Source organism: Streptomyces sp. NPDC054813, from assembly GCF_053611365.1.
Map to the genome: position 1 here is coordinate 166465 of NZ_JBSHAF010000014.1, position 45407 is coordinate 211871.

Below are 45407 nucleotides of genomic sequence, written 5' to 3' on the forward strand. Positions count from 1 at the left end.
CGGGCGCTCGGTGGCGGGGGCCCGCGGACGCGCCCCCGCGCGCGGCCCCGCCCCCCCGCCCCCGGCGACGGAGGGTACGAGGAGAGGGGCAGCGGGGACTTGGCCCTTCTCCTCGAGTCGGGGGCCTCGTGGCGAGGCTCAGCCCATCTCCTCCAGGGACTTGCCCTTCGTCTCCTTGACGTACTTGAGGACGAACGGGATGGAGAGGGCCGCGAAGACCGTGTAGATCACGTAGGTCGCGGAGAGGTTCCAGTCGGCCAGCGACGGGAAGCTCGCGGTGATGGCCCAGTTGGCGATCCACTGGGCGGAGGCGGCCACGCCCAGCGCGGCGGCGCGGATCTTGTTCGGGAACATCTCGCCGAGGAAGACCCAGACGACCACACCCCAGGACAGGGCGAAGAAGAGGACGAAGATGTGCGCGGCGATCAGCGCGGTCCAGCCCTGCGCGGCGGGGAGCTTGCCGTCGACCAGGTGGTAGGAGAAGGCCCAGGCCTCCAGGGCGAGGCCGACGACCATGCCGACCGAGCCGATGAGGGCCAGCGGCTTGCGGCCGATCCGGTCCACGAAGATCATCGCGATCACGGTGCCGATGATGTTGATGATCGACGTCGTGAAGGAGTAGAGGAACGAGTCCGTCGGGTCGACGCCGACCGACTGCCACAGCGTCGAGGAGTAGTAGAACGCGACGTTGATGCCGACGAACTGCTGGAAGACCGAGAGGCCGATACCGACCCAGACGATCGGCTTGAAGAAGAAGGAGCCACCGAGGAGGTCCTTGAACGTGGACTTGTGCTCGCTCTGCATCGCGTGCTCGATCTCGGCGACGCGGGCGTCCAGGTCGATCTTGTCCCCCTCGACCTCTTCGAGGATCTCGCGGGCGCGGTCGTGATTGCCGACCGAGATCAGGAAGCGCGGGGACTCGGGGATGGCGAAGGAGAGCAGGCCGTACAGGACGGCCGGGATCACCATGACGCCCAGCATGACCTGCCAGGCCTCCAGGCCCATCAGCTTGCCGCGCTGGTCGCCGCCGGCGGCGTTGAGCAGACCCCAGTTGACCAGCTGCGAGATGGCGATACCGACGACGATCGCGGCCTGCTGGAAGGAGCCGAGGCGGCCTCGGTAGGCGGGCGGGGCGACCTCGGCGATGTAGGCGGGGCCGATCACGGAGGCCATACCGATGGCGAAGCCGCCGATGATCCGCCAGAAGGCGAGGTCCCACAGGGCGAACGGCAGCGCCGAACCGACGGCACTGATGGTGAACAGCACGGCGGCGATCTGCATGCAGCGGATACGGCCGATCCGGTCGGCTATCCGCCCGGCGGTCGCGGCACCGATGGCACAGCCGATCAGGGCGATGGCGATGACCTGGGCCAGGGCGGCGGACCCGATGTCATAGCGGCTTCGGATGGCCTCGACGGCACCGTTGATGACGGAGCTGTCGTAGCCGAAGAGGAAGCCGCCCATCGCGGCGGCCGCCGCGATGAAGATGACATGCCCGAGATGCTCGGGGGGAGCCGTCCCGGCTCCTGAATTGGGTGCCTGCGCAGTGCTGGTCACAGAAAACTCCTCGGGCCACCCGGCAGCGCTGCCGGGGGTGGGGGTGAGCCCTCTCAGGTTCAAGTGGCGCACAACTCCACACCGCTCACACCTGAAGGTAAAAGCAACGTTGCAGAGACTATGCCTTCAAGTTTCGAAGTCAATAGGCGGGCTGGTGTGAAGTTGCAGATACCACGCAATGAAGATGCGTTCACTTCTTGAAGAAGAGGGGGAGATGATCTACCTAGGGGCGCGGGGCTGTGTCGATTGGCGGCTCCGCCGCGGGGCGCGACCAGCCACGACGCACCCGCAGCCCAAGCCGGCCACGACCCGGCGTCAGCGCAGCCGCTGGCTGATGACCTTCGACACACCGTCACCCTGCATGGAGACGCCGTAGAGCGCGTCGGCGACCTCCATCGTGCGCTTCTGGTGCGTGATCACGATCAGCTGCGACGACTCCTGGAGCTCCTGCATGATCCGGATCAGCCGCTGGAGGTTGGTGTCGTCCAGGGCCGCCTCGACCTCGTCCATGACGTAGAACGGGCTGGGCCGCGCCTTGAAGATCGACACCAGCATCGCCACGGCGGTCAGCGAGCGCTCGCCACCCGACAGCAGGGAGAGCCGCTTGACCTTCTTGCCCGGCGGCCGGGCCTCGACGTCCACGCCCGTGGTGAGCATGTTGTCGGGATCGGTCAGGATCAGCCTTCCCTCACCGCCCGGGAAGAGACGGCTGAAGACGCCCTCGAACTCGCGGGCCGTGTCCCGGAACGCCTCCGTGAAGACCTGCTCGACGCGTTCGTCGACCTCCTTCACCACTTGAAGCAGGTCGGCGCGGGTCTTCTTCAGGTCCTCCAGCTGCTCGCTGAGGAACTTGTGCCGTTCCTCAAGAGCCGCGAACTCCTCCAGGGCGAGCGGGTTGACCTTGCCGAGCTGCTGGTAGGCCCGCTCGGCCGCCTTGAGGCGCCGTTCCTGTTCAGCCCGGTGGAAGGACTTGGGCTGGTTGCGCGGGTGCTCCGGGTCGTCCGGCAGCACCTCACCCTCGGCGGGGGGCGAGGGCGGCACCGGCAGGTGCGGTCCGTACTCCTCGACGAGTCCGGCCGGTTCGACACCGAGCTCCTCCAGCGCCTTGGTCTCCAGCTGCTCGATCCGCAGCCGCTTCTCGGCGCCGAGTACCTCGCCCCGGTGAACTGAATCCGTGAGTTTGTCGAGTTCCGCCTTGAGGTCGCGGCCGGTGCCGCGGGCGGCGGTCAGCTCCTGCTCGCGCCGGGCCTTCGCGGCCTCGGCGGCGGCCCGCTCCCGGTCGGCCCGGCCCACCGAGACCTCGACATGCGCGAGCAGTTGGCGGGCGCCGACGGCGACGGCCTCCGCGACCGCGGCCTCGTGGCGCAGCCGGGCCCGGCGCTGTTCCGCACGCGCGCGTGCCTCGCGTTCCGCGCGGGCGGCGCGGTCGAGGGAGTCGGCGCGGCCGGCGAGGCCCTTGACCCGCTCCTCGTGGGTACGGACCTGGAGGCGGGCCTCCATCTCGGTCTGGCGGGCGTTGGCGCCGTCGGCGGCGAGACGATCGCGCACCGAGGTGTCCGGCTCCTCCTCGACCGGCATCTCCTCGGCCACGGCGAGCCGCTCGGCCAGTACCTCGACCTCTTCCAGGGCCTTGTCGAGGGACTCCTGGGCGCGGGCGGCCGCCGCCGTGGAACGTTCCGCCTCACCGGCCGCGCCGCGCGCCTGTCCGGCGAGCCGGCCGAGCTGCTGGGCGACGGCCGACTTCTCCCGGTCGGCGGCGCGGCGGCGTTCGGCCAGCTCCTCGACCTGTGCGGTGCACGCCTTGCGGTGTTCCTGGGCCGTCTGCTGGGCCTCGGCCAGCGCCTCGCAGCGGACCGCCAGCTCCTCCAGCTCGGCGGCGGCCTCGTCGACGGAGGCCTGCACTTCGAGGAGGCTGGGGGCGCCCGCGGAGCCGCCGTGCGCGAAGTGCGCGCCGAGGAGGTCGCCTTCGGCGGTGACGGCGGTGAGGTGGGGCCGGCGGTAGACGAGTTCCTCGGCGGCTTCGAGGGTGTCGACCACGACGATGCCGTGCAGGAGGCGGCGGACGGCGGGCATCAGGTCGGCGGGGCCACGGACGAGATCGGCGGCAGGTGTCCCGGAGGGGGGCGCCGGGAGGGGTCGCCCGTCGGCCGCGGGTGCGTCGTGGCTGGCCGCGCCGTTCCCCGCGCCCCCATGGGGTGCCGTCAAGTCGCCGGCTTCTTCCAGTGCCGTGGTGGGTCGTCGGCCGTCTGCCGCACCGTCGTGGCTGGTCGCGCCGTTCCCCGCGCCCCTGTAGGGCGTTTCCGACTGGGGCGGTTCGGGGGCGCCCGAGAGGAGCAGGGCTGCTCGGCCGCCGTCCTGTTTGCGGAGGAGGCGGATCGCGTCGGCCGCCGAGGTCGGGGTCGTGACCGCGACGGCGTCGGCCGCCGTACCGAAGGCCGCGGCCAGGGCGACCTCGTGGCCCGGCGTCACCGTCAGCAGTTCCGCCGCCGGGCCCAGGACTCCGGTGAGGCGGTCCCGGGCGCCGAGCAGTATGCCGGTGCCGTCCTTGCGGCGCAGGCCCAGCGCCAGCGCCTCGCGGCGGGCCTGGGTGGCGGCGCGACTGCGCTCCGCCGCGGTGGTCGCCTCGCGGGCCGCCGTCAGGGCCGCCTCCGCCTCGGCGAGCCGCAGCCTGGCCTGCTCGTGCCGGCCGGCCAGTTCCTCGTCACCGGCGTCGAGGCCGTCGACCTCCGCCTTGAGCGCCTCGTACTCCTCCTGCGCCGAGACCGCCCGCTCCTGGGCCTCGTCACGGGCGGCGGCCAGCCGGTCGATCTCTGCCTGGGCCGAGCCGGCACGCGAACGGGCCGCGTTGACCTGGCCGTTCAGCCGGGCCAGGCTCTCCCGGCGGTCGGCGATGGAGCGGGCCACGTCCTTCAGGCGCCGTTCCTCCTGGGCCAGTTCGCGCTCCAGTTCGGCACGGTGCGCGACGGTGTCGTCGAGGGCGTGCTGGGCCGCTTCCAGGGCCGCCTCCAGCTCGGCCTCCTGCTCACGGATGCGGTGGGCCTCGCGCTCCATGTCCTCGGGGTCGCGGCCGCGCCGCTCCTCGGGGGGCGTGGAGGTGGCGCTCTTCACCCGGGCGTCGGCCAGCGAGATGGTGCCGCGGACACGTTCGGCCAGCTGGGACAGCTCGTACCAGGTCTGCTGGGCGCGCTGCAGGCGCGGCGTGAGCCGGCGTACCTCGTCCTCCAGGAGCGCCTCGCGCTGGAGGGCCTTCTTCAGCTCCTGCTCGGCGGCTTCCTTGCGTTCCTTGAGGGCGGCCTCGTCGGCGATCTCGCTCTGCAGCGCCTGGCGCAGTCGTACGAGGTCGTCGGCGAGCAGGCGCAGGCGCGCGTCGCGCAGGTCCGCCTGGATGACGGCGGCCCGGCGCGCCACCGCCGCCTGGCGGCCCAGCGGCTTCAGCTGGCGCCGCAACTCGTCGGTCAGGTCCTGCACGCGCGCGAGGTTGGCCTGCATCGCGTCCAGCTTGCGGAGGGCCTTTTCCTTGCGCTTGCGGTGTTTCAGTACACCGGCCGCCTCTTCGATGAAGGCCCGGCGGCCCATCGGGTCGGCGTGCAGGACGGAGTCCAGCTGGCCCTGGCCGACGATGACGTGCATCTCGCGGCCGATGCCGGAGTCGGAGAGCAGTTCCTGGATGTCGAGGAGGCGACACGTGTCGCCGTTGATCTGGTACTCGCTGCCGCCGTTGCGGAACATGATCCGCGTGATGGTGACCTCGGCGTACTCGATGGGCAGCGCGCCGTCGGAGTTGTCGATGGTCAGGGACACCTCGGCGCGGCCCAGCGGCGGGCGGCCGGTGGTGCCGGCGAAGATGACGTCCTCCATCTTGCCGCCGCGCAGCGACTTGGCGCTGTGCTCACCCATGACCCAGGTGAGCGCGTCCACGACGTTGGACTTGCCCGAGCCGTTCGGACCGACGACACACGTGATCCCCGGCTCGAACCGGAGCGTGGTCGCCGAGGCGAACGACTTGAACCCTCGAAGGGTCAGGGCCTTGAGATGCACGCCGTCGGACTTTACCCGGCGCCGCTAGCGCACTCCACGACCCCTCGCAACCTCGCGGTTTCGCGCATGAACATGCAGGGCACACCAGACGTTAAAGAGGGTGAAAGGATGCGCGGGGCTGGAAGGTGCCGGGCGCGGGGGCGCGGGGGCAGGCCAGAGGGACGGGAAAGAAAAGAAGGGACGCCGGGGCGTCCCTTGCAGATCTTGACAACTTAGCGGTTGAAAGGGCTGCCCAACCGTCGCATGTGCTGTTGTGGAGCGATGCAACGATCAGGTGAGCGCAGGCTCCGCCTGGTTTGCGTCGATGCTCTCCATGATCCTGTCGGGAGAAGCGGCAGCCGTCAGCGCGTCGTTCTCGGCCTGAATCCGAACCAGCTCGGATTCGAGGTCCTGGACACGCTGCTGGAGCCGTCGCATCTCGGCGAGGAGTCGCGGGTCAGAGCCGCCGACGTAACCGAGAAGCGCCTTTGCCATGATGGATGGTCCTCCACACTGAGTGACCGACCGTAGCGGTGTGGGTCGTGAGGGATTCGCACCCGCGGTGCTTGACACATCCGAGTGTTACTCGCCTGTTGCTCCATGCCAAACAGCTAAGGTGCGCGGGGCTTTCAGCGTCTCACCAAAAAGTTTGACGGTCAACACGATCACGCCCTGTATTGGCGGGCGAACCCGGGCGCACGCGGCTCAGGACCGACGGCGCTGCGATTCCAGCGGGGCCCTCAGGACGTGGCGATCATCCTTATCCGCGGAGCCTGCCACGACAAGCGATTCTTGGCAACCACCAGGCCATTCCTGCTTTGGGCACATGCCGGTGGCAGTTCGCTCCGCTTCTGCCTGCGGGTCTTCGCACGACGGGTCAGCGGATGGCGAAGCCGTCATAACCACCGCGGGGTGTGTCCCAGATCTCGGTGACACCCTCCACCCGCCCGGGCGTGTCATCGCCCTGGAGCCAGTCGAGCAGGCCTTCGCAGCCCGTCCGGGAGCCCTCCGCGACCACCTGCACTCGACCGTCGCCCAAATTGAGAGCAAAACCACTCAGGCCGCCGATCTCCAGGGCCTTGGCCCGCGTGAACCAGCGGAATCCCACACCCTGCACGCGTCCACGGACCCAGGCGACCAGTCGCACATCCTCGCTCATGAGTGCAACCTAACCGGCCAATGTCACTCGGAACGCTTCCGCCCCCACCGCCATGCGGTACCGTCCCCACCCAATGAATCTCATCTGAAACTCACTCGATCGAGTGAGTCTGGTTGACCAGAAGGAGTCATTGGCCACACCGGCCCCCTGGTCGACCCCGACCGCGAGGACGAGGGAAGAAGGCAAGGACATGGGACGCCACCGACGCTCCGCCGCCGGCCGCGCCGCCACGGGCCACGCCACGGGGGGCACGGAGAACGACGGCCCCTACACAGGTGGCCACGACTCGCAGGACTCGTACGCGGGCCTCCGCTTCGGGACGGGCACCGCGGCCTACCTGCACCAGGAGGCCTACGCCGACGCCAACGCGCGCAGCTCCGCCTACCTGTACGCGAGCGAAGAGGACTACGCCCGGGCCGACGACACGGCCGTCTTCTCCACCGAGGAGTTCGCCCCGGTGATCGGCGGCTCCTCCGCCGGTGGCAGCGGGCACCGGCGCACGAAGAAGGCCGCACGGCCCATGCGCACGGGTCTGCTCGGCGTCTCGGCCGCCGTCGCCATCGGCACCGTCGCGGTGGCCACCGGCATGGTGCCGGGCCTGGCGAACTACAAGCTCGGCGGCAACACCAGCACCACCGGCGGCGACCGCGTGCAGGCCGACGGGGCTCCCAGCAACACGGCCGCCGAGCAGGGCGGCACCTCCGGCAGCGCCGAGAGCCCGGACACCGGCTCCTCGACCAGCCGGGACACCCAGCGCTCCGGCTCGCCCACGGAAACGGCCTCCGCCTCCGCCCCGGCCTCCGCCTCCTCGTCGCCCACGCCGACGAAGACGGCGTCCGAGAAGCCGACGCCCAGCGCCACGCCGTCCAACAAAGCGACGCCCACGCCCAGCAGGACGGCCACCAAGGCGCCGGTGAAGACCGCCGCGCCGATCACCGTGTCCGAGGCGGCCGCCGCCGAGGCCGAGGTGCTCAAGCTGGTGAACGAGGAGCGGGCCAAGGTCGGCTGCAGCGCGCTGTCCGCGAACTCGTCTCTGGCCAAGCTGGCCGAGGCGTTCAGCGAGGACATGGCCGCGCGGGACTTCTTCGACCACACCGACCCGGACGGCAAGACGCCGTGGGACCGGGCCGCGGCCGCCGGCATAGCCAACCTGGGCGGCGAGAACATAGCCCGGGGCCAGGCCACCGCCCAGGCCGTCATGGACGCCTGGATGAACAGCGAAGGCCACCGCGCCAACATACTGAACTGCGACTTCAAGACCCTCGGGGTCGGGGTGCACTTCGGTTCGGGCGGCCCCTGGTGGACGCAGGACTTCGGCTACTGACCCGTCCCGACCGCCCCAGGGTGCGCTAACCGACAGTTAGCGCACCCTGTTGGTTAGCGCCGTGCTCGCTTAGGCTTGGCGCATGACCATCAGCACCCAGGACCGTCCCGAGGAGACGCATCCTCCGTACGACGCCTTCGCCCGGGCCTGTCCCTCGCGCACCACGCTCGAACACGTCATGGGCCGCTGGGGCGGGCTGACGCTGAGCGCGCTGCACGAGGGGTCGTTCCGGTTCAACGAGCTGCGCCGGCGCGTGGACGGCGTCAGCGAGAAGATGCTCTCCCAGACCCTCCAGGCGCTGGAGCGCGACGGCCTGGTGCACCGCGAGGCCCAGCCGACCAACCCGCCGCGGGTCGACTACGAACTCACCCCGCTCGGCCGCGAGGTCGCCGACCGCCTGCTGTCCGTCGTCCACTTCGTGGAGAGCCGGATGGACGAGGTGCTGGCCGCCCGCGAACGCTACGACGCGACGCGCGGCGCCCGCTGACACTTCGGGCAGAAGTAGCTGGACCGGTTCATCCAGGGCCGCCTGCGCATCGGCGTGCCGCACCGCCGGCAGGGCAGCCCCTCCCTGCCGTACGCGTCCAGTGAGCGGTCGAAGTACCCCGACTCGCCGTTGACGTTGACATAGAGGCTGTCGAAGCTGGTGCCGCCGACGGCCAGGGCCGCGTTCATCACATCCCGTACATGGCCGAGGAGTTCGGCGGTGCGCGGGCGGGTGAAACCGGCGGTGGGCCGCTCGTAGTGGAGACGGGCCCGCCAAAGGGCCTCGTCCGCATAGATGTTGCCGACCCCGCTGATCAACGACTGGTCGAGCAGTGCCCTCTTGATGGTGGATCGCTTCCGGCGCAGCGCCTGGTGGAAGGCTTCGTCGTCGAACAGCGGGTCGAGGGGGTCGCGGGCGATGTGCGCGATGACGTCCGGCAGCCCGTCGAGGGTGTTGTCGTGCAACGACAGGCCACCGAAGGTGCGTTGGTCGACGAACCGGAGTTCGGTGCCAAGGCCGTCGGCGAACCTCACGCGGATTCTGAGGTGCTTCTCGTCCGGTGTCTCGTGCGGCTGCACCAGCAACTGACCGCTCATGCCGAGATGGGCGAGGATCGACTGGTCGGTGTCCTCCAGCGGCAGCCACAGGTACTTGCCGCGCCGGCTCGGGGTGCCGACGCGGTGGCCCTTGAGCCGGTGCGCGAAGTCGTCGGCGCCGGCGAGATGCCGTCGTACGGCACGCGGGTGCAGCACTTCGGTCTCGGCCACGACACGATGGGCGACCCATCGCTCCAGGCCACGCCGTACGACCTCGACCTCGGGCAATTCGGGCATCGCGTCTCCCGTGCAGGACCCTGGACGATGCGAGCGCCCGGCCCTGGGAAGGGGCCGGGCGCTCGGATCGTCGCGCTGTTCTTCAGGCGGAGGCGGCGGACGACGAGCCGTCGTCCTCTTCGGCCGCGGCGGCGGCCTGCTCGGCTGCCGCTGCCGCTGCCGCCTTGGCTGCCTTGGCTCGCTCGTCCGCCGCGGCGCGGATGCCGCGCCAGGCGGACTCGGCGGCCTGCTGCTCCGCCTCCTTCTTGCTGCGGCCGGTGCCGGTGCCGTACGAGACGCCTCCGACGCGGGCGGCAGCAGTGAAGGTCTTCTCGTGATCGGGACCGGTCTCCGTGACCAGGTACTCGGGCACGCCGAGGCCCTCCGTCGCGGTGAGCTCCTGGAGACTGGTCTTCCAGTCCAGGCCGGCTCCGAGGTTCGAGGACCTGTCGATCAGCGGGTCGAAGAGCCGGTGCACCAGCTCGGACGCCGAGTCGAGGCCCTGGTCGAGATAGACCGCGCCGATCACCGCTTCCAGGGTGTCGGCGAGGATGGACGCCTTGTCCCGGCCGCCCGTGCCCTCTTCACCGCGGCCGAGCCGGATGAAGGAGCCCAGGTCGAGACCGCGACCCACTTCCGCGAGCGCACGAGAGTTCACCACCGCTGCCCGGAGCTTGGCCAGCTGGCCCTCGGGCAGGTCCGGGTGGGTCTTGTACAGCGTGTCCGTGACGACGAGGCCGAGGACGGAGTCACCGAGGAACTCCAGCCGCTCGTTCGTCGGCAGACCGCCGTTCTCGTACGCGTAGGAACGATGGGTCAGAGCACGCACCAGAAGGGCGGACTCGAGCTGGTAGCCGAGCCGCCCTTCCAGAAGCGTGTGGGACGAGGCCGTGTTGTCCGTTTTCTTCTTGGCGGTTGAATCCGCCGTAGCGTCTTCCGCCTTCTTGGGACTGGACACAGTGCCTCTCACCTGGCCGCTCAGACTTCGAGGACCTGGCGCTTGTTGTAGGTGCCGCAAGACGGGCACGCGATGTGCTGCTGCTTGGGCTCGTGGCAGCGCTCGCACGCAACCAGGGTGGGGACCGCAGCCTTCCACTGCGACCGGCGGTGGCGCGTGTTGCTGCGCGACATCTTCCGCTTCGGAACAGCCACGGCTACTTCTCCTGCTTCTCGTCGACGCCCGCTTGCGCGTCAGCGCCGCTCATCTCGTCCTTCTCGCCGTCCTTCGTGGAACCGGCGAGTCCCTGCAAAGCCGCCCAACGGATGTCGACGGCGTCGTGGTGGTGGTCCGGGTCGTCCGCGAGGCGGGCTCCGCACTCGGAGCACAGCCCTGCGCAGTCGTCCTGGCACACCGGCTGCATCGGCAGTGCGAGCACCACCGCATCACGCAGCACGGGTTCGAGGTCGAACAAGCCGTCCTCGATGAAGTACCTGTCCTCGTCGTCCTCGGCGTCGTCGCCCGGTTCCGCGATCACACGGCCCCGGTCGTCGGCGTCAGGGTACGAGAACAGTTCCTGGAAGTCCGCTTCGAGCTCCTGCTCGACCGGCTCCAGACACCTTACGCACTCCCCCTCGGCCTGTGCACGGGCGGTGCCTGTGACGAGCACCCCTTCCATGACCGACTCGAGCCGGAGGTCGAGCTCCACCGGGGCGCCTTCCGGCACTCCGATGACCCCTTTGATACCGAAGTCCTCGGGGGCGTCGATCGTGCGGGTCAGGCGCTGCAGCGCGCCAGGACGCCGCCCCAGCTCGTGTGTGTCGAACACGAACGGGTTGCGGTGGTCGAGGCGTGCGTGAGGAGCCATTCCTGCTTTCGATCTTCGAGTTCAGAGGAACGCCGTCCGGAATTTCTCTCCGGGCAGCGGTGATCGCGGATGTAGACGCGACCGAAGAGCCAGGATACTGGACCTTTCGCTGTCGGCCCAATCCGCTGGCCTTCGGCCGGATTCCTAGAGTCCCCGGCCCTGCTCGTAGGCCCTCAGCTGCTCCGGCGTGATCATGCCGGTGTCGAAGAGGCTGGTCTCGTCGAGGGCATACGACTGGTGCTGGGCCGGCTGCTGCTGGGGGTCGTAGACGGGCTGCTGACCGGTGTCGTAGCCCTGGTAGGCGTAGGGGTCGGCCTGCTGGTAGCCGTAGGGGTCCTGCTGGGCGTAGGCGGGCTGCTGCTGGGGGTAGCCGCCGTAGGGGTCCTGCTGCTGCGGGTAGCCGTACGGATCCTGCACCATGGGCTGCTGCACCGGCTGCTGGTCGTACTGCGGCTGCTGCTGGGCGGCGGCGGGCTGCTCGGCCTGCGCGGCCTGCGCGGCCTGCGCTGCCTGGGCGTCCTGGTCGGCGAGGGCCGCGAGGTCGGCGAGGTAGTCGGCGTCGCTGGAGTGCTGGAAGGTCGTGTTGTCGTCGGCCAGGGCGCCGAGGGCGTCGGAGGCGATCCGGCCGTGCAGCTTGGCGCGGCCCTTGCCGACGGCCTCCAGGGTCTTGGCGAGGACCGCCTCGAAGGCACCGAGCTTGACGTCGACGTAGGCGTCGGCGTCCCGGCGCAGGGTCTCGGGGTCGTGGCTGCGCTCGGGGGCGTCCTCGTCCTCGTAGCCCTGCTCGTCGAGGCCGGGGCCGGTACCGAGGAGCTTCTCGCGGCCGCGGCCGACCGAGCCGAGGGTCTTGGTGAGGACGACCTCGAAGTTGGCGAGCTTGGAGTCGACGTAGTCGTCGGCGTCGGCGCGGACCTCCTCGGCCTCCCGGCGGGCCTCGCCGAGGATCCGGTCGGCCTCCGCCTGGGAGCGGCGGGCCACCTCGGTGTCGGAGATCAGCGAGCCGCGCTCGGCGTGCGCGGTCTCGATGATCCGCTCGGCCTCCATGCGCGCCTGCTCGACCATCTGTTCACGGTCACCGATCAGCTCCTGGGCCTGGGCGAGGGAGCCGGGCAGCGCCTGGCGCAGGTCTTCGAGCATCGCGAGCAGGTCGGCCCGGTTGACCACGCACGATGCCGACATGGGCATGGCCCGGGCACCGGAGACCGTGGCCACGATCTCGTCGAGCTTGTTCTGTACGTCCACCCTGCGCTCGCCACTCTCTACAGCCGTGTTGGAGACGGACGGGACGACTGTAGCCCCATCAGTCCGGGTGAATACGCTTGTTGAGGGCCTCGAAAACGGCCGCCGGAACCAGGTGCGACACGTCCCCGCCCCACTGGGCGACCTCCTTGACCAGGGAGGACGAGAGGAAGCTGTAGGCGGGGTTGGTCGGCACGAAGAGCGTCTCCACGCCCGACAGACCGATGTTCATCTGGGCCATCTGCAGCTCGTAGTCGAAGTCGCTGACGGCGCGCAGGCCCTTGACGATGGCGGGGATCTCGCGCTGCTTGCAGAAGTCGACGAGGAGGCCGTGGAACGCCTCGACGCGGACGTTTCCGTAGTCGGCGGTGACCTGGCGGATCAGGTCGATCCGCTCGTCGATCTCGAACAGGCCCTTCTTGGACTTGTTGATCATCACAGCGACGTAGACCTCGTCGTAGAGACGGGACGCACGGGCAATGATGTCGAGGTGTCCGTTGGTGATCGGGTCGAATGACCCGGGACAGACGGCGCGGCGCACTTGTGATCCCTCGCTCTCCGGTCCGGTCATCGTGCGTCTTCGCACGTAGAGGCGGCGCGACCGTACCAAAACGTTCCCTCGCCGTAGCGACGGGACCGGAGGGCCTCGAAGCCGGTCGGCCAGTGGAAGTCGCCGCCTCTGGTGCTGCGCTCCACGGTGACGAGCGCCTCCGGCGCTAGCCAGCCCCCCGAGTGGAGTGTGAGGAGAATCTCCCGAAGATCGTCGTCCGAGACGACGTACGGGGGGTCCAGGAAGACGAGGTCGTACGGCTGCGCAGGCGCCGGTGACTGGACGATCTGTTCCGCTTTGGCCGCCCTCACCTCGGCGCCGGGCAGGCCCAGGTTCTTCACGTTTTCCCGTACGACGCGGGCGGCTCTGGGGTCGGCCTCCACGAGGAGGGTGTGGCCGGCGCCCCGGGAGAGGGCTTCCAGCCCCACGGCTCCCGAACCGGCGTAGAGGTCGAGGACGCGTTCGCCGTCCAGGGGCCCGCCGAGGAGGGACTGCCAGGTGGAGAACAGGCCCTCGCGCGCGCGGTCCGAAGTGGGCCGGGTGCCTGTGCCGGGCGGCACGGAGAGGCGCCGTCCGCCTGCCTGGCCGGCGATCACGCGGGTCATGGGGGGTCCTTCTTCGAGGGCGGCTTTACGGGTTCAGTCTGGCAGGCCCGCGGGGGTGGGTGCCTGGTGAGTGACGGCGGCTGCGGGTGCGCCGTGGCTGGTCGCGCTCGCGCGGCGGGGCCGCATACCGACACAGCCCCGCGCCCCTGAGTTGGTCACCTCTAGCCTTTTTCCAGGAACTGTTCTCTCTCCTCGTCCAAGAGGGCGTCCAGGGCCGTTCGCAGGCCGACAAGGTCGGCAAGCTCCGGGTCCCTCGCCACCAGGGCCGTCGCCTCCTCCCGCGCCTCCGCGATGATCTCCTCGTCCTCGATGACCGCCAGGACGCGGAGGCTGGAGCGGGCTCCGGACTGGGCCTGGCCCAGCACATCGCCCTCTCTCCGCTGCTCCAGGTCGATCCTCGACAGCTCGAAGCCGTCCAGGGTCGAGGCCACCGCCGTCAGGCGCTGGCGGGCCGGGCTCGCCTCGGGCATCTCACTGACCAGGAGGCAGAGGCCGGCGGCGGAGCCGCGGCCCACTCGGCCGCGCAGCTGGTGCAGCTGGGAGACGCCGAAGCGGTCGGCGTCCATGATCACCATGGCGGTGGCGTTGGGGACGTTCACGCCGACCTCGATGACGGTGGTGGCGACCAGGACGTCCGTGTCGCCGGCCGCGAAGCGGCGCATCACCGCGTCCTTGTCGTCCGGGTGCATCCTGCCGTGCAGGACCTCCACCCGCAGGCCGCTGAGCGGGCCCTTGGCGAGGTGGTCGGCGACGTCCAGGACGGCCAGCGGAGGGCGCTTCTCGGCTTCGTCCTCGGCCGTCTTCTTCGCCTTCTTCGGGTCCTCCTCCTCGTCTCCGATGCGAGGGCAGACGACGTACGCCTGGTGGCCGTTCCCGACCTCCTCGCGGACCCGTTCCCAGGCGCGGGCCAGGAAGTGGGGCTTGTCGGCGGCGGGTACGACATGCGTGGCGATCGGGGAGCGGCCGGCCGGCAGCTGGTCCAGGACCGAGGTCTCCAGGTCGCCGAAGACCGTCATGGCGACCGTGCGCGGGATGGGGGTCGCCGTCATGACGAGGAGGTGCGGGGGTTGGGCGCCCTTGCCGCGCAGGGCGTCGCGCTGTTCCACGCCAAAGCGGTGCTGTTCGTCCACCACCACCAGGCCCAGGTCGTGGAACTGGACCTTGTCCTCGATCAGCGCGTGGGTGCCGATCACCAGGCCGGCGTCCCCGGTGACGAGGTCGAGCATGGCCTGGCGGCGGGCGGCCGTGCCCATCGAGCCGGTGAGCAGGACCACCTTGGTGGCGTGCTCGGCGCCGCCCAGCATGCCGCCTTCCGCCAGCTCCCCCATCATCTCGGTGATCGAGCGGTGGTGCTGCTGGGCCAGCACCTCGGTGGGCGCGAGCATGGCCGCCTGGCCGCCCGCGTCGACCACCGCGAGCATGGCACGCAGGGCCACCAGCGTCTTTCCGCTGCCGACCTCGCCCTGCAGGAGGCGGTGCATCGGATGCTCCGTCGCCAGGTCGTCGAAGATCTCCTTCGAGACCTTCTGCTGGCCGTCCGTGAGGGTGAACGGGAGACGGTCGTCGAAGGCCGTGAGGAGGCCGTCGGGGCTGGGTCTGCGGGCCACCGCCGGGAGTTGGGCGTCGGTGTGGCGGCGGCGGGCCAGGGCGACCTGGAGGACGAAGGCCTCGTCCCACTTGAGGCGGTCGCGGGCCTGCGCGATGTCCGCCTTGGTGTGCGGGCGGTGGATCTTGAGCAGGGCCTCGGGGAGGGAGACCAGACCGCGGCCCTCGCGGAGGGCCGGCGGAAGGGGGTCCAGGGCCTCCTGGACGCTCGGCAGCACCGTCTGGATCGCCTTGCCGATCTTCCAGGACTCCAGCTTGGCGGTGGCCGGGTAGAGCGGGATCAGGGCTCCGGCCCAGGTCTCCACCGATTCGGCCGGGTCGTCGCCGCGGAGCAGTTCGTAGGCCGGGTGGGCCAGTTGGAGGCGGCGGTTGAAGACCGAGGCCTTGCCGGCGAACATCGCGCGCGTGCCCGGCAGGAGTTCCTTGTGGGGCTTGTGCACGCCGTTGCCGAAGAAGACCAGTTGGAGCCGGCCGCTGCCGTCGGTGATCGTGACCTCCAGCCGCTGGCCCTTGCCGCGCGGCGCCTTGGAGGAGGCGAACGTGTGCAGGCGGGCGTCGGCCACCATGGCGACCACGGTCACGTGTTCGTCCATGGGCAGGTCGGCGAGGTGGGTGAGCTGGCCGCGCTCCTCGTATCTGCGGGGGTAGTGGTGCAGGAGATCGCCGACCGTGTGCAGGCCGAGGTGCTCGGCCATCACCTTCGCGGTGGCTGGGCCGAGCACCTTCTTCAGTGGTTCTTCCAGTGCGGGCACGAGATCCATTGCACACCACGCCACTGACAATGCCGTATATGTCTCGGGAAACCCCTGGTCAGACGGCCGTTTTGAGTCATAGGATGGCGCGCTCCGGCCATCCTTCCGCGGTCACCACCCCACCAGGGACCGCCCGACCCCGCGCCGACCACGTCTTCCCCCCTCCGGCGCAGCGACGATGGACTCCCAGACCTCACAGTCATCCCAGTCATCACAGCCACCTCATACGTTCCAGGTCGACCTTCGTGGTCTGGTGGACCTGCTCTCCCACCACCTGTACTCCAGCCCCAAGGTCTACCTGCGCGAGCTGCTGCAGAACGCGGTGGACGCCATCACCGCCAGACGGGCCGAGCAGCCCGACGCCCCGGCGCGCGTGCGGCTGTACGCCGACGGCAGTGCCCTTCGGGTGGAGGACAGCGGCGTCGGGCTCACCGAGTCGGACGTGCACAGTCTGCTCGCGACCATCGGGCGCAGCTCCAAGCGGGCGGACGGGCTGCAGGAGGCCCGTTCCGACTTCCTGGGCCAGTTCGGCATCGGACTGCTGGCCTGCTTCGTGGTCGCCGAGCGGATCCGGGTGGTCAGCCGCAGTGCCCGCACGCCGGACGCGCCGCCCGTGGAGTGGACGGCCCGCGACGACGGGTCGTACACCGTCAGGACGTTGGCGCCCGAGGCGCGGCCCGAGCCCGGCACCACCGTGCATCTGGTGGCGCGGGCGGGGGCGGCGGAGTGGCTGGACGAGCGGCGGGTGCTCGCGCTGGCGCGGGACTTCGGCTCGCTGCTGCCCTACGACGTCCGGGTGGGCGACGAGGCGGTCACCGACCTGCCCGCGCCCTGGGACCGGCCGTACCCCTCCCCCGGCACCCGCCGGGTGGCGCTGGCCCGGCACTGTCAGGAGCTGTTCGGGTTCGCGCCGCTGGACTCGATCGCCCTCGACGTGCCGGTCGCCGGGATCCGGGGGGTGGCGTATGTGCTGCCGTCGGCGGTGAGTCCCGCCCAGCGGGCCACCCATCGCGTGCACCTCAAGGGCATGCTGCTCACCGAGCGGGCCGAACAGCTGCTGCCGGACTGGGCGTTCTTCGTGCGCTGCGTCCTGGACACGGACAGTCTGCGGCCGACCGCCTCGCGCGAGTCCCTGTACGAGGACGAGACGCTGGCCGCCGTACGGGAGGCGCTCGGCGAAAGGATTCGGTCCTGGCTGACCGGGCTGGCCGCCGGTGATCCGGAACGGCTTTCGGCGTTCCTGTCCGTGCACCACCTGGGTGTGAAGTCGCTGGCCCGGCACGACCAGGAGATGCTGCGCACGATGCTGCCGTGGCTCCCCTTCGAGACCACCGACGGGCAGCTGTCCCTGGAGGAGTTCGCGCAGCGCCACCCGGTGGTGCACTTCACGCGGACGGTCGAGGAGTACCGGCAGGTCGCGCCGATCGCCTCCGCGCAGGGCGTCGGGGTGATCAACGGCGGTTACACGTACGACAGCGAGCTGGTCAAGGCGCTGCCGTCGGTGCGGCCCGGGACGGTGGTCGCGGAGCTGGACGCGGACACCGTGACCGCCCATCTGGACGCGGTGGATCCGGCGGAGGAGCTGGCGCTGGCGGGCTTCCTGGCGGCCGCGCGGGCGAAGCTGGACCCGCTGGGCTGTGATGTCGTCCTGCGCGCCTTCCACCCGCTCTCGGTGCCCGCGCTGCACCTGGACGACCGGGCCGCGCGGCACGAGCAGGCCCGCGCTCAGGCCGAGGAACAGGCCGACGACCTGTGGGCGGGCATCCTGGGCTCGCTGCGCGGCAGCGCACCCCGGGCGCGTCTGGTGCTCAACCATCTCAACCCGCTGATCCGGCGGATCAGTTCCCTGACGGACCCGGAGCTGATCGGCACCGCGAGCGAATCGCTCTACGGGCAGGCGCTGCTGATGGCCCAGCGCCCGCTGCGGCCCGCCGACTCGGTGCTGATCAACCGCTCGTTCATCGGCCTCCTGGAGTGGGCCACTCATGGGGAGGGTGACCGCTGATGGCCGAAACCGGCGGGATCGCGGACTTCGACTCGCTGCGCCGCGCGATGGCCGAGAACTCCGAGGAGCCGGAGGGTCCCGCCCGCAACGCGCGCGCGGAGCAGCTGCTGGCGGAGGCCGAGAAGCTGAACATCCCGCTCGCCGTGATCGAGGCGCTCGGGCACCAGCTGAAGGTCTACAACTACAGCTCCGAGAAGGACAGGATGTTCGTCCCCTTCGCGCGGCTGCTGCGCCTGTGGGACGAGCGGCCCGGGGACTTCGACGAGTACGAGACGCATTCCCTGCACTGGGTCTTCAAGTGGATGTCGGCCGGCATGCTCGACCAGCCGCACGTACCGCTCGCCTCGATCGAGAAGTGGCTGGGCGAGATGGAGCACCGCTACCGGCTCGCCGGGCACTCCGAGCGGGCGGTGCGCAGCGCCGAGTTCAGTGTCGCCGGGCACATCGGTGACTTCACGCGCGCGGAGCGGGCGTACACGGCCTGGCTGGCGGCGGACCGGGACCGGATGGCCGACTGCCACGCGTGCGAGCTGCACGGGCAGGGCGGCTGGCAGCTGCGCAACGGCCGGGACGCCGAGGCCCTGGAGCTGTGGCGGCCGGTCCTGGAGGGCGAGTACAGCTGCGCCCACGAGCCGCACACGGTCCTCGCCTCCTCTTTGGTGCCGCTGCTGCGCCTTGGCCGGGTCGACGAGGCGCGCGCCCACCATCTGCGCGGCTTCCGGCTGGTCCGCCCCATGGAGAGCATGCGCGGCGCGTACGCGGACCATGTGGAGTTCTGCGCGCTGACCGGCAACGAGGCGCGCGGTCTCGAACTGCTGGCGGAACGTCCCGCCTACTTCACGGACACCGGGCAGCCGCGCAGCCGGATGGACTTCCTGGCGGTGGTGACGCTGCTGATGGAGCGGCTGACCGAGCTGGGCCTCGGTGAGCAGCGGGTACCGGGCCCAGCCGGGCGGGCGTGGAGCGCCGGGGAACTCGCCGTGCACGCGCGCGCGGAGGCACTGGAGCTGGCCGCGCGGTTCGACGCCCGCAACGGCACCTCCTATGTCGGCGACCAGTTGCGCGAGCGCATGGCCCAGCGGCCGCTGGTGGACCGGCTGCCGCTGGGCGTGCGGGCGGTGCGGACGGCGCCCGCCGGGCCGGTCGCGCCGGTTGTGCAGGCGCCCGCGCCGGAGCGGCCGTCGCTGCCCGCGCTGCTCGCCGAGGCGCGTCGGCTGTCGGACACGCTCCAGCCGCACGCCCTGGAGGCATGGGCGGCGGTCGCGGAGGCCGCCGAGAGCACCGAGGTGGACACCTACGTCCGCGCGGAGATCGCCGACCACACGGCGATGGGCCGCGGCCCGGAGGGCGTCGAGCTGTTCGAGCGGGCGGCCGAACTGTACGCGGAGGCCGGCGACGAGGGTGAGGCGATCGCGGCACACGCGCGTGCGGCCTACGTCCGCGCGCTGTCCGGTGAACTGGACGAGGCGACGGCGGCGATCGGCGAGCCGTACGACCGGATCCTCGCGCTGTACGCCGACGACGCCACGGGCGTACGGCAGACGGCGTCCGTGCTGATGAGCCGGGCGCGGATCCTGATGCGGCGGGTGCACGAGCGGTCGGAGGGCGCCGCCGACGCCGAGCAGGCCGTACGGGAGCTGCTGGCGCTCGTCGGCGGGCGCGGTGGGTCCGATGTCCGGCTGGTGTCCCGGGCGGCCGAGGGGCGGGCGATGCTCGCCGAACTGGCCGAGCACGCCGGCGACGAGAAGCGGGCGGGCGAGCTGTTCCGGCAGGCGTCGGCGCAGTTCGTCGGCGCGGAGCTGCCGTGGTTCGCGGTGGAGTACGAGGTGCGGGTGGCCGCGCTCGCCCATGAGCAGGGCGACCTGGCCGAGGCGGAGCGGGCGCTGCGCGCGGCTCTGGAGCACGGCGGGCCGTATGTGGAGCCGGTCGGGCGGGCCCAGCTGCATCTCCAGGTGGCCGAGGTGCTCGGCGGCCGGGGCGCGGCCGAGGAGGCCGCCGAGCACGCCCTGGAGGCCGCGCACTGGGCCGACGAGGCCGGGGAGAGCGGCACCCTGGGTGCCTGGGCGCGGCACCAGCTGGGTGGCTTCCTGCTGCGGCAGGGGCGGTTCGCGGAGGCCGCCGAGGTGCTGGAGTCGGCGCTGGCCGACCTGAGCGCCGAGACGCACGGCGACGGCGCGGTCGTCCAGACCCAGTGGTGGCTCGGGGACTGTCTGAGCGAGCTCGGCGAGCACCACGCGGCGGCCGAACGGCGCCTCCAGGCGGCCGAGATCGCCCGGCACTGGCCCGAGCAGCACGACCACGCCACCCTCGCGCACCTGGCCGCGGAGTCGCTGGGCAACGCGGGGCTGGCCGCCGAGGCGGACCGGGCGTACACGCGCGCGGGCGAGTTGTGGCGGGCGATGGGCAATGTGCACTTCCTGGTCCGCTCGCTGCGGGCCCGCGCGTGGCTGGCGCTGCGTACGGAGGCCGGGACGGCGGGCGCGCGGCGGCTGATGGCGGCCGCGGTGGCGGAGTGCGAGGCGGCGCTGGCCGGACTCCCCACGCCCGCCGACCCGGCGGCCCGGGAGCGGCTCACCGGTGAACTCGGCCACACCCACCGGCAGTTCGGAGATCTGCTGGCCCGGTCCGTGCCCGAGGACGCGGAGGACGCGGCGATCCAGGACGCGTTCGAGGCGGCGCTGGCCGAGATGACGGCCGCGATCGCCCTCTTCGCCGAGCTGGGCGAGGACGGACTGCACAGCCGTACCGGCGCCGAACTCGCGGCGGGCTGGCTGGAGGCCGACCTGAGCCGGCCGGCCGACGCGGCGGCACGCGCGCGTGCGGTGCTCGACGCCTACGAGGGTGCCGACCCGGACGACGACACGGTCCGGGCCCGGCGGGCGGAGGCACGGCAGCTGCTGGAGCCCACGGAGGCGTGAAGGGGCGTGCGCAGAGGGCTCACTCGACGCCGATGAGGAGCGGGGCCCCCTGCCGGCCGCCGTTGTAGACCACCGTGTCGACGGCGAGGTACGCCTCGCGTACGCGTGCCTCCAGGCGTTCGGTGACACCCTCGGGCGCCTCGTCGCCGAGGACGAGGGTGACCAGCTCGCCGCCGGCCTGGAGCATTCGGTCGAGGACGGTCTCGGCGGTGGCCGTCACGTCCGAGCCGATCACCGCCACGTCCCCGTCGATGAGGCCCAGCACGTCCCCGGCCTGGCAGATGCCGGCCATGGTCCAGGACTGCCGTTCCGCGACCACGACCTCGGCGTAGCGGGTGGCGCCGGCCGCCGAGGTCATCTGGACGACGTCCTCGTCGAAGCGGCGGTCGGGCTGGTGCACCGCGAGCGCGGCGATGCCCTGGACCGCCGAGCGGGTCGGGATGAGGGCGACCCGGATGCCGTCCGCGCGGACCTGCTCGGCCGCCGCGGCCGCCGTGTGCCGCAGGTCGGCGTCGTTGGGCAGCAGCACCACCTCGCGCGCGTGGGCCCGGCGTACGGCGTCCACCAGCTCCCCGCTGGCGGGCGGCTCCCCGGGGCGCGCGAGCACGGTGGTCGCGCCGGACTCGCTGTACAGCCCGACCAGCCCCTCCCCCGGCACGACGGCCACCACGGCCCGCTGCACCCGCTCGCGCGGCGGCTCCGCGCCGGTGTGCACGTCCCCCGCGCCGAAGTGCGTGATCCGGATCCGGTACGGCCGCCCCGCCTCGACGCCCGCCTCCACGGCGGCGCCGGCGTCGTCCACGTGCACATGGACGTTCCACAGGCCGTCGCCGCCGACCATCACCAGGGAGTCACCGAGGGTGTCGAGCCGGGCCCGCAGCCGGTCCACGGCGGCGTCCTCGGCCTCCAGGAGGTAGGTGACCTCGAAGGCGGGGCCCCCGGCCGACTCGGCGCACGCCTCGGCGCGGGCGTCGGAAACGGCGTCCACGCGCGCGTGCACGACCGGAAGCACTCCGTACGCGTGTACGTCGAAAGCCGCCGGCGACTCCCCCGTGAACGCCTCCACCAGCGCCCCGAGCAGCTCGACCAGGCCTCGCCCGCCTGCGTCGACCACTCCGGCCCGCTCCAGTGCGGCCAGCTGTCCCGGGGTCTCCGCGAGCGCCTTGCACGCGCCCTCGTAGGCGGCCCGGGCGATCACCCCGCAGTCGCCCTCGGCCACGTCTGCGGCATCGGCGGCGTCGGCCGCTGCCGCCGCGACCGACAGCACGGTGCCCTCGACGGGGTGGGCCACGGCCCCGCGGGCGGCGTCGGCGGCGTGCCGCAGGGCGAGCCGCAGCCTCTCTCCGTCGATGTGAGTCGCCTCACCCTCGGTGACGGCGTGGGCCATGCCGCGCAGCAGCTGCGCCAGGATCGTGCCGGAGTTGCCGCGCGCGCCTATCAGGGCGCCGTGCGCCATCGCGCGGACGGCGTCGGCCAGGGTGGGGACCTCTTCGCCCAGCTCGTAGCCGGCGAAGACGGCCTCCACGGCGCCGGCGGCCGACTCCACCGTCAGATAGAGGTTCGTGCCCGTGTCACCGTCGGCCACCGGGTAGACGTTGATCGCGTCGATCTCCTCGCGCGCCCGGCCGATCGCCCCGAGCGCGAGACCGCACCAGGTGCGTACCGCGAGAGCATCGAAGAATGTCTGCGGCACCTGCGCCACCTGCGCCTCCTTGAGCTGGCCCGACGTGGTCGCAGCGTAGACCCCGGAAGGGTGCCCACCGGAAGTGGGCCGGGAGCCGGCCCCTGAGCTGCCATGCTAGTTTCGTCTAACCGTCGCGGCCGTTGTATGCTGCTCCGGTTGCCCGATCCCATCGGGCCATTACCCCTGGCAACGCCACTCAAGATCTCAGATACCTGGGTCTCGATCCCGGCACGCCGGGATTCAACCGTAAGTGCATCTGAAGTCTTTGGAGTGACCCGTGGCTGCCAACTGCGACGTCTGCGGCAAGGGGCCGGGCTTCGGCAACAACATCTCGCACTCGCACCGCCGTACGTCCCGTCGCTGGAACCCGAACATCCAGCGTGTGCGTACCGTGGTCGGCGGGACGCCGAAGCGCGTGAACGCCTGCACCTCGTGCATCAAGGCCGGCAAGGTCTCGCGCTGACGCACTGCTGCCAGCGCGCGGCAACAGCCGGTTCGCCGCACTGAGCCGGTCCACCCGAGGGTGGGCCGGCTTTTTGCCGTGCCCGAAAACCGGAACCTCGGCGAACCGTGCCCTGCCAAGCTGGGCGCATGCGCTTCGGCATCCTCGGCCCCCTGGACATACGCGCCGACGACGGCACCCCCGTCGACCCCGGCGGCCCCCGCCCCCGCGCGCTGCTCTCCCTGCTGCTCCTGGACGCCGGCCGCGCGGTCTCGGCGCAGCGCCTCACCGACGGCCTGTACGGCACCGAGCCGCCCGCCGGGGCCGCCAACGCCCTGCAGTCCCAGATCTCCCGGCTGCGCAGGCGCCTGGCACCGCACACCGAGATCGAGGCCACCGCCACCGGATACCGGGTCGCCATCGCCCCCGACACCGTGGACGCACATCAGTTCGAAGCCTGGTCCGCGGCCGGACGCACCGCCCTGCGGGCCGGCGACCACCGGAACGCGGCGGCCCGGCTCCGGGAGGCGCTCGCCCTGTGGCGCGGCCCCGCGCTGCCCGACCTCCCGGATGCGCACGCCGAGGCCGCGCGCCTCGAAGAGCTGCGGCTGGCCGCCGTACAGGACCGCATCGAGGCGGATCTGGCGCTCGGCGGCGGGTCCGGGCTGGTGCCGGAGCTGCGGGCGCTGCTGGCCGCCCATCCGCTGAGCGAGCGGCTGTACGGGCAGCTGATGCGGGCCCTGCACGCGGGCGGGCGGCCCGCCGAGGCGCTCACGGTGTTCGAGGAGGCCCGTCGCGCCCTCGCCGACCAGCTGGGCGCCGATCCCTCGCCGGAGCTGTCCGCGCTCCACCTGGAGCTGCTCAGGGGTGCGGAGCCCGAGCGGCCCAGGCTCCCGGTCCAGCTCACCCGGTTCGTCGGCCGCGAGCCCGAGCTCGCCCGGATCGCCGGCCTCCTGACCGGCGCCCGCCTGGTCACCCTCACCGGCCCCGGCGGTGCGGGCAAGACCCGCCTGGCGCTCGAGGCGGCGACCAGGATCGAGGCCACGCCCGGCAGCCAGGCGGCACGCAGAGGCGAGCCCGCGCCCAAGAGCGAGGCCGCACGCGAAGGCGGCGGTGCCTGTTTCGTCGAGTTGGCGCCGCTGGGCGACGGCTCGCAGATCCCGTACGCCGTCCTCACCGCCCTCGGTGTCCGCGAGGGCCTGCGCAGCCCCGTGGCCGACATCACGGACCGCCTGCTGGCCGCCCTGGAGGAGCGCGAGCTGCTGCTCGTCCTCGACAACTGCGAGCACCTGGTCGACGCGGCCGCCTCGGTCGCCGCCCTGCTCCTCGCCTCCTGTCCGGGCGTGCGGATCCTCGCCACCAGCCGGGAGTCCCTGAACATCACCGGCGAGGTGCTGGTCCTGGTGCCCCCGCTGCCGCCGGAACCGGCGGAGCGGCTCTTCCTGGACCGGGCCCGCGCCGTGCGCCCTGGTTTCGACGGCCACGCGCGCGTGGCGCACATCTGCGCCGCCCTGGACGGGCTGCCGCTGGCCATCGAACTGGCGGCGGCCCGGCTGCGCACCCTCACCCCCGACGAACTCGCCGACCGCCTGGACGACCGGTTCCGGCTCCTCTCGCGCGGCGACCGCTCCAAGGCGCCCCGGCACCGCACCCTGCGCGCGGTGGTCGAGTGGAGCTGGGAGCTGCTGGACGGGGAGGAGCGGGAGCTGGCGCGGCGGCTGACGGTGTTCTCCGGGGGCGCGACGCTGGCGGCGGTCGAGGCGGTGTGCGGGCTGCCGTACCCGGAGGACCTGCTGGCCTCGCTGGTGGAGAAGTCGTTCCTTGAGGTGTCCGAGGGCCGCTACCGGATGCTGGAGACGATCCGCGCGTTCGCCGCCGGGGACCTGCCCGACCCGGGCGGCCTGCGGGACGCGCACGCCGGCTACTTCCTGCGGCTGGCCGAGCGGGCCGAGCCGAAGCTCCGTGGCGGCGGTCAGCTGCCCTGGCTGGCACGGCTCTCCGCCGAGCACGGCAACCTGGACGCGGCGCTGCGCCATCTGGTGCGCCACGGCCCCGAGGACGCCCTGCGCCTGATGGCCGTCCTGTCCTGTTTCTGGCGGCTGCGCGGGCTGCACGGCGAACAGGTGACGTCGGCCCGCGCACTGCTGGCCGCCGTGGGGGACGCGCCGCCGCCGGGGCTGACGGAGGAGTACGTGCTGTGCGCGATCAACGTGCTCCTGGGCGACGGCGGCCACGCGGCCGGCCGGGACGGTCACGCAGAGCTCGTCGCACGCGTGGACGCGCTGATGGCCGGGTGCGCAGGCCCCTTGCGGCTGCCGTACATCCTCATGCTCTGGTCGGTCGCGGCCGGCCCCCGGCCCACGACCGGCGAAGAGGCCCTCGCCCTGGCCGGCGACGACCCCTGGGCGCGGGCCCTGCTCGACGTGGGCCTGGGTTTCCGGGACCTGCTCGCGGGCCGGCCGCGGGAGGCCGAGGAGTGCTTCGCCCGGGGGCTGGACGGGTTCCGGGCCACGGGTGACCGCTGGGGGATGGCCAACTGTCTCGACCCGCTCGGTATGGCCGCCCACGCGCGCGGGGACTCGCGCCGCGCCCTGGAGCTGCTGGACGAGGGGCTGGCGTACATGCGGGAGCTGGCGGCCCCGGAGGAGACCGCCGACCTGCTGCGTACCCGGGGCACCGTGCTGCTGCACCAGGGCGACGCGGCCGGCGCCGAGGCCCACTTCGAGCAGGCGCTGACCCTCGCCCGCGGTGCCGGGCTCCCCGACAAGGTGGCGGGCGCCCGGCGCGGTCTCGGCGACGCGGCACGGCTCTCCGGGGACACGGCACGCGCGCGCGTGCACTACGAGAACGCACTCAGGGAGTGCGCCGCCAACTGGTTCAGCGTCGGCGAGACGGTCCGTATCCTCATCGGGTTCGGCCGCACGGCCGCCGCCGAGGGGGACACCGAGGAGGCCCGCGACTGGTTCCGGCAGGCTGCCGAACTCGCCGTCGAGGGTCCGGGCACCCTGGAACTCGCCGACGCTGCCGAGGCGTTGGCGTCCGTCGCCGAGTCGGCCGAGCGGGCCGCCGTGCTGCTGGGTGCGGGGACGGCCCTGCGGGGCGCCCGCGCCGAGGCCGATCCGGACGTCGTACGCCTCGAACAGGACGTACGCGCGAAGCTGTCGCCCGAGGTCTACGCCCAGGCCTTCGACCAGGGCCTACGGCAACGGTCAGCGGCGGTCAGCGAACGGTAGGAGGACGGTCAGCGCCCCCGCCGAAGCTCATCGCATGACGAAGAACCCCACACCGAAGGACCTCAGCCACCTCAGCGTCCTGGTCTCCGGCGCCAGCATCGCCGGTCCCGCCCTCGCCCTGAACCTCGTCCGGCTCGGCGCCCGGGTCACCGTCGTCGAGAAGGCCCCGGAACTGCGCGGCGGCGGCTTCGCGGTCGACTTCCGCGGTCACGTGCACCGCACGGTCCTGACCTCCATGGGCATCTGGGACGAGGTCCACGCCCGCCAGACCCACATGGGCCGCCAGACCGTCGTGGCCGCCGACGGCAGCCCACGCGTGGACCTGCCCGCCGAGCTGATGAGCGGTGACGTGGAGATCTGCCGCGGCGACCTCGCGCAGCTCATGTACGAGCGCACCAGGGACGGCGTCGAGTACGTCTTCGGCGACTCGATCGCCTCCCTCGCCCAGGACGCCGACGGCGTCGACGTCACCTTCGAGCACGGCGCCCCCCGCCGCTTCGGCCTGGTCGTCGGCGCGGACGGCCTGCACTCCAACACCCGTCGGCTGGTCTTCGGCGAGGAGTCCCGCTACCTGCGCTTCTTCGACCACTACGTGGCCGGCTTCGACGTCCCCAACCACCTCGGCCTGGACCGCACCGGCCGGGTCTACAGCGAACCCGGCCGCGCGGCCGTCGTCGGCAACTACGACGGCGACCCGGACCGCGCGGGCGCGCTGCTGGTCTTCCGGTCCGCGGAGCTGTCGTACGACCGCCGGGACGTCGCGGCGCAGAAGCGGATCGTCGCGGAACGTTTCGCCGGCCTGGGCTGGGAGGGTCCGACCCTGCTCAAGGCCCTCGAAGAGGCCGACGACCTGTACTTCGACGCGATCGCCCAGATCCACGTCGACCGCCTGGTCGAGGGGCGGGTGGCGCTGCTCGGGGACGCCGGGTACGGGGCGACCATGGGCGGGATGGGGACGGGTGTGGCGGTCGTCGGTGCCTATGTCCTCGCCGGTGAGCTCGCCCTCGCGGGCGGCGACCACCGCACCGCCTTCGCCGAGTACGAGACCCGGATCCGGGACTTCGCCAAGGGCTGCCAGAAGATCTCCGGCAACGCGGGCCCGTTCTTCGCCCCGCCCACCGAGCGGCGCATCCGCAGCCGGGACCGCATGTACCGGGTCCTCGGCTCCCGCCCGCTGGCCCGCTTCTTCAAGAAGATGACGGAGAAGGCGGCCACCGGCATCACGCTCCGGGAGTACCCCTACTGAGGGCCCCGGCGCAGGGCCCAGCCGTGGTCCACCGGCCCGATCCCGGCGCCGAGCGCGAACCCGGCCGCGATCGCCCCCGTGACGTACTCCTTGGCCGCCGCCACCGCCGCCGGCACGGACTGCCCCTTCGCGAGCTGCGACGCGATCGCGGACGCGAGGGTGCAGCCCGTGCCGTGTGTGTGCCGGTTGTCGTGGCGGGGGGCGCGCAGCCGGAACTCGTCGGTGCCGTCCGTGAGCAGATCCACGGCCTCACCCGGCAGATGCCCGCCCTTGATCAGCACCCACTTCGGCCCGTACGACAGCACGGCCGCCGCGGCCCGGCGCAGGTCCCTCTCCGACTCGACCTGTACTCCGGTGAGTTGGGCCACCTCGTCCAGGTTGGGGGTGGCCACGGTGGCCAGCGGGAGGAGCTTGGTGCGGACCGAGTCCAGGGCGGAGGCGGCGAGCAGGGAGTCGCCGTGCTTGGAGACGCCCACCGGGTCGACGACCACGGGTGCGTCGGTGCCGGCGATCAACTCCGCGACCGTCTCGACGAGTTCGGCCGAGGCGAGCATCCCGGTCTTCACCGCGTCCACGCCGATGTCGTCGACCACACTGCGGTACTGGGCCCGCACCGCCGCCACCGGCAGTTCCCAAGCGCCCTGCACACCGACGGAGTTCTGCGCGGTGACCGCCGTGATCACGCTCATGCCGTGCACGCCCAGCGCCAGCATCGTCTTCAGGTCGGCCTGGATCCCGGCCCCGCCGCCGGAGTCGGAGCCCGCGACCGTCAGCACCCGCGGAAGGCTCATGACTCGATGTCTCCGAAGTGGTCCCAGCCGCCCTTGCTGGTCCAGGGTGCCCCGTCGACGGTCACCTGGGGCAGCGCGGACGGGTTGAGGACCTCGCCGATCACCTTCCAGCGGGCGGGCAGCTTCACGTCCGGCGGGAAGGTCGCCACGATCGCGTGGTCCTCGCCGCCGGTCAGCACCCACTGGATCGGGTCGACGCCGACGGCCTGCCCGATGTCGTTCATCTGGGAGGGGACGTCGATCGCGCCGGAGCGGATGTCGATCCGCACCTTGCTGGCCTCCGCGATGTGTCCGAGGTCGGCGATCAGCCCGTCGCTGACATCGCACATCGCGGTAGCGCCGAGGCCCGCGGCGGCCGGACCCGCGTGGTACGGCGGCTCGGGGCGGCGGTGCGCCTCCACGAAGGCGCGCGGCGAGCGGAAGCCGCGGGAGAGCACCGCGTAGCCGGCCGCGGACCAGCCCAGCCAGCCGGTGACGGCCACCAGGTCGCCGGGCTGGGCGCCGCCCCGGGTGACCGGCTCCTGGTTGCGCAGATCGCCGAGCGCGGTGATGGAGACCATGATCGTGTCGCCGCGGACCACATCGCCGCCGACCACCGAGGCGCCGGCCACCTGGCACTCGTCCCGGATGCCGTCCATCAGCTCGCTGGGCCAGGTCACCGGGAGTTCGGCGGGGACGACCAGGCCGAGCAGCAGCGCGGTCGGCACGGCGCCCATGGCGGCGATGTCCGCGAGGTTCTGCGCGGCCGCCTTGCGGCCCACGTCGTAGGCCGTGGACCAGTCGCGGCGGAAGTGCCGGCCCTCCAGCAGGATGTCGGTGCTCGCCACGACCCTGCGGTCGGGCGCGGCGACCACCGCGGCGTCGTCGCCGGGACCGACCCGGACCGCCGGAGTGGTGGTGAGACGGGAGGTGAGCTCCCTGATGAGCCCGAACTCCCCCAGCTCACCAACAGTGCCCTTCATTGCCCTTACGCCCCTTCTCTGCCTTGCCGTGCCCGCTCGCGCGTCATCGTCGTCCTGGATACGGTCGAGGTGACCGTCAACTTCTGTCGTGGCTGCACCCTGGCGCGCAAGCCCCTGTCCGCGCAGGTCTCCCCGCGGTGAGCGGCGACGCGATACCGTGGCGTTCCTTTTCCCCACATGATCCTCGTGGCCGCCCTGGAGGTTCCGTGGTACAGGCGTACATCCTGATCCAGACGGAGGTCGGCAAAGCGTCGACCGTCGCCGAGATCATCAGCAAGATCCCTGGAGTCATCCAGGCCGAGGACGTGACAGGACCGTACGACGTCATCGTGCGCGCACAAGCGGAGACGGTCGACGAACTCGGTCGGCTCGTGGTCGCGAGAGTCCAGCAAGTGGAGGGCATCACACGTACCCTGACCTGTCCGGTCGTCCATCTGTAGCCCCCGTCTAGGCTTGGCCGGTGAACATTTTCCGTCACCGGCCATTCGGTCTGCCCGCGCTCGCTCTTGTGATGATCGCGGCGGCGGGCTGCTCATCAGCAGACGATGCCCCGTCGGCGGCGGTTCCCACTCCGGGCGCGGCGGTTGCGAAGCTGTGCCGGAACCTCGACGAGGGGTTGCCGAAGAAGGTGGACAAGCTCGCCCGGCGTGACCCCGAGCCCGCCTCCACGCTGACGGCGGGCTGGGGGGACCCCGCGATCATACTGCGCTGTGGTGTCGAGCGGCCTGCGAAGATGGCCGACCCGGAGGCCGACGGGGTCGAGGTCAACGGGGTCGGATGGCTGCTGGAGCAGGAGGCCGACAAATCGTTCCGGTTCACCACGACGTTGCGGAAGGCGTATGTCGAGGTGACGATCCCTACGGGGCGGACCGGTGATGGCATGGCGCCGTTGGTGAGCTTGGCGCCTGCCGTCAAGAAGGCGGTTCCGGAGGGGGTTGCCGACTAGGCGCCGTAAGCGGATCCGTTGCGTGTCGAGTGCCGATCCGTCGTGGCCTGTCGCGCCCACGCGGCGGTGGCCGCAAGTCGAAACAGCCCCGCGCCCCTGACGGGGCGCTTCCGTTCGGGACGTTTTCTAACGCAGCCCCGTCGAGCGGTTCAGCGCTGCCTGGATCAGGCGGTCGATGAGATCCGGGTAGCTGACGCCCGTCGCCTGCCACATCTGCGGGTACATCGAGATCGGGGTGAAGCCGGGCATCGTGTTGATCTCGTTGATCACGAAATCGCCGTCCTCGGTGAGGAAGAAGTCCGCGCGGACCAGGCCCTCGCAGGACGCGGCCTCGAAGGCGTCGACCGCGAGCGCCTGGATCTCGGCGGTCTCCTCGGGCGTCAGCGGGGCCGGGACGATGCCGGGGGTGGAGTCGATGTACTTGGCCTCGAAGTCGTAGTACGCGTGCGTGCCGGCCGGCGGGATCTCGGCCGGGACCGAGGCGCGCGGGCCGTCCTCGAACTCCAGGACGCCGACCTCGATCTCACGGCCGCGCAGCGCCGCCTCGACCAGGATCTTCGGGTCGTGGGCCTGGGCGGTGGCGATCGCCTCGTCCAGACCGGAGAGGTCGTCGACCTTGGTGATGCCGATCGACGAACCGGCCCGCGCGGGCTTCACGAACAGCGGCCAGCCGTGCTCGCCGGCGAAGTCGACGATCCGCTTGCGGGCGGCGGACTCGTCCTGCTTCCACTCGCGGGGACGGATCACCAGGTACGGGCCGACCTTGAGCCCGAACGAGGTGAACACCCGCTTCATGTACTCCTTGTCCTGGCCGACGGCCGAGGCGAGCACGCCGGAGCCGACGTAGGGGACGCCGGAGAGCTCCAGGAGGCCCTGCAGGGTGCCGTCCTCGCCGTAGGGGCCGTGCAGCATCGGGAAGACGACGTCGACCTCGCCGAGCGCCTTGGGCACGGAGCCGGGCTCGCTGTAGACGACCTCGCGGTTGGCCGGGTCGACGGGGAGCAGCACGCCGCCCTCGGTGGACTCGGCGAGGTCGCCGACCTCGGGCGTACGGCGGTCGCTGATCGCCATGCGTTCGGGTTCGTCGGCCGTGAGCACCCAGCGGCCTTCCCTCGTGATGCCGATCGGCAGGACGTCGTACTTCGTCCGGTCGATGGCACTCAGGACGGCTCCGGCGGTGACCATGGAGATCCCGTGCTCGGAGCTGCGACCGCCGAACACGACGGCCACACGCGGCTTGCGAGCGGGCTGCTCAGGGCTTTGGGGGAGGTTCTCGGTGCTCATATCGCGATGAGAGTACCCGGTGGTAGAGCCCCGATACAGCGTCCGCGGGGTGCGTTCGCTCAGCGTCGCTCGGGCTTCGCGCTGCGCGACATGAGCTCCTTGAGTGCGACCACCGGCGGCTTGCCCTCGTGCACGATGTCGACCACCGTCTCGGTGATCGGCATCTCCACGCCGTGCCGGCGGGCCAGATCCGCCACGGACTCGCAGGACTTGACGCCCTCGGCGGTCTGCCGGGTGACCGCGATGGTCTCCTCCAGGGTCATGCCCTTGCCGAGGTTGGTGCCGAAGGTGTGGTTGCGGGACAGCGGCGAGGAACAGGTCGCCACCAGGTCGCCGAGACCGGCGAGGCCGGCGAAGGTCAGCGGGTCGGCGCCGAGCGCGACACCGAGGCGGGTGGTCTCGGCGAGACCGCGGGTGATCAGCGAGCCCTTGGCGTTGTCGCCGAGGCCCATGCCGTCGGCGATGCCGACCGCGAGCCCGATGACGTTCTTGACCGCGCCGCCGAGTTCGCAGCCGATGACGTCGGTGTTGGTGTACGGCCGGAAGTACGGCGTGTGGCAGGCGGCCTGGAGGCGCTGGGCGACGGTGTCGTCGGTGCAGGCGACCACGGCGGCGGCCGGCATCCGGGCCGCGATCTCCCGGGCCAGGTTGGGTCCGGTGACGACCGCGATGCGGTCCTGGCCGACCTTGGCGACGTCCGCGATGACCTCGCTCATCCGCATGGTGGTGCCGAGTTCGATGCCCTTCATGAGGGACACCAGGGTGGTGCCGCGCGCGAGCAGCGGCGCCCAGTCCGCGAGGTTGGCGCGCATGCTCTGGGAGGGCACCGACAGGACGGTGAAGTCGGCGCCGGCCGCGGCCTCGGCGGGGTCGGTCGTGGCCCGCAGGTTCTCGGGGAGTTCCACGCCGGGCAGGTAGTCGGGGTTGGTACGGCCGGAGTTGATGGCCTCGGCCACCTCCGCCCGCCGCGCCCACAGGGTGACCTCGCACCCGGCGTCGGCGAGCACCATCCCGAAGGCCGTACCCCACGAACCCGCGCTGAAGACCGCCGCCTTGGCAGGCATGCTCACTTGCCGCTCTCCTCTTCCAGACCGCTCTGCGCACGCGTCCGGCGCCGCTGCTCGATCCGCACCTGGCGTGGATCGTAGGGGGTCTCCGGGGCCTTCTCGCCGCGGATCTCCTCCAGCTGGCGGGTGATGGCGGCCATGATGACCTCGGTCGCCTCCTTCAGGACGTCCTGGGTCATGTCCTTGTCGTAGAAGCGCGAGAGGTCGACCGGCGGACCGGCGAGGACGTGGTGGGTCTTGCGGGGCAGCAGGTTGAGCTTCTTCGCGTACGGCGGCAGCAGTTCGTTGGCGCCCCACTGGGCGACCGGGATCACCGGGCACTTGGTCTGCAGGGCCACCCGGGCGGCACCGGTCTTGGCCGTCATGGGCCACTGGTCCGGGTCGCGGGTGATCGTTCCCTCAGGGTAGAAAGCCACGCACTCGCCGCGCTCCACGGCGTCGATCGCGGCCCGGAAGGCGCTGAGGGCGTCGGTGGACTCGCGGTAAACCGGGATCTGGCCGGTGCCCCGCATGGCGGCGCCGACGAATCCCTTCTTGAAAAGCCCGCTCTTCGCCAGGAATCGTGGAACGCGCCCGGTGTTGTACTGATAGTGCGCGTAGGCGAAGGGGTCGATGTGGGAATTGTGGTTCACCGCGGTGATAAATCCACCCTCGGCCGGAATGTTCTCCATTCCGCGCCAGTCCCGCTTGATCAGTACCACCAGCGGCGGTTTGCAGAGCACCGCAGCGAAGCGGTACCAGAAGCCGATTCTCCGGCGGGGCACGCGCACACCTTCCTCTAGGACTTCTTCCCGGTCTCCGGGACTTCTTCTCCCGGAGAGGGGGCCGGGAGAAGTGTCGCCCCGGTCCGCCGGTCTGTCGAGGAACACCGTACGCCTCGCTGCCGCGCCTGCCCCGGGGCCCGGGTGACAATGAGGCAACGAGGGAGGGACGGTACGTCGGTGCAGTGGACCTTGGTGATACCCCTGAAGCCCCTGGCGCGAGCCAAGAGCAGGCTCGCGGACACCGCGACGGACGGTTTGCGTCCGGGACTGGCGCTCGCTTTCGCCCAGGACACGGTGGCCGCGGCGCTGGCCTGCCTGGCGGTGAAGGATGTGGCGGTCGTCACGGACGACATGCTGGCCGGGCGCGAGCTCTCGGCGCTGGGCGCGCGCATCGTCCCGGACACGCCGGGAAGCGGCCTGAACGCCGCTCTGCGGCACGGTGCGGCGGTCGTGCGCGCATCGCGCCCGGAAAGCGCGGTGGCCGCACTGAACGCCGATCTGCCGGCGCTCCGTCCGTTGGAATTGTCCCGGGTGCTCGACGCGGCCGCGGAATTCCCGCGCGCTTTTCTCCCGGACGCGGCGGCAATCGGCACCACCCTGCTGGCCGCGACTCCCGGCAATGAATTGGCGCCCGCATTCGGCCCGGATTCCCGCGCCCGGCACACCGCCTCGGGCGCCGCGGAACTGAGACTGGCCGGTGTGGAGTCGGTACGGCAGGACGTGGACACCGGCGCGGACCTGCGCACGGCACTGGCCCTGGGCGTGGGGCCGCGCACGGCGGCAGCGGCAGCCCGCCTGCTGATCCCGGACCAGTAGGCTGCCGTCATGCAGGCGACCGCATACACGTATGACCCCGAGACCCGCAGCGGCCAGGTGCTCCTGGACGACGGGACCCCGGTGCCCTTCGACGGAGCGGCCTTCGAGGCGGGTGGATTGCGCCTGCTCAGGCCGGGTCAGCGGGTACGGATCGAGACGGAGGACTCCGGAGACGGCCTCCGGATCACCCTGGTGACCCTGCAGACGCTCTGAGGCAGGAAAGCGCGGGGCCGTATCGATGTGCGGCTACCACGCGGGCGCGACCAGCTCCACAGCGCCGCCGCCGGAACGCAACGCACACGCCGAACACACCGCGGGCCGGACTCCCCCAGGAGTCCGGCCCGTCGCGTGAGTACCCCGAGGCCCCGCTGCCTAGCGCGCAGCCGTCTTCTTGGCGGTAGCCTTCCGCGCCGTCGACTTCTTGGCCGGCGCCTTCTTGGCGGTGACCTTCTTGGCCGGAGCCTTCTTCGCGGCCGTCTTCTTCGCCGTGGCCGTGGCCTTCTTGGCGGTGGTCTTGGCCGTGGTCTTCTTCGCGGCGGCGGCCGTGGTCTTCTTCGCCGTCGTCTTCTTCGCGGTGGTCTTCTTGGCCGCCGCGGTCGCCTTCTTGGCGGTGACCTTCTTCGCCGCCGCCTTCTTGACCGTCGCGGAAGCGCCGCCGGTCAGGCTGCCCTTGGGCGCCTTCTTGACCGCGACCTCGCCGCCGCGCGGGAGCTTCTTCGAGCCGCTCACCAGGTCCTTGAAGCCCTGACCGGCACGGAAGCGCGGCACGGAGGTCTTCTTGACCCGAACCCGCTCGCCCGTCTGGGGGTTGCGGGCGTAACGCGCCGGGCGGTCCACCTTCTCGAAGGACCCGAAGCCCGTGACCGAGACCCGGTCACCCGCGACGGTCGCGCGGACGATGGCGTCCAGGACCGCATCGACAGCCTCGGCCGCCTGCTGGCGGCCGCCCATCTTGTCGGCAATCGCTTCTACGAGCTGCGCCTTGTTCACGTCTTCCCCTTCGGAGACATCGCCAGAACGAAAGTGTTCAAGCTTTTTCGCACGTTAGGCAGATATATACCGCAAATCAAACACGAAACGGGCTTATCACCCTTGTGCCGCAACGGACTCGGTCGTCCAGGACGGTCCAGTCAGCGTTCCTCTTCGGGGAATCGACCCCCGTCGAGGTCCGCGTTGAACCGTTCCAGCCGTCTTGCCGCGTCGGCCAGGTCGTGCTTGGCCGCGGCCGTAATGACCAGCAGCTTCCGGGTCAGCGCCATCCGTACGCCCTCCGGGACTTGCAGTGCACGCACTCTTGTGTGCGCTTCCTTCAGTTGGTCCGCGACCGCCGCATAGAGCTGGAGTTGGCCGTCGTGTTCCATGCACAGATTGTGCCATCTGGGGCGAGTTGTCGCCTGCGCAGGGGGCAACTGCCGCCTCAAATGGCCTTCCGGGCACTTGCGGAAGCCGCGGACACAGCACTCACGTACCCCCACAACATCCGTCCTAACGTGGGAAGTTGGCAAGACCTGCGACAACGCGAGCGTCCGTTCGGGTGCAGACATGGCTGTACCCCCAATCGTGGCGATCGGGGGTACAGGCGGGGTGTGGCGGTGGCTGAAACCAGCCGTATTCAGATGTGGTCGATCAGGCCGGAAGCGGGCTCCGGATCAGGCCTGGAGCGTCCGCGGCTTGTACGAGGGCCGCTTGGCCTCGTACTCCGCGATGTCGGCCTCGTTCCGGAGGGTGATGGAGATGTCGTCCAGCCCGTTCAGCAGCCGCCAGCGGGAGTTCTCGTCCAGCTCGAAGGAGGCGGTGATGCCCTCGGCGCGCACCTCGCGGTCCTGGAGGTCGACGGTGATCTCGGCCTGCGGGTCGTTCTCGGTGAGCTCCTGCAGCGCGTCCACGATCTTCTGCTCCAGAACCACCGTGAGCAGGCCGTTCTTCAGCGAGTTGCCCCGGAAGATGTCCGCGAAGCGGGACGAGATGACGGTCTTGAAGCCGTAGTTCTGCAGCGCCCAGACGGCGTGCTCACGGGAGGAGCCGGTGCCGAAGTCGGGGCCGGCGACCAGGACGGTCGCCCCCTGCCGCTCGGGCCGGTTGAGCACGAACTCGGGATCTTTCCGCCAGGCCTCGAACAGCCCGTCCTCGAAACCGTCCCTGGTGACCTTCTTGAGCCAGTGAGCAGGGATGATCTGGTCGGTGTCGACGTTGGAGCGGCGCAGCGGGACGGCCCGGCCGGTGTGCGTGGTGAATGCTTCCATGGCTGATCAGACTCCAGCGGGCGTACGAACGTCGGCGTCGGACAGGTCGGCGGGCGAGGCCAGGTGGCCCAGGACGGCCGTGGCGGCCGCGACCTGCGGCGACACCAGGTGGGTACGGCCGCCCTTGCCCTGCCGGCCCTCGAAGTTGCGGTTGGAGGTGGACGCGGAGCGCTCCCCCGGTGCCAGCTGGTCGGGGTTCATGCCCAGGCACATCGAGCAGCCCGCGTGCCGCCATTCGGCACCGGCGTCCTTGAAGACGACGTCCAGGCCCTCGGAGACGGCCTGCAGACCGACCCGCGCGGAGCCGGGGACGACCAGCATCCGTACGCCGTCGGCGACTTTGCGGCCCTCGACGACGGCGGCCGCGGCGCGCAGGTCCTCGATACGGCCGTTGGTGCACGAGCCTACGAAGACGGTGTCCACCTTGATGGAGCGCAGCAGCTGGCCGGCCTCCAACCCCATGTACTCCAGGGCCTTTTCGGCGGCGAGGCGCTCCGAAGCGTCTTCGTACGAAGCCGGGTCGGGGACCTGTGCCGAAAGCGGCGCACCCTGGCCGGGGTTGGTGCCCCAGGTGACGAACGGCGAGAGGGCGGCGGCGTCGATGCGCACCTCGGCGTCGAATTCCGCGTCGTCGTCCGTCTTCAGGGTCTTCCAGTACTCGACCGCCGCGTCCCAGTCGGCGCCCTCGGGGGCGTGGGCGCGGCCCTTGATGTACGCGAAGGTGGTCTCGTCCGGGGCGATCATGCCCGCGCGGGCGCCGGCCTCGATCGACATGTTGCAGATGGTCATGCGGGCCTCCATCGAGAGCTTCTCGATGGCGGAGCCTCGGTACTCCAGGATGTAGCCCTGGCCGCCGCCGGTACCGATCTTGGCGATGATCGCCAGGATCAGGTCCTTGGCGGTGACGCCCTCGGGCAGCTCGCCGTCGACCGTGATGGCCATGGTCTTCGGGCGGGCCAGCGGCAGCGTCTGGGTGGCCAGCACGTGCTCCACCTGGGAGGTGCCGATTCCGAACGCGAGCGCGCCGAAGGCGCCGTGCGTGGAGGTGTGGGAGTCACCACAGACGACGGTCGTGCCGGGCTGGGTCAGACCCAGCTGCGGGCCGACCACGTGCACGACACCCTGCTCGACGTCGCCCAGCGGGTGCAGCCGGACGCCGAAGTCGGCGCAGTTCTTGCGCAGCGTCTCCAGCTGGGCCCGGGAGACCGGGTCCGCGATGGGCTTGTCGATGTCGAGGGTGGGGGTGTTGTGGTCCTCGGTCGCGATGGTGAGGTCGAGGCGGCGCACCTGGCGGCCGTTCTGACGCAGGCCGTCGAAGGCCTGCGGGCTGGTCACCTCGTGCAGCAGGTGCAGATCGATGAAGAGGAGGTCGGGCTCGCCCTCGGCGCGCCGGACGACGTGGTCGTCCCAGACCTTCTCCGCGAGTGTCCTACCCATCGCTTTCCCTCCGGCCGGCAGACGTGCACCGGCCCAACTAGAGATCTTGAGGTAGCGGCTGCCCGTTCTCCGGGCCCCTGAAGTCGTGGTTCCGGGCGTCCGCCGCCGGGCCCGTTGGTCTGCGGGCCACTGTGTGATTCCAGGGTGGCGCGTTCCACGGGAAATTGAACTTGCGTTTCACAGAGTGAGACGTGAGTATCGTTGCATGGACAACAGTAGCGGCGTCGGCGTTCTGGACAAGGCGGCCCTTGTCCTGAGCGCTCTGGAGTCCGGTCCGGCCACCCTCGCGGGTCTGGTCGGGGCAACCGGACTGGCACGGCCCACGGCCCACCGGCTGGCCGTGGCTCTGGAACACCACCGCATGGTGGCACGCGACATGCAGGGCCGTTTCATTCTCGGCCCACGACTCGCGGAACTGGCCGCGGCGGCCGGCGAGGACCGCCTGCTCGCGACGGCGGGCCCGGTGCTCACGCACCTCCGGGACATCACCGGCGAGAGCGCGCAGCTCTATCGACGCCAGGGGGACATGCGGATCTGCGTGGCCGCGGCGGAACGCCTGTCCGGTCTTCGGGACACGGTCCCGGTCGGCTCGACGCTCACGATGAAAGCCGGGTCCTCGGCGCAGATCCTGATGGCCTGGGAGGAGCCGGAGCGACTGCACCGCGGCCTCCAGGGCGCCCGCTTCACGGCGACGGCCCTGTCGGGTGTCCGCCGCCGCGGCTGGGCCCAGTCCATCGGTGAGCGCGAGCCGGGGGTCGCCTCGGTGTCGGCGCCGGTGCGGGGGCCTTCCAACCGTGTGGTGGCGGCGGTGTCCGTTTCCGGACCGATCGAGCGGCTGACCCGCCACCCCGGCCGGATGCACGCTCAGGCGGTCATCGACGCGGCGGGCCGCCTGTCGGAGGCCTTGCGCCGCACGGGCTGAGGCCCGATACGAACGCTCCCGCCGAGGAGAGGCCGGCCTCAACGCCGCGGCAGGCCCTTCCCGACGGGAGCGCGACCCCTTACGGGGCGCTCTTGTCGGCGCTTCTGTGAGCGAACCGGTCCTTCGCGTACCGCCCCCGCTGCTCCACCGGCACCACCCCGCTCGCCGCGCCCAGACCGAAGCGGGGCATGTCGAAGTAGATCGACTCGTACGAGCCCTCCGGCGCCACGTACGCCTCGTGCCACAGCCCCACGTGCCCGTGCAGCTGCCCCGCGCGCTCCTTGCGGTTCACGATGCCCCACACCTTGTGGTGGAACAGGTCGGGCGAGCTCGCGTACGCGTACAGCTTCTCCTTCGACTCCCAGTACTGGACGACGTAGTACGTCCGCGGCGAAGCCGTCAGCAGGATGCGCCCCAGCAGCCCCCGGCCGGGGTCCCGTTCGAGCTCCCGCAGCATGCGGAACATCGACAGCGCGACCGGGAGCCATTGGTGGACCGCCCAGAAGTGGTTGATGCGCATGCCGATCAGCAGGACCACCGCGTCGCCCTCGCGTGCCGCGGTCGTCCGGCCCGGAATCGGTTTCGCGAACATGACGACGCCCCCGGATCCTCATCGGATAGCAGCACTATCCTTCTTTTCGGTGCTTGGATAGTGGCACTTACCAAGGAGAGGCGCAAGACATGCGGCTTGCCCAGCTGAGCGAGCGCAGCGGCGTGTCCGCCGCGACGATCAAGTACTACCTGCGCGAAGGGCTGTTGCCGCCGGGCCGCCAGGTCAATGCCACCACTGCCGAGTACGACGAGGAGCATCTGCGGCGGCTGCGGCTGGTGCGGGCGATGATCCAGGTGGGGCGGATCCCCGTCGCCACGGTCCGCGAGGTGCTCGGGCATGTCGACGACGGCTCGCTCGGCCGCACGATCAGGGTGGGCGCCGCACTGTGGGCGCTGCCGCAGGTGCCCGAGCCGGACGCGGAGGACGAGTTCGTCCAGAGCGCGCACCGGGAGGTCGGGACACTGCTGGACGTCCTCGGCTGGGAGAACGCCAAGCAGCTCACGACCATCTCCCCCGCGTACCGCCAGCTGGTGGTCGCGGTGGCCGCGTTCCGCCGGCTCGGTTACGACTGGGATGCCGAACTCCTCGTGTCGCACGCGAAGTTGATGCACCAGGCGGCCATCACCGACCTGGACTTCCTGGAGACGCATCCGTCGGAGGAGGAGAAGGTGGAGGCCGCGGTGGCCAGCGCGGTCCTGGTGGAACCGATGCTCCAGGCGCTGCACCGGCTGGCCCAGGAGGAGGAGACGGCCCGCCGCTACGGCTTCGAATGAGCCGTGGGACATACGGCGGTACGACGAAGGCCCCTCACCGAAGTGAGGGGCCTCGCTTTTCTTCTCTGTACCCCCGACCGGATTCGAACCGGCGCTACCGCCTTGAGAGGGCGGCGTGCTAGGCCGCTACACAACGGGGGCGTGGATCTTACGTTTCCGCAGATCCGAGCTGGTCTACCTGGACTCGAACCAAGACTAACTGAACCAGAATCAGTCGTGCTGCCAATTACACCATAGACCAATGATGGTTTAGACCAGTTCGTACCCCCGACCGGATTCGAACCGGCGCTACCGCCTTGAGAGGGCGGCGTGCTAGGCCGCTACACAACGGGGGCCCTAGCGATCCTTCGATCACCGTACCCCCGACCGGATTCGAACCGGCGCTACTGCCTTGAGAGGGCAGCGTGCTAGGCCGCTACACAACGGGGGCTTGCGGATCTGATCCGCGCGTGCAGATGAGCTCTGCGAGCTGGCCTACCTGGACTCGAACCAAGACTAACTGAACCAGAATCAGTCGTGCTGCCAATTACACCATAGGCCACTGGAACGCAAGCCCCTGAGGGGATCTTGTTCTAGTTTCGCGCCTCCGGTTCCGGCCTTTCGGCCCGCTCCCCGGCGGCGCAGGAAGAACATTACCTGAAGGTGGACGGGGCTCCAAAACGGGTATCGGCGCGGAGGATCGCGGGCAGTTCGGCGAGGGAGCCGATCCGGTGGCCGCCGGCCGGCGCGCCCCCGGCCCCGTGCCGGTCGAGCCAGACGGACAGCAGTCCGGCGTCCGCGGCACCGCGTCCGTCGATCTCCGGGTGGTCACCGACGTACGCGACCTGGTGCGGGGCGAGTTCCAGCGCAGCGCAGGCGGCGAGGAAGGCACCGGCCTCGGGCTTGGAGACGCCCAGTTCGGCGGCGCAGAGGATCGTCTCGAAGCGGTCATGGACACCGAGCGTGCGCAGTTTGTGGTCCTGAACGTGGAGACTGGAGTTGGAGAGCACGGCGTGTCGGTAGCCGGCCGCGAGGGCGTCCAGGGCGGGCACGACGTCCGGGAAGAGGGCCCAGGCGGCCTCGTAGTGGGCCCGGTACCGGCAAAACCAGGCGTCGGCCTCGTCGTCGGTCAGCTCCTTGCCCAGGAACACCCGTACCCGGTCCAGCCGCTGTCCCTCGAAGCTGACCTCGCCCGCCGAAAACCGCGCCCACTGCTCGTCGGTGATCTCCCGCCACCGCACCAGTGCCGCTTCCGCACTCTCCCGGCCGGTGAGCAGCCCCTCCGCCGCCAGGTGCGCCCGCATGCCCTCGCGGTCGGCGCTCGTGTAGTCGAAGAGGGTGTCGTCAACGTCCCACACCACAGCTCTGATCACCCTCACAGACTGGCACACCGGGGGCGTGAGCGAGTACCGAGTCCAGTTCACGGTCGAGGCCCGTGGGGCGTACGACGGTCTGCCCGGCGAGCGTCGAGCCCAATTGGACAAGGCCGTGCGGATACTGGCCCGCGACCCCTTCCGCAAGGCGGCGACCGCGCAGCTCGGACCCGACGAACACCTGCGCAAGGCCTACGTGGCTCCCGGTGTGATGCTGGAGTACATGGTCGCGGGCGCCATCATGGTCGTCGTCGTCCTGGAGATCTTCGAAGAGTTCACGTACCTGATCGACGAGGCCGACGCCGTCTGACCCGCACGTGCGAGGGGCGGCACCCGGAACACACCGGGTGCCGCCCCTCACGCATGCGTGGGTGTTACGCCGCGAGCCTCGCCAGCGCCGCGTCGATCCTGGCCAGCGTCTTCTCCTTGCCCAGGATCTCCAGGGACTCGAAGAGCGGCAGGCCGACCGTGCGGCCGGTGACCGCCACCCGGACCGGGGCCTGGGCCTTGCCGAGCTTGAGGCCGTGGGCCTCGCCGGCGGCCAGGACGGCCTCCTTCAGGGACTCCGGAGAGGTCCAGTCGGCCGACTCCAGCTTCTCGCGGGCCGTGACCAGAAGGGCGTCGCTGCCGTCCTTCATCGCCTTCGCCCAGCTGGCCTCGTCGAAGACCGGCTCGGGCAGGAACAGGAAGTCGACGTTGTCGGTGATCTCCGACAGGACCTTCAGGCGGGTCTGGGCGTGCGGGGCGATCGCGTGCCACTTGGAGTCGTCGAAGTCCTCCGGGGCCCAGGGGGCGACGGGGGCCTTCAGCCAGGGGGCGCAGCGCTCCGTGAAGTCCTTCACGTCCAGCAGACGGATGTGGTCGGCGTTGATCGCCTCGCACTTCTTCAGGTCGAAGCGGGCCGGGTTGGGGTTCACGTCGGAGATCTCGAAGGCGGCCACCATCTCCTCGATCGAGAAGATGTCCTGGTCCGCGGAGAACGACCAGCCGAGCAGCGAGAGGTAGTTCAGCAGGCCCTCGGGGAGGAAGCCGCGCTCGCGGTAGAGGTTGAGCGAGGACTCCGGGTCGCGCTTGGAGAGCTTCTTGTTGCCCTCACCCATGACGTAGGGGAGGTGACCGAAGGCCGGGATCCGCTGGGCGATGCCGAGCTCGGTCAGCGCCTTGTAGAGGGCGATCTGGCGCGGGGTGGAGGAGAGCAGGTCCTCGCCGCGCAGGACGTGGGTGATCTCCATCAGGGCGTCGTCGACCGGGTTGACGAGCGTGTAGAGCGGGGCGCCGTTCGCGCGGACGATGCCGTAGTCCGGGACGTTCTCCGGGGTGAAGGTCAGCTCGCCGCGGACCAGGTCCGTGAAGGTGATCGTCTCGTCGGGCATCCGGAAGCGCACGATCGGGGTGCGGCCCTGGGCCTTGTACTCCGCCACCTGCTCCTCGGTGAGGTCGCGGCAGTGGCCGTCGTAGCCGGACGGCTTGCCGGCGGCGCGGGCGGCCTCGCGGCGGGTGTCCAGCTCCTCCTGGGAGCAGTAGCAGCGGTAGGCGTGGCCGGCGTCGAGCAGCTTCTGGGCGACATCGGCGTAGATGTCCATGCGCTGCGACTGGCGGTACGGCGCGTGCGGGCCGCCGACCTCGGGGCCCTCGTCCCAGTCGAAGCCCAGCCAGCGCATCGCGTCGAGCAGCTGGCCGTACGACTCCTCGGAGTCGCGGGCCGCGTCGGTGTCCTCGATGCGGAAGACGAGCGTGCCCTGGTGGTGCCGGGCGAACGCCCAGTTGAACAGGGCGGTGCGGACCAGGCCCACATGGGGGTTACCGGTGGGCGAGGGACAGAACCGTACTCGGACGGTGGGGTCGGGTGCGCTAGCCACGCTTGACAACCTTGTTGGTGAGAGTGCCGATGCCTTCGATGGTGACGGCGACCTCGTCGCCGACGTTGAGGGGGCCGACCCCTGCCGGGGTGCCGGTGAGGATCACGTCGCCGGGGAGCAGCGTCATGGCCTCGGTGATGTTGACGATCAGGTCCGCGATCGAGTGGATCATCTCGCTCGTACGGCCGAGCTGGCGCTGTTCGCCGTCGACGGTGAGCTGGATCGTCAGGTCGGACGCGGTGGAGAGGTCCAGGTCCGTCTCCACCCAGGGGCCGAGCGGGCAGGCGGTGTCGAAGCCCTTGGCCCGGGCCCACTGCTTCTCGCGCTGCTGGACGTCACGGGCGGTGACGTCGTTGGCGCAGGTGTAGCCGAAGATGACGTCCGCCACGCGCTCGCGCGGGACCTCGCGGCACATACGGCCGATGACCACGGCCAGTTCGGCCTCGTGGTGGAGGTCCTGGGAGAACGGGGGGTACTGGATCTCGTCGCCGGGGCCGATCACCGAGGTGGACGGCTTGAAGAAGGCGAAGGGGGCGTCCGGGATCTCGTTGCCCAGCTCCCTCGCGTGCTCCGCGTAGTTGCGGCCGAAGGCGACGACCTTGCTGGGGAGCACCGGCGGGAGCAGCCGCACCTTGTTCAGCGGGACCTTCGTGCCGGAGAGCTCGAAGTCCGTGAACGGAATGCCCTTGATGATGTCGAGGACGAGTTCGTCCTGCTTGTCGCCCTCGACGGCGCCGAAGGCGACGTTCCCGTCGATGGAGAACCTGGCGATGCGCACGGGATCCTTGCGCCCCTCACTGAGCCGACTGGAGTCTGACACTCCAGGCTAACGCGGTAAGGGGTGGCCGCCGTGAAAACAGCCCGGTGACCGGGTGAGTGAGTGAACGGCGGCCGTGACCCGCACCAGCGGCTACTCGGCTACCGAGGTCGTGGCCGGGATCTCCATGAGGATGGTGCGCCGCGGGTTGGCGGTCTGGGCGGGGAGGTCGAGGGAGTGCTCGGGGAGTTCGGGGGTCTGCAGTTCCTCGGCGTCCTTGAGGTGGGCAAGGGTGGTACGCCGGGGGTTGGCTATGTTGCGGAACATCATCGTCGTCTTCACGGTTGTCGTGGACCCCGTCATGTGTCGGTTGGCAGAGACTTCCCTCTTGTAAAGCGCCAGGCTAAACATCGAATTCCCGGCGGAAGCCGCCAACCAGCTGTGATCCGCGTGTGAGTTTGCTCACGATGTCGAGGGCAAAACGGTCATTCCAGACCCGCAAGTCACCGCAACGAAACGGACATTGACGAACTGAAGCTGTCATTCCGCTCCTGATCATGGCGACTGGGACACGTGTGACCCGCCTGCGACTGGCAGGGATACGTCCGTTATGTACGCGATCGACTTCGACATCTCGTAACGTGTCACTCACGCGCTGTCACGGAGGTCACAGCTCGGTCCACGGCCCTTGTTGGAGATCCGGCACTGTGCTGGAATTCCACGGACCGCCGCGGGATCCAGCCGGCGCGCAGGGGGCGCAACGCAGCGCCGGGTGGCGGCGAGACAGGGGGAGCCAGCGCCGGTCACACTCACGACCAACAGGGGGCGCGCATTCAGGGCGCTCCCCCCTATCAACGCCGACACCGTGTCTCTCCGTTCAGCGGAGGGGCGCCTGGTCCAGAGGTTGCGACGCTAGTGCAGGGACGTTTCAAGAGGGATGGCAGCGCTCCGGCAGAGCCGGAGGCGCACGGCGGGACCGACCGCGGTTCCTCGCCCCAGCACGCCCAGAACCCGGGCCCGGCCCCGGCCGGCGGTGGTGACGGTGGCGAGCGCCCCGGGCGCCCCGCCGTGTCGGCGTCCTCGGGATCTTCGGGCCCCCAGCCGACCGCCACACCGGCGCCCGCGGTCAAGCCCCCCAAGGGCCCGTCCAACCCGGGCTCGCGGATAGCCCTGCGCAACTGGCGGATCTCCACGCGCCTGGTGTCGCTGCTCGCGCTCCCCGTGGTGGCGGCGACCTCGCTGGGCGCGGTGCGCATCAACCAGTCGCTCGACAGCATCCAGCAGCTCGACAACATCAAGCTGCTGACCGACATGACCAAGCAGGCCACCGAGCTGGCCGCGGCGCGCCGGGGCGGTCGGGAGCCCTCGGCCGCGCCCCAGGCCCACCGGAGCTGAGCCCCCCCCCCCCCGGGGGACGGCGAACGACTCCAACACACCCCCC

General features: G+C 70.9%; 41 protein-coding genes, 5 tRNA genes and 1 pseudogene. 15 read left to right on the forward strand and 32 right to left on the reverse strand.

All coding sequences use genetic code 11. From position 1 onward, the window contains the following. Window positions 1-138 precede the first annotated feature (138 nt). From ACWGJB_RS27795 to ACWGJB_RS27810, 4 genes are all read right to left on the reverse strand, one after another. A complete protein-coding gene (locus ACWGJB_RS27795) occupies window positions 139-1557 on the reverse strand; it encodes a sugar porter family MFS transporter (RefSeq protein ID WP_453382803.1) in 1419 nt (472 codons plus the stop codon). A 315-nt stretch (window positions 1558-1872) separates the two neighbouring features. Next, complete coding sequence (locus tag ACWGJB_RS27800) at window positions 1873-5595, reverse strand: AAA family ATPase (RefSeq protein ID WP_453382804.1); 3723 nt, start codon at window positions 5593-5595, stop codon at window positions 1873-1875. A 270-nt stretch (window positions 5596-5865) separates the two neighbouring features. Further along, entirely contained in the window at window positions 5866-6069 is a 204-nt protein-coding gene (locus tag ACWGJB_RS27805; RefSeq protein WP_093498859.1) for a hypothetical protein, read from the reverse strand. Window positions 6070-6451: 382 nt separating this feature from the next. Next, window positions 6452-6733, reverse strand: a complete 282-nt coding sequence (locus ACWGJB_RS27810) for an acylphosphatase (protein WP_089098517.1) — start codon at window positions 6731-6733, stop codon at window positions 6452-6454. A gap of 190 nt (window positions 6734-6923) precedes the next feature. Here ACWGJB_RS27810 and ACWGJB_RS27815 point away from each other — a divergent pair, with 190 nt between their 5' ends. Further along, the gene (locus tag ACWGJB_RS27815) at window positions 6924-8057 is read left to right on the forward strand and encodes a CAP domain-containing protein (RefSeq protein WP_453382805.1); all 1134 of its coding nucleotides are present in this window, start codon (window positions 6924-6926) and stop codon (window positions 8055-8057) included. A gap of 82 nt (window positions 8058-8139) precedes the next feature. After that, on the forward strand, window positions 8140-8544 hold the full coding sequence (locus ACWGJB_RS27820; RefSeq protein ID WP_453382806.1) for a winged helix-turn-helix transcriptional regulator: 405 nt from the start codon (window positions 8140-8142) through the stop codon (window positions 8542-8544). On the opposite strand, the gene mutM is transcribed toward ACWGJB_RS27820, so the two are convergent. From mutM to recG, 8 genes are all read right to left on the reverse strand, one after another. Then, entirely contained in the window at window positions 8517-9377 is an 861-nt protein-coding gene (gene mutM, locus ACWGJB_RS27825) for a bifunctional DNA-formamidopyrimidine glycosylase/DNA-(apurinic or apyrimidinic site) lyase (RefSeq protein ID WP_453382807.1), read from the reverse strand. The genes ACWGJB_RS27820 and mutM overlap by 28 nt on opposite strands. An 82-nt stretch (window positions 9378-9459) precedes the next feature. Beyond that, window positions 9460-10326, reverse strand: a complete 867-nt coding sequence (gene rnc, locus ACWGJB_RS27830; protein ID WP_453382808.1) for a ribonuclease III — start codon at window positions 10324-10326, stop codon at window positions 9460-9462. Window positions 10327-10334: 8 nt separating this feature from the next. Beyond that, window positions 10335-10508, reverse strand: a complete 174-nt coding sequence (gene rpmF / locus ACWGJB_RS27835; protein ID WP_003951102.1) for a 50S ribosomal protein L32 — start codon at window positions 10506-10508, stop codon at window positions 10335-10337. Window positions 10509-10510: 2 nt separating this feature from the next. Continuing rightward, window positions 10511-11161 carry a YceD family protein gene (locus ACWGJB_RS27840; protein ID WP_453382809.1) on the reverse strand — a complete coding sequence of 217 codons (651 nt, stop codon included), beginning with the start codon at window positions 11159-11161 and terminating at the stop codon, window positions 10511-10513. Between the two features lie 144 nt (window positions 11162-11305). Then, entirely contained in the window at window positions 11306-12403 is a 1098-nt protein-coding gene (locus ACWGJB_RS27845) for an ATP synthase F0 subunit B (protein WP_453382810.1), read from the reverse strand. A 58-nt stretch (window positions 12404-12461) separates the two neighbouring features. Then, a complete protein-coding gene (gene coaD, locus ACWGJB_RS27850; RefSeq protein WP_453382811.1) occupies window positions 12462-12941 on the reverse strand; it encodes a pantetheine-phosphate adenylyltransferase in 480 nt (159 codons plus the stop codon). A 26-nt stretch (window positions 12942-12967) separates the two neighbouring features. After that, complete coding sequence (rsmD, locus tag ACWGJB_RS27855; RefSeq protein ID WP_453382812.1) at window positions 12968-13555, reverse strand: 16S rRNA (guanine(966)-N(2))-methyltransferase RsmD; 588 nt, start codon at window positions 13553-13555, stop codon at window positions 12968-12970. A 161-nt stretch (window positions 13556-13716) separates the two neighbouring features. After that, complete coding sequence (gene recG / locus ACWGJB_RS27860) at window positions 13717-15921, reverse strand: ATP-dependent DNA helicase RecG (protein WP_453382813.1); 2205 nt, start codon at window positions 15919-15921, stop codon at window positions 13717-13719. 169 nt (window positions 15922-16090) lie between these two features. Here recG and ACWGJB_RS27865 point away from each other — a divergent pair, with 169 nt between their 5' ends. Together ACWGJB_RS27865 and ACWGJB_RS27870 are read left to right on the forward strand one after the other, a co-directional pair. Continuing rightward, entirely contained in the window at window positions 16091-17917 is a 1827-nt protein-coding gene (locus ACWGJB_RS27865) for an HSP90 family protein (RefSeq protein WP_453382814.1), read from the forward strand. Further along, window positions 17917-20835 carry a tetratricopeptide repeat protein gene (locus tag ACWGJB_RS27870; protein WP_453382815.1) on the forward strand — a complete coding sequence of 973 codons (2919 nt, stop codon included), beginning with the start codon at window positions 17917-17919 and terminating at the stop codon, window positions 20833-20835. The genes ACWGJB_RS27865 and ACWGJB_RS27870 overlap by 1 nt, the downstream gene beginning before the upstream one ends. 19 nt (window positions 20836-20854) lie before the next feature. On the opposite strand, the gene ACWGJB_RS27875 is transcribed toward ACWGJB_RS27870, so the two are convergent. Further along, a complete protein-coding gene (locus ACWGJB_RS27875; RefSeq protein WP_453382816.1) occupies window positions 20855-22537 on the reverse strand; it encodes a DAK2 domain-containing protein in 1683 nt (560 codons plus the stop codon). A 259-nt stretch (window positions 22538-22796) separates the two neighbouring features. On the opposite strand from ACWGJB_RS27875, the gene rpmB reads away from it, so the two are divergent. The 3 genes from rpmB (at window position 22797) to ACWGJB_RS27890 (ending at window position 27440) form a co-directional block, all read left to right on the forward strand. Continuing rightward, on the forward strand, window positions 22797-22982 hold the full coding sequence (rpmB, locus tag ACWGJB_RS27880) for a 50S ribosomal protein L28 (protein WP_003993230.1): 186 nt from the start codon (window positions 22797-22799) through the stop codon (window positions 22980-22982). Window positions 22983-23110: 128 nt separating this feature from the next. Then, window positions 23111-26194, forward strand: a complete 3084-nt coding sequence (locus tag ACWGJB_RS27885; protein WP_453382817.1) for a BTAD domain-containing putative transcriptional regulator — start codon at window positions 23111-23113, stop codon at window positions 26192-26194. Window positions 26195-26228: 34 nt separating this feature from the next. Next, window positions 26229-27440: an FAD-dependent monooxygenase gene (locus ACWGJB_RS27890; RefSeq protein ID WP_453382818.1), complete on the forward strand. Its 1212-nt coding sequence runs from the start codon at window positions 26229-26231 to the stop codon at window positions 27438-27440. On the opposite strand, the gene thiD is transcribed toward ACWGJB_RS27890, so the two are convergent. After that, the gene (gene thiD, locus ACWGJB_RS27895) at window positions 27434-28231 is read right to left on the reverse strand and encodes a bifunctional hydroxymethylpyrimidine kinase/phosphomethylpyrimidine kinase (protein WP_453382819.1); all 798 of its coding nucleotides are present in this window, start codon (window positions 28229-28231) and stop codon (window positions 27434-27436) included. The genes ACWGJB_RS27890 and thiD overlap by 7 nt on opposite strands. Beyond that, a complete protein-coding gene (locus ACWGJB_RS27900; RefSeq protein ID WP_453382820.1) occupies window positions 28228-29193 on the reverse strand; it encodes a thiamine-phosphate kinase in 966 nt (321 codons plus the stop codon). The genes thiD and ACWGJB_RS27900 overlap by 4 nt, the downstream gene beginning before the upstream one ends. A 206-nt stretch (window positions 29194-29399) precedes the next feature. On the opposite strand from ACWGJB_RS27900, the gene ACWGJB_RS27905 reads away from it, so the two are divergent. Beyond that, on the forward strand, window positions 29400-29633 hold the full coding sequence (locus ACWGJB_RS27905; protein WP_352219363.1) for an Lrp/AsnC family transcriptional regulator: 234 nt from the start codon (window positions 29400-29402) through the stop codon (window positions 29631-29633). A 20-nt stretch (window positions 29634-29653) separates the two neighbouring features. After that, window positions 29654-30139, forward strand: a complete 486-nt coding sequence (locus ACWGJB_RS27910) for a DUF3515 domain-containing protein (RefSeq protein WP_453382821.1) — start codon at window positions 29654-29656, stop codon at window positions 30137-30139. A gap of 126 nt (window positions 30140-30265) precedes the next feature. Here ACWGJB_RS27910 and ACWGJB_RS27915 read toward each other — a convergent pair whose 3' ends face one another. Genes ACWGJB_RS27915 through ACWGJB_RS27925 form a run of 3 tightly spaced genes read right to left on the reverse strand, consistent with a single transcriptional unit; the run spans window position 30266 to window position 33254 of the window. Next, on the reverse strand, window positions 30266-31423 hold the full coding sequence (locus ACWGJB_RS27915) for a D-alanine--D-alanine ligase family protein (protein ID WP_453382822.1): 1158 nt from the start codon (window positions 31421-31423) through the stop codon (window positions 30266-30268). A gap of 59 nt (window positions 31424-31482) precedes the next feature. Then, window positions 31483-32493 (reverse strand): NAD(P)H-dependent glycerol-3-phosphate dehydrogenase, encoded by a 1011-nt coding sequence (locus ACWGJB_RS27920; RefSeq protein ID WP_453382823.1) that lies wholly within the window; start codon window positions 32491-32493, stop codon window positions 31483-31485. After that, window positions 32490-33254: a lysophospholipid acyltransferase family protein gene (locus tag ACWGJB_RS27925; protein ID WP_351705332.1), complete on the reverse strand. Its 765-nt coding sequence runs from the start codon at window positions 33252-33254 to the stop codon at window positions 32490-32492. The genes ACWGJB_RS27920 and ACWGJB_RS27925 overlap by 4 nt, the downstream gene beginning before the upstream one ends. A gap of 177 nt (window positions 33255-33431) precedes the next feature. Between ACWGJB_RS27925 and cofC the strand changes: the two genes are divergently transcribed. Both cofC and ACWGJB_RS27935 read left to right on the forward strand, forming a co-directional pair. Continuing rightward, window positions 33432-34070 (forward strand): 2-phospho-L-lactate guanylyltransferase, encoded by a 639-nt coding sequence (gene cofC, locus ACWGJB_RS27930; protein ID WP_453382824.1) that lies wholly within the window; start codon window positions 33432-33434, stop codon window positions 34068-34070. A gap of 9 nt (window positions 34071-34079) precedes the next feature. Then, entirely contained in the window at window positions 34080-34283 is a 204-nt protein-coding gene (locus ACWGJB_RS27935; RefSeq protein WP_453382825.1) for a hypothetical protein, read from the forward strand. Between the two features lie 159 nt (window positions 34284-34442). On the opposite strand, the gene ACWGJB_RS27940 is transcribed toward ACWGJB_RS27935, so the two are convergent. The 4 genes from ACWGJB_RS27940 to leuC form a co-directional block, all read right to left on the reverse strand. After that, a complete protein-coding gene (locus ACWGJB_RS27940; protein WP_453382826.1) occupies window positions 34443-35060 on the reverse strand; it encodes an HU family DNA-binding protein in 618 nt (205 codons plus the stop codon). 140 nt (window positions 35061-35200) lie between these two features. Beyond that, window positions 35201-35431 (reverse strand): SCO5555 family protein, encoded by a 231-nt coding sequence (locus ACWGJB_RS27945; RefSeq protein WP_453382827.1) that lies wholly within the window; start codon window positions 35429-35431, stop codon window positions 35201-35203. A 288-nt stretch (window positions 35432-35719) separates the two neighbouring features. Beyond that, complete coding sequence (leuD, locus tag ACWGJB_RS27950) at window positions 35720-36313, reverse strand: 3-isopropylmalate dehydratase small subunit (RefSeq protein ID WP_453382828.1); 594 nt, start codon at window positions 36311-36313, stop codon at window positions 35720-35722. Window positions 36314-36319: 6 nt separating this feature from the next. Continuing rightward, window positions 36320-37750, reverse strand: coding sequence for a 3-isopropylmalate dehydratase large subunit (leuC, locus tag ACWGJB_RS27955; protein ID WP_453382829.1), 1431 nt, complete (start codon window positions 37748-37750; stop codon window positions 36320-36322). A gap of 205 nt (window positions 37751-37955) precedes the next feature. Between leuC and ndgR the strand changes: the two genes are divergently transcribed. Next, complete coding sequence (ndgR, locus tag ACWGJB_RS27960; protein WP_003993203.1) at window positions 37956-38672, forward strand: IclR family transcriptional regulator NdgR; 717 nt, start codon at window positions 37956-37958, stop codon at window positions 38670-38672. Between the two features lie 79 nt (window positions 38673-38751). Here the strand turns inward: ndgR and ACWGJB_RS27965 are convergent, their stop codons facing one another. Next, complete coding sequence (locus tag ACWGJB_RS27965) at window positions 38752-39264, reverse strand: DUF4188 domain-containing protein (protein ID WP_453382830.1); 513 nt, start codon at window positions 39262-39264, stop codon at window positions 38752-38754. 89 nt (window positions 39265-39353) lie between these two features. Between ACWGJB_RS27965 and ACWGJB_RS27970 the strand changes: the two genes are divergently transcribed. Next, window positions 39354-39998: a MerR family transcriptional regulator gene (locus ACWGJB_RS27970; protein ID WP_453382831.1), complete on the forward strand. Its 645-nt coding sequence runs from the start codon at window positions 39354-39356 to the stop codon at window positions 39996-39998. A gap of 68 nt (window positions 39999-40066) precedes the next feature. Here ACWGJB_RS27970 and ACWGJB_RS27975 read toward each other — a convergent pair. The 6 genes from ACWGJB_RS27975 to ACWGJB_RS28000 all read right to left on the reverse strand — a co-directional run bounded on the left by ACWGJB_RS27975 (window position 40067) and on the right by ACWGJB_RS28000 (window position 41350). Then, window positions 40067-40139: transfer RNA gene (locus tag ACWGJB_RS27975), tRNA-Glu, on the reverse strand. 28 nt (window positions 40140-40167) lie between these two features. Next, a tRNA-Gln gene (locus ACWGJB_RS27980) sits at window positions 40168-40239 on the reverse strand. A gap of 21 nt (window positions 40240-40260) precedes the next feature. Next, a tRNA-Glu gene (locus tag ACWGJB_RS27985) sits at window positions 40261-40333 on the reverse strand. A 22-nt stretch (window positions 40334-40355) separates the two neighbouring features. Further along, window positions 40356-40428: transfer RNA gene (locus tag ACWGJB_RS27990), tRNA-Glu, on the reverse strand. A 39-nt stretch (window positions 40429-40467) separates the two neighbouring features. Further along, window positions 40468-40539 (reverse strand) — tRNA-Gln (locus ACWGJB_RS27995). A 91-nt stretch (window positions 40540-40630) separates the two neighbouring features. Then, complete coding sequence (locus ACWGJB_RS28000) at window positions 40631-41350, reverse strand: HAD family hydrolase (RefSeq protein WP_453382832.1); 720 nt, start codon at window positions 41348-41350, stop codon at window positions 40631-40633. Between the two features lie 25 nt (window positions 41351-41375). Here ACWGJB_RS28000 and ACWGJB_RS28005 point away from each other — a divergent pair, with 25 nt between their 5' ends. Then, window positions 41376-41660 carry a hypothetical protein gene (locus ACWGJB_RS28005; RefSeq protein ID WP_453382833.1) on the forward strand — a complete coding sequence of 95 codons (285 nt, stop codon included), beginning with the start codon at window positions 41376-41378 and terminating at the stop codon, window positions 41658-41660. Between the two features lie 64 nt (window positions 41661-41724). Here the strand turns inward: ACWGJB_RS28005 and gltX are convergent, their stop codons facing one another. The 3 genes from gltX to ACWGJB_RS28020 form a co-directional block, all read right to left on the reverse strand. Next, window positions 41725-43209, reverse strand: a complete 1485-nt coding sequence (gltX, locus tag ACWGJB_RS28010; RefSeq protein WP_453382834.1) for a glutamate--tRNA ligase — start codon at window positions 43207-43209, stop codon at window positions 41725-41727. Continuing rightward, window positions 43202-43987 (reverse strand): fumarylacetoacetate hydrolase family protein, encoded by a 786-nt coding sequence (locus ACWGJB_RS28015; protein WP_453382835.1) that lies wholly within the window; start codon window positions 43985-43987, stop codon window positions 43202-43204. The genes gltX and ACWGJB_RS28015 overlap by 8 nt, the downstream gene beginning before the upstream one ends. Window positions 43988-44119: 132 nt before the next feature. Beyond that, window positions 44120-44308, reverse strand: a complete 189-nt coding sequence (locus ACWGJB_RS28020; RefSeq protein WP_351705292.1) for a hypothetical protein — start codon at window positions 44306-44308, stop codon at window positions 44120-44122. Between the two features lie 726 nt (window positions 44309-45034). On the opposite strand from ACWGJB_RS28020, the pseudogene ACWGJB_RS28025 reads away from it, so the two are divergent. Continuing rightward, a pseudogene (locus tag ACWGJB_RS28025) lies at window positions 45035-45316 on the forward strand (hypothetical protein); the annotation flags it as partial. Between the last annotated feature and the right edge of the window lie 91 nt (window positions 45317-45407).

Coding starts and splice junctions, on each gene's coding strand:
- ACWGJB_RS27805 (WP_093498859.1), bottom strand. CDS start 6,069: ATGGCAAAGGCGCTTCTCGGTTACGTCGGCGGCTCTGACCCGCGACTC.
- ACWGJB_RS27810 (WP_089098517.1), bottom strand. CDS start 6,733: ATGAGCGAGGATGTGCGACTGGTCGCCTGGGTCCGTGGACGCGTGCAG.
- ACWGJB_RS27815 (WP_453382805.1), top strand. CDS start 6,924: ATGGGACGCCACCGACGCTCCGCCGCCGGCCGCGCCGCCACGGGCCAC.
- ACWGJB_RS27820 (WP_453382806.1), top strand. CDS start 8,140: ATGACCATCAGCACCCAGGACCGTCCCGAGGAGACGCATCCTCCGTAC.
- mutM (WP_453382807.1), bottom strand. CDS start 9,377: ATGCCCGAATTGCCCGAGGTCGAGGTCGTACGGCGTGGCCTGGAGCGA.
- ACWGJB_RS27840 (WP_453382809.1), bottom strand. CDS start 11,161: ATGGCTCCTCACGCACGCCTCGACCACCGCAACCCGTTCGTGTTCGAC.
- rsmD (WP_453382812.1), bottom strand. CDS start 13,555: ATGACCCGCGTGATCGCCGGCCAGGCAGGCGGACGGCGCCTCTCCGTG.
- recG (WP_453382813.1), bottom strand. CDS start 15,921: ATGGATCTCGTGCCCGCACTGGAAGAACCACTGAAGAAGGTGCTCGGC.
- ACWGJB_RS27865 (WP_453382814.1), top strand. CDS start 16,091: ATGGACTCCCAGACCTCACAGTCATCCCAGTCATCACAGCCACCTCAT.
- ACWGJB_RS27870 (WP_453382815.1), top strand. CDS start 17,917: ATGGCCGAAACCGGCGGGATCGCGGACTTCGACTCGCTGCGCCGCGCG.
- ACWGJB_RS27885 (WP_453382817.1), top strand. CDS start 23,111: ATGCGCTTCGGCATCCTCGGCCCCCTGGACATACGCGCCGACGACGGC.
- ACWGJB_RS27890 (WP_453382818.1), top strand. CDS start 26,229: ATGACGAAGAACCCCACACCGAAGGACCTCAGCCACCTCAGCGTCCTG.
- thiD (WP_453382819.1), bottom strand. CDS start 28,231: ATGAGCCTTCCGCGGGTGCTGACGGTCGCGGGCTCCGACTCCGGCGGC.
- ACWGJB_RS27900 (WP_453382820.1), bottom strand. CDS start 29,193: ATGAAGGGCACTGTTGGTGAGCTGGGGGAGTTCGGGCTCATCAGGGAG.
- ACWGJB_RS27915 (WP_453382822.1), bottom strand. CDS start 31,423: ATGAGCACCGAGAACCTCCCCCAAAGCCCTGAGCAGCCCGCTCGCAAG.
- ACWGJB_RS27935 (WP_453382825.1), top strand. CDS start 34,080: ATGCAGGCGACCGCATACACGTATGACCCCGAGACCCGCAGCGGCCAG.
- ACWGJB_RS27945 (WP_453382827.1), bottom strand. CDS start 35,431: ATGGAACACGACGGCCAACTCCAGCTCTATGCGGCGGTCGCGGACCAA.
- leuD (WP_453382828.1), bottom strand. CDS start 36,313: ATGGAAGCATTCACCACGCACACCGGCCGGGCCGTCCCGCTGCGCCGC.
- leuC (WP_453382829.1), bottom strand. CDS start 37,750: ATGGGTAGGACACTCGCGGAGAAGGTCTGGGACGACCACGTCGTCCGG.
- ndgR (WP_003993203.1), top strand. CDS start 37,956: ATGGACAACAGTAGCGGCGTCGGCGTTCTGGACAAGGCGGCCCTTGTC.
- ACWGJB_RS27965 (WP_453382830.1), bottom strand. CDS start 39,264: ATGTTCGCGAAACCGATTCCGGGCCGGACGACCGCGGCACGCGAGGGC.
- ACWGJB_RS27970 (WP_453382831.1), top strand. CDS start 39,354: ATGCGGCTTGCCCAGCTGAGCGAGCGCAGCGGCGTGTCCGCCGCGACG.